The sequence below is a fragment of the Levilactobacillus lanxiensis genome (assembly GCF_016861655.1).
GTDB classification, from domain to species: Bacteria; Bacillota; Bacilli; order Lactobacillales; family Lactobacillaceae; genus Levilactobacillus; species Levilactobacillus lanxiensis.
This window is the reverse complement of the sequence record NZ_BOLN01000004.1, coordinates 56195-113266: the sequence shown is the minus strand read 5'-3', so window position 1 is coordinate 113266 and position 57072 is coordinate 56195. Positions and strand designations below refer to the sequence as shown.

The following is a 57072-nucleotide window of genomic DNA, read 5'->3' as shown; positions in this document are numbered from 1 at the left end:
GATACCCTTAACTAAGTCGTTAAGGTCAGTAATGGATGCTTCTTTAAGAGAAGCGATGATAGCATCTTTATCAAAAGCCATGTTATTTTCCTCCAATAATTGGGTTTTATTTTTTATGGTTCAAATTGAATCAGGAACTTAGGCTGCGTCGCCTTCGTCACCCTTTTCAGCAATAGCCTTAACAGCGTAAGCCACGTTCCGTACTGGTGCTTGTAAGACATTAGCCAGCATAGAGAGCAGGTCTTCACGACTAGGCAAGCTTGCGTAAGTGTTGATTTCGTCAACGGAGACAATCTTGTCTTCGATGAAACCACCCTTGATTTCAAGGTCGTCAACGCTGTCAGCAAACTTCTTCAAAACCTTAGCTGGGGCAATTGCATCATCGTTAGAGAATGCAACGGCAGTAGGACCAGCGAAAAGATCATTCAGATCTTCGTAACCAGCCTTTTCAGCAGCCCGAACCAAAATTTTGTTCTTGATAACGTTCATTTGAACGCCGGCGTCACGCAATTGCTTCCGTAAGTCAGTTGCTTCTTCAACAGTTAAACCACGGTAGTCAACGACGATAGCACTGGTGGCGTTGTTGAATTTTTCAACAACCTCATCAACCTTTTTAGCTTTAATTGCAATAGCTTGTTCACTCAAATTAATTCACCTCCCGGAGTAGTTTGGTGGGATAAAAAAATCCCCATGTCACCAAGACATAAGGAGTCAAAAGTTTAAGTAAACTTCTTCCTCGGCAGGAAATTAAGACCATTAGGCCACCTGAGTCTTAGGTAGATCTATTAAATACAACTTCAATAGCATACAATACTTCAGCATCACTGTCAACGTATTGCAGGGGATTTTTTTAATTTAAAATTTAACTTAGGCTAATAAAGAAGCCAAGTCAACGTCGACACTAGGGCCGAACGTTGAAGCGATTGAAACGTGTTGAACGTAAGTCCCACGCACAGCGGCTGGGCGGATACGAACAATCGTTTCGGCAATGGTCTTCAAGTTGCCGGCAAGCTTGTCAGCATCAAAGGAAACCTTACCAAATGGAACAGCAACGTTACCGTCCCGGTCAGTCCGGTAAGTAACTTGCCCGTTCTTAGCATCGGAAACAGCCTTTTCGACGTTCATCGTAACAGTCCCCGTCTTAGGGTTAGGCATTAAGCCCTTAGGTCCTAAGACCCGACCTAAACGACCAACTTGGGCCATCATGTCTGGCGTTGCAATCGCAACGTCAAAGTCCAACCAGCCGTCTTGGATGCGTTCTACTAAGTCTTGTTCACCAACAACGTCAGCACCGGCAGCTTCTGCAGCCTTAGCTTGGTCACCCTTAGCGAATACGATTACCGTGGTTTCCTTACCGGTACCATTTGGTAATACTAATGCGCCACGGAGTTGTTGGTCCGCTTGCTTTGTATCAACGTTAAGCTTGAAGGCAACTTCAACAGTTGCATCGAACTTAGCGAAATCCATCTTCTTAACTAAATCAATCGCGTCGCCCATGCCGTAGACCTTGTCAGCCTCGACCATTTTAGCAGCGTCTTGATAATTCTTACCTCGTTTGTGAGCCATTTTTGTGTATTCCTCCTTGCAAATGTGGTTGTAACGGATAAACCTCCCACTTGACACATTTCATTTTCGTGAAGTGTCCGACTATCCGAAAACTGAGCTTAACCTTCGACCGTGAAGCCCATGCTCCGGGCAGTACCTTCAATCATGCGCATAGCTGCTTCAACATCAGCTGCGTTTAGATCTTGCATTTTAGTTTCAGCGATTTGCTTAACTTGATCCTTGGTTACCGTAGCAACCTTTTTCGTGTTAGGTTCGCCAGAACCGCTTTCAACACCAGCGGCCTTCTTCAACAGCGTTGCTGCTGGAGGAGTCTTAGTGATGAAATCAAAGGAACGATCTTCATAGACACTGATCACAACAGGAATGATCATACCAGCTTGGTCAGCGGTACGAGCGTTGAATTCCTTAGTGAAGCCCATGATGTTGATACCTGCTTGACCTAAAGCTGGTCCAACTGGGGGAGCTGGGGTTGCTTTACCCGCAGGAATTTGTAATTTAACGACATTAGCTACTTTTTTAGCCACGAGACAATACCTCCTTGAGTCCGTGTGTGGTAAGTGGGGCTGTTAGTTTGCCCCTCCCACTTTGTACATATGCGTCACGCATACCTGAGAATCATACCACACTTTACTAATCACAACAAGTTCTTTTTGAATTAGCCTAAGATTGGGTCGACTTGGTCAAAGTTCAGTTCAGTACTGGTTTCCCGGCCGAACATGTCGATGTTAACCTTCAACTTCATCTTTTCGTCATCGACTTCGGTAATCTTACCGACTAAGCCACTGAAGGCACCGTCGACGATGGTTACGGAATCGCCAGGCGCAACGTCCAGGTCGGCGTGACGGGCAGAAATCCCGACACGACGTAAAATCCGTTCCACTTCATCAGGTAACAGTGGCGTGGGCTTACTACCTTGCCCATGGGAACCCAAGAACCCGGTAACCCCAGGCGTGTTCCGGACGATGTACCAAGCTTGGTCACTCATGACCATTTCAACTAAGACGTAGCCAGGGAAAGTCTTTTCCATTGAGACCTTGTCCTTACCATTCTTAACTTCGTGTTCCTCTTCTTCGGGAACGACAACGCGGAAAATGTTGTCTTGCATCCCCATTGATTCGGACCGTGATTCCAAGTTCGCCATAACTTTGTTCTCGTAACCTGCGTAGGTATGCAGAACGTACCATTGCTTTTCAGCTGACTCAACCATGTTTGGTGCACTCCTTTAATTTTCATTGACTTTTCGGGCAAAATAAAAAAACTCCGCATACACGAAGTTCCCTGTTACCAACTAATATAGCATATTTTAAGTGATTTGACCACCGACAATTCCGATTAGGAAAGGAACTTTAAGCCGTATTGCACGACCCAGTCGACGACCGCAAAGAAGATTGCGAACAGGACAGAAATGCCGACCACAGTGCCCGTGTCGTGACGAGTCTGCTTAACGCCGGGCCAAGAAACTTGTTTCATTTCGGCACCGACCGATTTGAAGAAACGGAATAAACGCATGGTGTTGCCTCCCTAAAATTAATGTTTGTCGTGATTATCAGTCAAATTAACGGGTTTCCCGGTGTAACGTGTGCTTGCCACAGTACTTACAATACTTCATAACCTCAAGTCGTTGTGTCCGTGTTGCACTCGCAGTGATGGTGTAATTCCGCGACCCGCAAACTGAACAGGCCAGGGCAATTTTCCGTTGAGCCATCTTTCCACCACCTTTATTTTTATCCAATCCAACTCATACTGTAGTAGCTTACCATCCTTTGCCCCTGCCGTCAATCATTCGGCGAGGACTTGTCGCAGCTTCGACTGTCCCCGGTGGCAAGCGCCCCGCACCTGCTGATCACTCAGTTGGTGCCGCTGACTAATACTCGCTAGCGTCTGTCCCAGCAGTAGCCCGGTAAACACCGTGTGCTCAATCCCCGAAAGCCTGGGCAACACCTGGTAAATGGCCTCCTTAGTCTCCAGCTGCTCCCGCAATAACCAGTGGTGGTCCGGCACCGTGTCCGCAATGTACTCGGCCTCCGTCTCAATCGACATGGCGTTGCGGGTCATTTGTCGTTTGAGCGCCTGGGCTTGGCGAATCAAATCAAAGATTCGGTGGGCCAGGCGCAGTCGGTAGTAAGCGCCAAAGCTGCGCAGCCGTTGAGTCTCAAACCGGCGAACCGTTTCACACATCACTAGCAGGGCCTCCTGCTCCCAGTCGCCCTGTTCAAACTCCGGGATAAAATACTGGTTCTGCAGTCGCTGCAAGACGGGTCGGTAGCGCTCAAACAAAATGGGTAACGCGGGTGAATCCAGGCTCTGATGCAGCAATTCAATTAACGCATGATCGGATAAGTCAGACACGGGTAACGCCTCCCCTTAAGTAGTAACTTAAGTCTAAAGGAGCCTGTCCGCACCCCATAGCGAACGAACGTTTTCCGCGCAATTTATTTTGTTATGCAATCGATTTTTCCACCAAATAAAAATGGTGTGAGCCCATCAAGCACCCACACCATCCCCCACGAAAGGGGCTTACGGTTTCTTTTTTCGTTTTGGCTTGGCCATCATCTGGTCGCGGAGCTTTTCCAACTTGTACAGCTGTTGGTCATTCCACGGCGACTTGCGCACGATACCCTTGTCCGCAAACTCACGGGCGGTCTGTTTCACTTCGTTTTGCGCTCGCTCGATGTCCGTCAGCAGTTCCCTGGCTGGAATCCGCAGAGCCCCCTCCGAAAAGATGGTCCACTGCTCCGCCTGGTCACTGGTGGCGACGGTCACCTGCGTGAACCGCGTCTGCCGCTCCTTCGCTAATTTTTCAATATAGCTGTCGGCGGTCTCATCACGGTTCGTCCAGACGACCTCCAAGTCAAACTGCTTATAGCTCTTGGAAATACCGGGCACGTACATGGCATCAAACACCACCGTGATCTTGGCATCCCGCAACTTTTTATAGTTGGCCAGCATGTTCAACAGCTCGTCCCGCGCTTCTGGTAACCGGTCCGTTAACTTCAGCCGGTTGAGTTTGGGCCAGTTGCCGATCATGTTGTAGGCATCGACAATTAAAATGTCTTCTTTCATTACAACTTACCCCTCGCTCGTCACCGTTCCTTAGTGTTGAACCGGGTGCCGGGAACTGAAGCCTTGATACATCAACAGTCCCGCAGCGACACTCGCGTTCAAGCTCTGCACTTCACCGACCATGGGGATCGTTAACATCTGGTCAACGGTTTCCTTTAAGAGGCGAGAAATACCCTTGCCTTCGTTCCCAATGATCAGGGCACTGGCGCCCTTAGCGTTCCAGTCCCGGTAGTCGGTCCCGGCCATGTCGGTCCCAAAGACCCAGACGCCGCGGTCCTTCAGATCATGTACGGTGTTGACCAGGTTGGTCACCCGGGCAACGGGCACGCGTTCGATGGCCCCGGTCGAGGTCTTGGCCACGACTGATGTCAACCCCACGGCCCGGCGCTTAGGGATAATCACCCCGTGCACGCCACTGGCATCGGCCGTCCGTAAGATAGACCCCAGGTTATGGGGATCTTCAACGCCGTCTAGGATCAAGAAGAAGGGTTCTTCGCCGGCCTTTTTGGCGTTGGCGAAGAGGTCATCGACCGTGGCGTATTCAAACGCGGCCACACCCAGCGCGACCCCTTGGTGATTTTGGTGGTCGGTTAAGAGGTCCAACTTTTGCTTAGGCACTTCGGAAATCACTAAGTGCCGCTTCTTGGCCAATTGCCGAATTTCGTCAATAGCCTCAGCCTTTAAGCCACTTTGGAGAAAGACCTTGTTAACCGTTTGTTGACTCCGTAATGCGGCGACGGCTGGGTGCCGGCCAATCACGAAATCATTACTGGTTTCGGTATTTGCTTGTTCTGTCATTATTCAGTCCGCCCCGCTTCTACTTGTTCAATGCACCATTGGCCGAGTTCATCCACGCGGTCCTGCCGTCCACTCAAGGCCAGGTAGCCCATTAAGGCTTCAAACCCGGTTGAAATGCGGTAGGTCACAACGTCCGTGTTCTTGGCGTGGGTGTAGCTCTTGGCGTTCCGCCCGCGTTTGAACATGGTCCACTCGTCCTCGCTTAAAATGCTGTCTTGTTCCATCAGGCTGATCAAGGCTGCTTGGGCCTTGGCCGACACGTAATGGGTGGCTTTCTTTTGTAAATGATTGGGCTTGGCTAAGCCTTCCGCAATCAGGTGCCGCCGTATGATGACCTCATAGGAAGCATCGCCCATGTAGGCCAGTGCCACCCCATTCAGTTGTTGATAATCTACTGTCGCTGTCATTAATTTTCCTTTCGCCAACGCGTCCCTTGGGGCGTGTCTTCCAAAATAATCCCTTGGTTCTTCAATTGTTCTCTGATTTCATCGCTACGTTCAAAGTTCCGGGCCTTCCGGGCAGCCAGGCGCTCGTCGATCAAGGCTTGAATCCCGTCGTCGCCCAGACTCGTGGCCTCGGCCAACTTCACGCCAAAGACGCTGAGTAGGTCAGCTAACGTCTTGCGCATGAATTCTAGCGTCCCGGCAAAAACTACGGGCCGTTCCGCGTAAACGTTGCCCAAACGGGATAGCTCAAAGACTTCTGCCACCCCATTTTGCACGTTAAAATCATCATCCATGGCATCAATGTAGTCGGCAACAATTTGCCGGGTTTCCTGTTCAACCTTAGGATCATTGCCGTCTTCGGCATCCTTCAGTCGGTAACCCATGTTGTTGTACGCCGTCTGGAGCCGTTCCAGGTTGCGTTCCGCCGTATCCAGGTTCTGTTGCGTGTACTGGATAGGCCGACGATACTGGGTCGTTGCCATGAAGAAGCGCAACGTCTGGGGATCCACGGTCTTCAAAATATCATGGACCGTGACGAAATTACCGAGCGACTTGCTCATCTTTTCGTCATCATCGCCCACCGTGACGAAACCGTTGTGCATCCAGTAATGAACAAAGGTTTTGCCAGTCTTGGCTTCACTCTGCGCAATTTCGTTTTGATGATGGGGGAAGATCAGGTCTTCGCCACCACCATGAATGTCAAAGGTATCGCCCAGGTAGTGTGTCGACATGACCGAGCACTCAATGTGCCAGCCCGGCCGACCGGCTCCCCAAGGAGATGGCCAGGAGATTTCGCCCGGCTTAGCGCCCTTCCACAGGGCAAAGTCGACGGGATCTTCTTTGCGGGCGGTCTCCTCATCATTGGTATGCTGAGAAGCCCCCTCTTCCAGGTCATCCAGGTTCAAATGGGCCAATTCGCCGTAATGGGCAAACTTATGTGCCCGATAATAGACGTCCCCATCAACCGGATAGGCGTAGCCCTTATCGATCAAGTCCTGAACAAAGGCCACAATCTCAGTGATGTGGTCGGTTGCCCGAGGATTGACCGTGGCGGGTTCCACGTTCAAAGCTGCCGTGTCTTCCTTAAAGGCCGCAATAAACTTGTCCCCCAATTCAGGCACGGTGATACCTTCCTTGTGGGCTTCATTGATCATTTTATCATCGACGTCCGTGAAGTTAGACACGTAGGTCACTTGATAGCCCCGATACTCAAAGTACCGTCGAATCGTATCAAAGGCAATGGCACTCCGCGCATTCCCAATATGAATGTAATTGTAAACGGTTGGGCCACACACGTACATGTTGACCACTCCCGGGGTAATCGGTTCGAATGTTTCTTTCTGGCGAGTCATGGTATTAAAAACTTTGAGCATGCCGAAGCTCCTTTCACGTCATTAGTTGAATTATAGGTTAAATTAATCCTGCTGGCGGCTAGTTACGCGTGCCCCCGATCAGGCTGACACCGACGCGACGAATTGACACGCCGACGAGACCCTTTAAATCAGGCAAACCAGTCAAGACCAAATGAGTTAGCTCCATTGTAGCATATTCACCCGATAACAAAGAAGCCGAATGAGCGCCAATTGGCCCTCATCCGGCTTCTTTACCAAATCATTAGCCTTCTAATTGTGCTAAAGTCTGGTGAATGTGTTCTAAGGCGGTTTCCCGTCCAACTAATTCGATGGATTCTGGTAATTCTGGTCCGTGCATTTCGTGGGTCACGGCAATTCGGATTGGCATCCAAAGTTGACGACCCTTAATGCCGGTCTTGGCTTGAACGGCCTTGATCACGTGGAAAATTTCTACGGAATCAAAGAGGTCGAGCTTTTCAATTTGGGCAGCGAATTCCTTCAAAACGACGGGTGCCGTTTCGTTGTTGATTTCGTCAAAGGCTTCACCACTGACTTGTTCGGGTTCTTCAAAGAAGACCGAAGCCATGTCATTGATTTGGGCCATGTAACTCATTTGCCGCTTGTACAAATTGATTAATTGACGCGCCCATTCCAACTTCATGTTGTCTGGGTTAGCAGGAATGTTGCCGGCCTTGATCAATTGCTTCAAGGCCAAGTCCATGATGGTACTGTCGTCAGCATCCTTCACGTAACGGTTGTTCAACCATTCCAGCTTGTCGCTATCAAAGGTGGCTGGTGAAGAACTCAAACGCGTTTCATCATACATCTTGATAAATTGCTTCCGGTTAAAGATTTCATCTTCACCGACTGGGGACCAGCCCAACAACAGAATGAAGTTGAACATGGCTTCTGGTAAGTAACCCAGGTCGCGGTATTGTTCGATGAATTGTAAGACGGATTCGTCACGCTTGGACAGCTTCTTACCAGTGTCCTTGCTGATAATCAGACTCATGTGGCCAAACTTTGGGGCTTCCCAGCCGAATGCTTGGTAGATCATCAATTGTTTTGGCGTGTTGGCAACGTGGTCATCGCCCCGGAAGACGTGGCTGATGGCCATCTTGTGGTCGTCAACGACAACGGCAAAGTTGTAGGTTGGCATCCCATCGCGCTTGGCGATAACAAAGTCCCCACCAATGGTGTCAGAGTTAAAGGCCACGTGACCCTTAACCATGTCGTCCCATTCAAAGACTTCATCCTTGGGTACGCGGAAACGAATAACAGGCTTCAAGCCCTTAGCCTTAGCGGCGTCAATGGCAGCTTGCTTTTCTTCTTCGTTCATCCCAGCATATTCGTATTCGTAATGTGGCATTTCCTTACGTGCCTTTTGGGCTTCACGGTCGGCAGTTAATTCATCTTCCGTCCGGTATGATTCGTAAGCTTTGCCTTCATCCAACAATTGTTGGATGAGTGGCGTGTAAATGTCACGGCGTTCAGACTGACGGTAAGGACCGTAGTCGCCACCGACGTCAGGACCTTCGTCCCAATCCAAACCGAGCCACTTCAAGTTTTCTAATTGGCTCCGTTCACCGTCAGCGATGTTCCGTTTCGTATCCGTATCCTCGATCCGAATGATGAACTTACCCTTGTTGTGACGGGCAAATAAATAGTTGAAAATGGCCGTCCGGGCATTACCAATATGCAAATGACCGGTTGGGCTCGGAGCGTACCGAACCCGAATTGAATTTTTCGCCAAAACGTTTGCGCCTCTTTCTAAATTTTATTACGTTAATTTGGTGAAACCTCGTCATAATTTTATGACGCAATGCTTTAATTCTACAATGCCGTCGCGGAAAAATAAAGGCGTGAGCCTCAATCCTTTCCAGAAATGTGAAATTGTCTAGTCCATTATCGTGAACGTTTCACGTTTTTGGACTCGTTAGACCCCTTCTTACCGGCATCGGCTTGTTCTTCAATGTTCTTGCTGGAATGCAGTGGCTTGGCAAAAATCATCCGCCCAGCATCCGTTTGAATGGCACTGGTGACCACAACATCCAGTTGTTTGTTGATAAAGTACCGCCCGTCTTCGACCACGACCATGGTGCCGTCATCGAGGTAAGCGACCCCTTGTTGGCGTTCCGTCCCGTTCTTCACGACCATCACGTGGAGGTTTTCTCCAGGAATGACGCGTGGCTTCAGGGCGTTAGCTAAGGAGTTAATGTTCAGCACCTGAACATTTTGGAACTGGATGACCTTGTTCAAGTTGTAATCATTGGTGACGATGACCCCGCCGTTTTGCTTGGCCAACGCAATCAACTTGCTATCTACCTCAGGAATGTCTTCGAAGTCGCCTTCGTACATTTCAATTGGCATGATATGTTCATTTTGCAACTTGTTCAGAATATCTAGTCCCCGGCGACCACGAACCCGTTTGATAGAATCGCTAGAATCCGCGATGTACTGGAGTTCGTAGAGTACGAAGTTGGGCACCAGTAGCGTGCCTTCCAGGAAGCCCGTCTTGGCTAAATCATAGATCCGCCCATCGATTAAGATGTTGGTATCCAAGATTTTGTAGTGATGGAAATTAGGTTCCGTTTCCTTGTCCAAGACCTTCTTGTCGGCCTCTTCCTCAGCCTTTTTCCCGCGGGATTGGAACAGCTTACGCCACTCCTCCAGCCGAATCTTGCTGAGCCGAGCCCCGATACGGAATCCAAAGTAACCGAACAACAACATCAGAATCCACGGAATCACCGTACCAATGAAGAATGACGGCACGTGGAATAAAAATTGCGAAATCAGCAGCGCCAAAGCCAGACCGACAATCGTCAGCAGGCTACCAAAGATAATGGTCATCGGATTTTGCTTGTTCAGGTACGTTTCAATCCGGTTGATCAGTCGGAGAATCACGCCCGCGAAGAGGACTCCAAGAATAAGGAAAATAATGGCACCAAGCAAAATATCCACGATAACGTTGTTCAGTAACCGACTGGTCACCCCCATCAGTAGCCAGAGTCGGGAGAAGTAAGCCGCTCCCATGACCCCACCTAAGATGGCGAAAATAATTAACACAACCGTTTTTTTACGCATATTTGTTCACCTCCCTTCAAAGGTCCCTGTGGCTTACACACCAAGGGCTAATTTTAACGCTTGCCGCAAGGTGGAGACCCCAACCACATCGATGCCCTTGGGCGCCGTCCAACCTTGGAGGTTATTCTTAGGAACAAAAATCCGTTTAAAACCGAGCTTCTTGGCTTCGGCCACCCGGGATTCAATCCGGTTGACCCGGCGAATCTCACCGGTCAAACCGACTTCACCCACGAAGCAATCCGTTGGTGCCGTGGCGGTGTCCCGATAGCTGGAGGCAATGGACAAGGCAATCGCCAAATCAATCGCCGGTTCATCCAGCTTAACCCCACCAGCCGCCTTCAAGAAGGCATCCTGGTTCTGAATCATCAGGTTGGCCCGTTTTTCCAGAACTGCCATCAGCAACGCCACCCGGTTACGATCCAACCCGCTAGAGGTCCGCTGGGCATTCCCGAAGACGGACGGTGAAATCAAGGCCTGGACTTCGACCAGAATTGGCCGCGTCCCTTCCATTGACACCACGATAGCGGAACCCGTCGCGTCCTTCAGCCGTTCCTCCAGGAAGATTTCCGATGGGTTGGCAACCTCATATAGGCCGCCCTCGCGCATTTCAAAAATCCCTAGTTCGTTGGTTGAGCCGAAACGGTTCTTGACCGCCCGCAGAATCCGGTAGGTGTGGTGCAGGTCCCCTTCAAAGTAGAGCACGGTATCCACCATGTGCTCCAAAATCTTAGGACCGGCAATCGCGCCACCCTTGGTCACATGCCCCACCACAAAAATCGTAATGTTATTGGTCTTGGCAATCTGCATCAGTTCGCCAGTGACGGCCCGAATCTGTGAAACGGACCCAATGGCGGACTCAATGCCCGGCGCCTGCATGGTTTGGACGGAGTCAATCACCACATAATCCGGCTGCATCTGCTCGATGTTGGCCCGGATGCTGGCCATGTCCGTCTCTGGATAAAGGTAGAGGTTATCGCTGTTGACAACTAACCGGTCAGCCCGCATCTTGATCTGTGAGGCACTTTCTTCACCAGAAACGTACAGCACCTTGCCACCGGTCTCACTCAGTTGACCAGAGACCTGCAGGAGCAGCGTGGATTTTCCGATGCCGGGGTCCCCACCAATTAAGATGAGAGAACCGGCCACGATACCGCCCCCCAAGACTCGGTTGAGTTCTTCCATCTTGGTCTTGGTTCGCGCTTCTGAGGAATGCTTGATGTCCTTCATTAATTGGGGATGGGATTGTTCGCTACCTACCGCAGTCCGCGTTGACTGAGGCTTAGCCTTTGCGGCCGTAGGTGTGACAACTTCTTCCACCATGGTATTCCACTCACCACAGTTCGGGCAACGCCCGAGATAACGCGGTGAACTATAATCACAATTTTGACATACGTAAGTCGTTCTTGGTTTAGCCACGGAGATCCCCCTTTTTCTTAGTCTGAATACCTATATTTTAGCATATCTAGCGGGTAATCCCCCACTAGTCTATCAGCGTCAATTGTAAAGTTTTAGTTACGGTCAGACGACCCAAATCCACCAGTCCGCTGTTGTTGTGGCGCCTGCTCATCATCAGCCAACAAATACGGCATGAACAGGCCTTGTGCAATCCGTTGGCCCTTCTTGATGACTTGGTCCTTTAACCCAACATTGATTAACTGGACGAAGATTTCGCCCTCGTTCTTTTCATTATTGTAGTAATCCGCGTCGATCACCCCGATACCATTTGGCAAAATCAGGTTGTGTTTCAACGGACTGCTGGACCGGTTGGCCAGGATCAAGACCTCACCCGGTTGCATGTAGGCCTTAACGCCCGTTGGTACCAGCCAGGGCTTCAGGTCACTTTGACCGGCCAGTAATTCCTCAGTCGTCAGCTCAGACTGGTGCCGGAGTCGCTTGAAGGCGTGGAGCAGGTCGTGCCGCCAAATGGATGGCAGGGTAAAGTCCGCCGCACACTCAAAATCGTAGCCGGCCGCCTGTTGGGTGGTTCGGTACGGCAGCTTTAGTCCTTGGTTGGCGTACTTGCTGACAATTTCAAATCCTCGTTGCATGTCAAAACACTCCCTTGATAGTCTTTTTATCTTTGTTTTTATACGAGCTTAGATTGATGTCGGCATCGCCTCCGGGCTGGTGAAAATGGACCGTGGCGCTGTGGGCGCACGTCTGGAGCCAAAGGACGGTCTCCAGACTTACTTTGAGCCGAAAACCACGTCTCAAAGATAGCAGTTACCTAAGCGGGAGACCCGCTAAGGTAACTCCCACGGCTGAGTCCATTTTCACCAGCCCTGCGGCTTACATTGGCTTAGACCGTAATCAACTAGTCCGTCCTTGTCTCTCACTTATATTAGTCCAGCCAATCAATGTGATAACAGGCCAGGTCAACAGATAACTTACATAGTGGATAAGCAGTTAACACCTGATTGGCCTAGTTACCGTGAGCTATTAATTTTACCATTTACACCAGCATTCGCAACGATTATATCCGAACTAGCTGGTTGAATTGGTCGAGCTTCTTTTGTCGCTATTGGTTTAAACACTGCGAGCATGCCAATTCGACCATCCCTGCAATGCCTACTTTAGTGTAAGCAACCTCCCCCGTGATTACCAGCAAAAGTCTGGCCGGCGCCAAACTTTTTTGCCGGGGAAAAGGAGTTGACATTGACCGGCCGATAGACCAAAATTAGAGGCGAGACTGGTCATGAAAGGAGTTTACCCATGACGATTACGGAACAACCCGGGCAATTGCAGATTACCCAAGACGAGCAGCTGCTGGCAAGCCTACACTACCTGTGTTTGAGCGACACCAGCTGGGTGCTTGAACAAATCTTTGTCCGCCCATCACAGTCCGCCACGACGCTAGCTGACCAGCTGATAAATCGTTTTACCCAACTGGCAACGACCGCGAACGTGACGGTTAAACTGCTTGATCCGTACGCCAAACGGTACTTCAGCCAGCACCCCGAGGAACAGGCCATTTTGGCAGCTAATCAGCTACCCGTGACCGGTGACGCGGCGGTCAAGCCAGTTGCTTTACATCTAGAACACACAGAAGAGGAGTAGTTAAGATGGATCAAAACGCATTAAAAGCCCTTGTTGGCCAAGAAGCCGTTAAGTACGTTAAGGACGGCATGATTTTAGGTATCGGGACCGGTTCAACCGTCCGTTACATGATCGACGCCCTCGGCGAACGAGTTAAGAACGAAGGCCTCAGCATCATTGGTGTGGCCACGTCCGACCGTTCCGCCAAGCAAGCCGAATCCCTCGGCATCACCATCAAGCAATTAGATGAAGTCGACCACCTCGACCTGACCATCGATGGTGCCGACGAAATTGACGACAACTTCCAAGGTATCAAGGGTGGCGGTGCCGCTCACCTTTGGGAAAAGATCGTTGCCATCAACTCCACCAAGAACATGTGGATCGTGGATGAAAGCAAAATGGTTCACCACTTGGGCAAGTTCCCCTTGCCACTGGAAGTCATTCCCTTTGGTTCCAGCCACGTCCTGGAAAAATTAGACAAGATGGGCTTCAACCCTAGTTTCCGGATGCAAGAAGACGGCAGCCACGTCTTAACCGACTCCAAGAACTACATCATTGACCTGCACCTGGGCCGCATCGACCACCCCCACGAATTAGCCAACACGTTAAATGGCATCGTGGGTATCGTTGAACACGGTTTGTTCCTGGACACGGTCAACACGGTTATCGTTGGTCGCCAAGACGGACCAGAAGTCTTGACCGCTCGCGACTAATTTTGCAAGAGTGGGCCAAAGAGCGGTTAGCTGACGAGCATTAAGGCTGATAACCGAATAATCCTGGTTTTGGCTTGTTTGGTTATCAGGTTTAAGCGGAGTCAGCTGCCCTTTGGCGCACGTTTCCGCTATATATGATTATCAATAGCAAACGCGTCTGAGAGAAATCCCAGACGCGTTTTTTCGTACACCCACCAATTATATTCCCCCCGGTAAGACCCCACCCCTGAAACTAATGGCTCGGTAGTGTATCATTAACGTATGCGTTAAATATTTGTAGAGCGAGGTAATGACATGGAAACGACACAGTTAAGCAACGGCGTGACCATCCCGATGTTAGGATTCGGGACTTATTTAATCGATAGTAAGGACGTCCCCGCATCAATCAAGACAGCTTTAGACGCTGGCTACCGGCACCTCGATTGCGCCCACATTTACGGCAACGAACCAGCCGTTGGTGCGGCGATCAAGGCTTCCGGCGTTGACCGGTCTGACCTATTTATTACATCTAAGGTTTGGAACGCCGATCAAGGCTACGACAAGACCCTGGCCGCTTTTGACAAGACGTTAGCCGACTTACAGCTGGACTACCTGGATCTCTACCTGATCCACTGGCCTAACGAAGAAAACTTCGACCTGACCTTGGATACTTGGCGTGCCTTAGAAACCCTGTACCAACAAAAGAAGGTTCGGGCCATTGGCGTGTCTAACTTCTCCAAGGACCAACTCGAACAGGTCTTTGCCATGGCCAAGGTTAAGCCAATGGTCAACCAAATCGAACGCCACCCTTACAAGGTACAGGCCGACTTAGGCAAGTTTGATACGGACAATGACATCGTCAACGAAGGCTACTCCCCAATCGGTCACGGCCACTTGATTCTCGAAGACCCCGTCATTTCGAAATTGGCTGACAAATACGGCAAGTCCCCTGCACAAATCGTTTTGCGGTGGCAAATCGACACGGGCTTCGTGGTCTTTCCGAAGTCTTCCAAGCCAGCCCGGGTTCGCGAAAACTTTGAAATTTCCGGCTTTCACTTAACGGACGCAGAAATTGCCGAAATTAATGGGTTAGATCAAGATAAGCATTTGAATTACGACTAAACTGAATACCGTTTTAGGAAGAGCTTGTAATCTGGCTGAATGGCTGGGTCACAAGCTTTTTCTTTGGCAATTTATTTGCAAATTTATTTCGTTCTTTCGGAATTAATTAATGAACTACGCATTGCACTATTCCGCATAGTTAATCATGATAAAAATTAACTAATGACTTATACAATCATTAATCCTATAATAGTCACTGTTAAATTCAATTTTAGGAGATAATATTTTGAAACTACATAAGTTATTTGCCGTTACACTGGCAGCTGTCAGCTTGTTTGGCGGTACGTTAGCAACTTCTACACCTGCAATGGCTAAGACCAAGAAGTTTATTTACTATAACGCAGATGACCCCGTCCATAAGCAATATCAGAGTATGAATAAGTATACCTTGAACAAAACTTTTGGCGTTAAATATTCAAGTAAAATTCGTTTAAAGCATCTATACGTATTTCATGTATCACCAATTCATAGCCGCTATCAAAGCTGGGTTAAGCTAACAGGAACCATGTACGACAATGGAACTAGTGACCTTGCACTTGGTCTCCTTGATCATGAGGGGATTTACTGGCAAGTTGATAATTCGGCCGCATCCTTGGTGTCAGCAACAGGCGCAAAATTTACGTACCGTGATTCAGTTTCCCTTGATGCCAATGTCTCGACTAATTCACACTCCCATCAAAATTTTGTGTTACTCTTCCACTCAAAAGACAAAACCGGAAAATTGGGGGAAACACAATTGAAAATCAATACTAACTACGACTTCTTCGCAGATACTCCCGCTCAAACTACCAAAACTTTGAATTTAAATCTTAAGTAATTCAAAAGGGATACCTTCTTCAAATCCATGAAGAAGGTATCCCTTTTACTTATTTTCACTTTCGCTGCTTCAGCAACAACCACACCAACCCAATAACCGTCGCCCCAACAGCCCCCAAAACCACAATGTAAAAAATACTATCCGCAATAGCCAAGTCGCCACTCCCCTTTTCACTTCGTTTAGTCCTAGTATCCACAAACCAGCCCCGCCTGTCACCACATTTTTCACCAACTTGCCCAATTCTATACAAAAAATGAGAAGATTGGAGTACAATGAGAGAATAAGATAGGAGAGTGACGTCATTGAGTAAAGAAATCACGGCGGATCAAACCGCCCGTTATCAACAAGCTTTAGCTACTGACCCAACCGCGAAGGTCTTAGAACGCGCCGTCAGTCATCAAGGTATCTTAGCAACGTCTGCCGATTATGCTTCCGAAACCGACATGACTCCCGTGTTCTCCATTGACTTGGACACCGGGAAAGTTGCCAACCAAAAGCAAAGTGGCCGTTGCTGGATGTTTGCCGCATTGAACACCATGCGCCATCATTTAGCCGACCTGTTTAACTTAAGTGACTTTGAATTATCCCAAAACTACACCAACTTCTGGGACAAATTTGAAAAAGCAAACTACTTCTACGAAAACGTCTTGGCCACCGCTGACCAACCAACGTCTAGCCGAAAGGTTGCCTTCTTAATGGCAACCCCTCAACAAGACGGTGGGCAATGGGACATGCTGTGTGCCATCATTCAAAAATACGGGATCGTGCCAAAGTCTGTTATGCCTGAAACTTACAACAGTTCCAAGTCTAACGAACTCAACAGCACGTTGAACCTGAAGCTACGTAAGGATGCCGTTATCTTACGTCAACTGGTCGCTGACAAGGCTAGCGCCGACGATATCGCCGCTGCCAAAGACAAGATGCTCGGCGAAGTTTACCGCTTACTGAGCTTCTCCCTCGGCGAACCCGTCAGCAAGTTTGACTTTGAATACCGTGACGATGACAAGCAATACCACATCGACAAGGACTTAACGCCAAAGTCATTCTTCGACAAGTACATCAACTGGGACTTGACCGATTACGTCTCCATCATCAACGCCCCAACCGCTGACAAGCCATACAACCACACCTACACCGTTGAAATGCTGGGTAACGTGGTCAGCGGCCGTCAAGTGAAGCATCTGAACGTTACGATGAAGGACTTCAAACAATTAGCCATCAAGCAATTGCAGGCTGGCCAATCCGTTTGGTTCGGTTGTGATGTTGGTCAATCTTCCGAACGTCAAAAGGGGATCATGGACACCAAGTACTACGACAAGGATGCCCTCTTCAACATCGACTTCTCCACGACCAAGGCAGAACGCCTGGACTACGGGGAAAGCATGATGACCCACGCTATGGTCTTGACTGGTGTCGATTTAGTCGACGGCCAACCAACCAAGTGGAAGGTTGAAAACTCCTGGGGTGAAAAGGTCGGCACGAAGGGTTACTTCGTGATGAGCGACGCCTGGATGGACGAATACTGCTACCAAGTTGTTGTCAACAAGCAATTCTTGCCTGACGACTTGAAGCAAATCCAAGAAACTGAAGAACCAACTGTTTTGGCCCCTTGGGATCCAATGGGTGCCTTAGCCTAAGTTGTGGGTTACTAGAAAACGCCTGAGATGAAAGTCTCAGACGTTTTTTTGATGCTGTTTACCTTCCTGTTGGTCATGCTGCTCCCTAGCGACCTGCCGTTGATACCCATCCAAAATGAGCATCAGATCAATTAATAAAAACAGGCCACCCAACACAAGATTAAACTTTACATAAGCCATTTGGACCGCTGAAAATGCCAGGATGGGCGCCAACTGCCACCACATGCTGTTGAGCACCGGATAACGCCGGTGCCAACGTTTCTGCACCAGCGGCACCACGATGACCGCCAACAAAACCATGACGGTTAGCGACACGCCGTACACCCCGGACAACTGGTGATTGAACCCAACTTCGAGCATGGTTCCGCCCCCTTTTACCTTAGTGTACCGCAACGACGCAATGATATGCTGACTAATCATTCCCACTGACGCATTTGTTCGTCGGTGACGCGACCTGCCGACCGACAAATTTCCCGCTAAAAAACTGCCTAATCATCTCCCCCAAATGGACAGACGACTAGGCAGCCGTTGCTTACTTTAATTTTTTCGCTGCATTAATCTGTTGGAACGTTTGTAGGGCCAGGTCTTCCGTTGACCAGTCTGGATACATCGTTTTCTTCTCGAAGTTGTTCGACAGGAAGACGACGCCATTCTTACCGTTCTTACTGATGGCAAAGGTGCTCTCGTAGTAATCGCCCATGCCGTGCCCGTAATACCCATTGCCCTGGTCGAGGTGGTAGACCCCACCGGCGTAATGAATCGTGGCGTCTGCCTCATGCAGCACCTGCGCGCCCGCTGGCGTGTTTAGCAGGCTGCCCTGGACAATTGCCCGTTCCGCTCTGAACACGTCACCCGTGCTCATCGTGGCGTTCCCCGTGGCCACCTGGACAGCCATGCTAGCTGCCGATGGCTTGTGTGGATCACTGTAATCTTGCGGTGTGGCGCCGGCATAGCCCGTCGTCATCCCCTTGGTCTTGGACCGCAACTGGGCAAAGCCAGTATGGTTCAGGTTCAGTGGCGTGACCATTTGCTGATAAAATAAATCGTAATAAGAATCATGCGTCACCTGATGCAAAATACCCGCCAGCAACGTGAAACAGATCTGCTGGTAGTCGAATTGGCCAATCTTACTAGGATTAATCCGGACGTTTTGACTGACGTACTGGTAAACCTCATTTTCCGTCAGCGTCCGGCCCGGTTTGAGCTCACCGGTAATCCCGGCCTCCATGTTGAGCATCTGGCGAATCGTCACGCGGTTACTGCCCTTGATGCCCGGATAATACTGATTCAACCGGTCCGTCAGTTGCAGTTGACCGGCCTGAGCCGCCTTAATGACCAAGAATCCGGTCATGGATTTCTGCACGGAATTGATCAGATACTGTGACGTGACCTTGTTCTTCTTGTGCTTGGCCGCGTTGGCAAACCCGAAGGCCCGCTGATAAACGACCCGGTCATTCTTCACGACCAGCGCCGTTCCCACGAACTTCTTGTTCTTCAGTTCCTGGGTCAGGTGGGCGCTAAATTTTGGCTGCGCCTGCCCCTTATTTGTGCGGTCAAAGGCCGTCTTGCTTAAATCCCGGTGACGCTTACTGGCCGCAGCATCCGCCGCCAGCGTTGCTTTGGTCTGCTGGGCGTGCTGACGATTACTCGTGGCCACTTCCCGCTTATCCTGCTGGTCAATAGCGTGCATGCCAAAAATCACGCCGCCAATCCCCAAGATGACGACGAACAATACCGCCCAATGGCGTAAGTTTCGTTTATTCAATTTTCTCTCCCCCAATTAGATTCCCCTACTGCCTTTTTACCGCCTAAACGGTCGGACCTAACTGTCTTACCTTGATTATACGAAAAAGTCGGCTAAAGACAATGAATGTCTTCGCCGACAGTGGGAACTTATTATTTACTTTAAAAACTTACAGGGTTTGCTTGGCTAATACGTTCAGCCGGTCATCAAAGTCGTAACGAATGGGTTCACCGTTCGCAACTTCAACCTTGCTAATATCCGCATCGGCCACGTGATCCAAGTACTTAATCAATGCGCGTAACGTACTGCCATGGGCCACGACCAACTGATTGTGCCCATCCAATAACCGTGGGGCAATCTGGTCCGTCCAGTAAGGTAACAGCCGATGATAAGCCATCTCTAGGCTCTCCCCACGGGGCTCCACGTGCGGTCCAAATTGGTCGTAACGCCGGTCCTGACTCACGTGATCCAGCAAGGGCGGCACCGTTTCAAAGCTTCGCCGCCAAATCTTGATCTGGGCCTCGCCAACTTGGGCCTTGACCGCGGCCTTGTTCTTCCCCCGTAATGCGCCGTAATGGCGTTCGTTCAGCCGCCACGACTTGTATTCGGGGATATACAGTTGGTCGATGGCTTCCAGCACGATGTTCGAGGTCACAATGGCGCGCTGCAGCATGGAGGTGTGTAACGCCCCAAACTGTAAGCCCGTGGCCGCCACCAATTTGCCAGCCGCAGCCGCCTGTTCACGGCCCTTAGCCGTCAGCGGCACGTCACTCCACCCCGTGAAAATGTTGTCTCGGTTCGCGACACTTTCCCCGTGCCGTAAAATGACCAGCGTTGCCATTGATCATGCTCCCTTTCTCTCTTTGCAATTCTCACTGATAATCATAACATAGGTTTGCCGTGGCTTCGCGCAATTTGTGCCTATTTTCACGTATTTTTCTCCTGCCCCTAATCTTTTGGAAACACCGATGCCAGCCACAAAAAAAGGCGTTCCCCAGAAGTTCTGAGAAACGCCTCATAGCAATTTTAAAGGTTAACCACTTAGTCAGCTGAGGATTCAGAGTGCGCTGCTAATTTCGCAGCCACTGGGTCGTCGGCTTCCTGGAAGTCGCTGGCGTCTTCTTCTGCCAAAGCAGATTCGCACGCCTTGACCCGGTTCCCCATGAAGGTAATGACTGACCCAATCAGGATAATGACAATTCCGACAATCGTGTTGGTCAAAATCTTTTCGTGAATCAGGATTGCGGCCATGATGGGTGCCAACCCTGGCTTGATGAAGAAGACCAGAGATGCCGTGGAAACGTCGGACCGTTCCATGGCTAAGAAGTAAAAGGCAAACCCACCACCGGTAACGCAGACCCCGATGAAGAATAAGATCCAGAAGTATTGTAAGCTAATATTTTGCAAGATGGGCATCGCCGCAAATTGACGAGACCAGCTTGCTTGCCGTAAGCCACTCGCAACGGCGGGGATGTGGGTGATCATCATGATCACGAACAATTCCAATGACCCGGCCAAGAACGTGAAGCAGGTCATGACAATCCCGTTGAAGTGGTGCCGCACGGAACCCCACCGGGACACGATACTGTACAACCCAAAGGTCAAGGCGGAGGCAATGGCCAGCGTCAAACCGACGGGGTTGGTCAAATGGGCGGGGTTCACAATGACGACCAATCCAATGATTGACACGATCACGGCAATCAAGTTCGCTCGGCCTAACCGTTCGTGCAAGATCAGATAAGAGAAGATCAAGGCGAAGACGGGGTTACAGCTGAACAGAACGGCCACAGTTGAAGCCTCGTCCACGCTAATGGCCAATTGGTACAGCGTCATACTGATGATGACACAGACCAGCCCGGTCAAGAAGAACAGGGCCCAGTCACTGCGGTTTAACCGGTGACTTTGTTTATGTAAGGCTCGTAAAGCAATCGGTAATAGGATCAAGCCCCCGATGAAAAAACGAATCAGGTTCAGCTGAATCGGATTGAACGCATTTCCAGCAGACTTCAGGGCAATTTCCATGGAACTAAACATTAACGTTGAAAACGCGATATACAATAGTGTTTTTCTCAAAACGAAAAAATGTTCCTCCTTATTAAGTCAAACGGCATCAATCAGGCAACGTGTTGCACGATGACCATCAGAATCGGAATGACCACTAAACTTAGGAGGGTAGTTTCGGTTACCATGATGGCCGCGTAATCAGCGTCGGCGCGGTAGAGTTTGGCCACCACCGGCGCATTCGTCATTACGGGCATCGCTGCTTGTAAAATAAAGACTTGTTTCATTAGAATTGGCATACTAGTCGGTAAGACGAGCAAGCCCATCAAGACCGGGGCGACGATGAAGCGTCCCAGGAGAATTCCCAGGCTGTCGCGGTCGACGTGGACATTTTGTAAGCCCGCCCCCGCAATTGCTGTGCCGATAAAAATCATCGACAACGGAATCGTTAGGCCACCAATATATTGGAAGTCTTGCATGATCCAGCCCGGCAATTGAATGTCGAGTAGCACCAGGAGAACCCCCAGAATGAATCCCAGTAACGGCGGTGAGAAAATCTTCTGCAGCGTTTGTTTGAGATCAAACTTGGCCGCCCCCTGCCCGTCGCGTTGAATCAGGTAGACCCCCAACGTCCAGAAAAATGTCGTGTTGGCCATGTAGTAGACCAGCACAAACGGCAGACTCTTGGGGCCGAACAACGCTTCGTTGACTGGCAACCCCACGAACACGGTGTTGGAATTCAAAAACATGGATTCAAACAGGCCGCGGTGCTTGGGATTAATGCGAAACGCATGGAAGGCAATGATGGAGAGGCCGAACATGATCAGCATTGAGACGATTGGAAATCGCAAATCCGGCAGCGTCTTCTTCAGCGTTTCCGCCGAGAACTTTGCCGTGATCGTACTAATCATGTAGGCGGGCAACGCAATCTGCGTGACCAACCGGGCAATCAACTTAGGCGCTTGATCATCAAACCAGCCACGCCGGGAAAGCACGTAGCCCAGGCCAATCATGACCAGGATGATCAAAACACCCGAAACGCTTCGAATAAAGACGGCCATCGGCGTCCCTCCCCAGGTAAACATTACCAAAAATTAGAGTTTCTTAAGCAACGCTTCTTATTATAGCACGTCCCCACCGTCGGCTCCCTTCGCAACCGTTTACAAATAGCGCTATAATACACTTTAGGTCAACTTGACAACTTGGTAAATCTGGCTTTAGCTGGTCTAGACGGCTCCCAAAACTAGCCGATTTAACCGGAAGAAACATTTACGAATGACGATTTTTATGGTCTAATGAATTAATTGAGTCTACAGATGGGATTCCAGGGGAATTAACAAATCTGTATCACTGGTGCCGCCACGTTACTTGTGCGCCTGGCCCGGTGCGTCAGCCAAAGCTTTTGATGAGGATGAGGAAATAATTATGCCAAACGATAATACACCTAAACGGCAGCACAAGCCTGAGGATTTCGAGCAGGTCTACGACAGCCGTGCCGACCGTAACTCACATTTTAAAACACCTAAGGTTCACCCACACCGCCCCATCATGTGGACGATTGTCTTGTTCGTCTTGCTCATGCTGGGAGGCGGCCTTGCGTATGGCTACCAAGCCTGGATGTCCGCGAAGAAGACGTTTAGCCAGACCTACGAGGCCTCGAACGCCGCCAAGAGCCGGAACGTTTCCGCCGTGTTGAAGTCCAACAAACCCTTCTCGATTCTCCTGATGGGAACCGATACCGGGGCGCTGGGCCGTTCAGACGTCGGCCGGACCGACACCATGATGGTCGCCACCATCAACCCGACCAAGGAAACCGCCTACCTGACGAGTATTCCGCGGGATACGCGGGTCACGGTCGGTTCCGGGGCCAACGCGTCGATTCAAAAGATCAACGCCGCCTACACGATTGGCGGACCAAAGACGGCCGTGAAGACCGTGGAAGACCTGCTGGACATTCCGATTGACTTCTACGCCATCGTCAACATGGGTGGCCTTGAAAAGATGGTCAACGCTGTGGGTGGGGTCGATGTGAAGCCACCGTTGACCTTCCAGTACGGTGCTGCCAACGTGGTCAAGGGTAAGAAGACCCATTTGAATGGGAAACAGGCGCTGGACTACTCGCGGATGCGGCATGATGATCCGTTGGGTGACTACGGTCGGCAAAAGCGACAACGTGAGGTCTTACAGAAACTGGTCGTGAAGGCGGCCGGCCTGTCCTCCATTACCCGTTACCAAACCATTTTGAAATCATTGAATGGGAACCTGAAGACTGACCTGACCTTTGATGACCTGATGCAGATTCGGGCCAAGTACGGGAATGCTTCCCACCACATCAAGTCCGAAACCTTACAGGGACAAGACGCAATGATTGATGGGCTCTCCTATCAAGTGCCAACCACGACCGAGCTGAAACGCGTCTCGAACCACATTCGCAAGACGCTGGGCCTGGCCAACACCAAGAAATTTACAACTGACGCTGATACCAGCACGACCGGTTACTCTTCCTATGACAATAGCGGGACGAACGGCGGCGGATACGGCTACTAATTTAAAACTGCTTCACGTGGCGTCCGGGAAAGTTCCGGGCGCCTTTTTTGTTAGCAACAGTCGGCTAATTCTTAAGATTACGGTCCCCGGTATTTTCTTCTTGCAATTTTTTGAAACACCCGGTAAAATTGGCAAATCGCTTGCCCATGAATTTTGATAAAACTGATCAATTTTAGGCTATCCCTAAAAAATTTGACCATTTGTCAACGCAAATTTTACCCCATTTTTACTTAAAATCAGTTGGACTGGGTTATCATTCGCTAATTAATACACACATCCCCTATTCCGGCTAAAATCACGCACTTGGCTACTCTCAGTAAGGAAACCAGCCGAACTAGCTTTGGCGGCAGTCGCCTTAATCACGAACCCGTCCGTTAGTGTGACTGACCAACGATTTGCGTCTCAAGCAAATCATAGCCTCCCGCAGTTACCACACTGAAAGATATATGTCGTTGTGCTTTTTCAAGATTGCGGTAGAATAGACTTAAAGTCATGAGTAGGAAGATTCTAAAGGAGTGGATCGGTTATGTATCGTTTCTTTGTACAACCACAGATCAATCAAGATGACCACCGAGTCTTCGGCTATGAAGTCTTGTTACGTAAGCAGGAAGAGGACGCTTGGGTCTTGCCGCATCATTTTACGGACATCTCTGTTGCCGATCAGGCTAAGCTCCTTGAGGACACGGCTTCTTCGTTACACACAGCCGTTAACAATCAGGTACTCGCTTTTAACCTCAATAATCAACAGCTTCGCAATCCCCTCACGTTGGGGACGGTGATTGCTTTAAAGAAACGCATTGCCCCAGCCGCATTGACCATTGAGTTAACCGAAGCCCCGACCCTCGAGGAAATGAAGCAGTTCAGTTTGGCTGTTCATCAATATGGTATTGGTTTGGTCTTAGATGATGTGGGCACGGGGTCCAACACGTACCAAAATATTCGCGACCTGTTGCCTTACGTGGACGAAATCAAGTTTGCCATGCAAAACCTGCGGATGAGCGGGGAAGCCGACTTGATTCCCGCCAGCCTCGCCTTCTGGGCCCAAATTTCTCGGGAATACCGGTTACGGTTGATCCTTGAAGGGGTCGAAGATGCGGACGACCAAGCGTTGGCCAAGCAATTCGGTATCACCCTGCACCAGGGTTACTTGTACGGTAAACCTAGCTTAGTTTAAATTTAACGGGAGTCTCGGAACCGGTTTCGGTGCTGAGGCTCCCTCTTTTTGCCCAAAATGGGTGAACTGCATGTGTCACTTTTAAGTTTGGTGAGTTAACATGTATGGTAGGTACAAATAAATGCTGAATATAGATTGGATGGTGTTCCTTAATGACTTGGTCTCACTGGTTTGTGACCCCGGCAATTACGAGTCTGTTCTTCCTGCTGGGCGTGTTGACGCTATACTGGTACCTCACCAACCGGATTATTCGGTGGTTTAAAACCCGTGGCAAACACCCCAATGAGGACAAGGTCCGCACCGACGTCGGTCTCGTCTATATGGTCGTGCTCAACGTTGGCGTGCAACTCGCCGTCAACCACACCCCCTATAGCTGGGCCTTCACCAATTTTCAAATCTTCGCGATTGTCTTTGTCAGTTACTTTCTGATGTTGGAAATTAAGTTCTGGCAGTTGGCTCTCGCTATCCTGCTGTTCATGGTCGTCAACCAAACGCTGGGACTGGGACTCGCCTGGGTCTTCGCGGTGGTCTTCATCGCCTACTTCTACGTGATGAAGTTCGTTCGCAGTCGACGGCACCACATGTGGCTCGACTACATTGAATACACTGTCGCCTCGTTGCTCCTCTCCGCAATCCTCTGGGGCGTGGTCGGCCAACGCTTTGGCCTCTCCTCTTCCATCATGATGTGGGAGCTCATTTTCAGTTTCTTCCTGCTCACCATCATGTACATTTACGTGGATTCGTTGATGAGCGGCGCGGCCACCCTGGCACAGCTGACCTATACCACGAACTACGATGACCTCACCCACGTAAAGAACTACTTTGCCTTTAAAAATGACTTCAGCGCGGCCTTCGACAACAGTAAGGTCACCCACAAGCCGCTGACACTGATGCTGTTCGATATCGACCACTTCAAGCACGTCAACGACACCTATGGCCATTTGGCGGGTGACTACGTGTTGGGACACACGGCCACCCTGATTAGTGATCAGCTCCGGCGCGTCGACCCCAACCTCGTCCTCTACCGAACCGGTGGCGAGGAATTCACGATTCTCTTTAAAAATTACACAACGGATCAGGCCCGGGAACACGTCGACGATATTGCCGAGAGTGTCCGGTCGGCTATCTTCTCGCACGGCGGCCAGCAAATAAGCGTCAGCATTTCCGTTGGCCTGACCCAGCTTCAAACGGCCGACGAGGAACAGTTGGACGTTTACCGACGAGCGGATCAGAGCTTGTACTACTCTAAACGCAACGGTCGTGATCAAGTGACCGTGGGATAACTATATAAAATTGGAACACAAAACGCGTCTGGAATTTTCTCCCAGACGCGTTTTTGAATACAAATTAACCGTTATTTTTTATCGAAAAGGTTATAAGGTAAATGGCGTGAACCATCGTCTTGGTCATGCTATAGTAAGGCTACCAAATCAGAAGATAGGCGGTGTTTCGATGTTCCCTGTGCTTACGCTTCGTTGTCTGCCATTACCACGCTTGTTGGCTCAGTCACGGCTTCTCAACGTCTCACCACAGCAGTTGCGCATCCCACCCAAACACCCGCCGCGATTACCGGAAGATGCCCAACCAGTAACCACCTAGGCCGATGACGAAGACGCCGACTAACAGCCACAACGGCTTGACGTGCCGGCGCAATAGCCAGACACAGCCCAGCGTCAACAGCAGGGGCACCAGTCCCGGCAGTAGCCGGTCCAGCATCCCCTGTAAGGACAAGCTCCCGTGAGCGCTCGTCGCGATGATGGGGGCCAGCTTGACCCGCGTCCACCGCGGCACGATAGCCCCCATAACAAACATCCCCACAATGGAGGCTCCCAGAGTTAGTTTCTGCAGCATACCGCTGCTCAGGGCCGTCACGACCTTGAGTCCCTGGCGATAGCCCCACCGTTGTGCGCCCCAGCGAAAGGCCAACCGCACCACGTTCCAACCGATGAAGAAGACTAAGGGACCGACGATGCCAAACCCACTCAGCGCTAAGCTGGCGGCAAAGGCACTCAGAATCGGCCGCCAGGTTCCCCACCAAACGGGATCGGCCACCCCGGCCAAGGACCCCATCATGCCAACCTTGACGGCACTGATGTCCTCAGCCGAGACCGGTTTGCCATTCGCATGGTCCTCCTCGAGGGATAACGTCACCCCAGTAATCAATGACTGCATGTAGGGCATGGTATTAAATAACGCCAAATGCCGTTCCGCTGCGGCGCCTGCATCCGCTTTATCCGGATAGAGCCGCCGAATCGCTGGAATCATTAAATAACAAAAGCCTAAATTTTGTAACCGCGGATAATTCCACGCTGCTTGTTCCCAACCGGATCGCCCGAAAATCAGGAATTGATCCCCCAGCGTGAGTTGGCGCGGTTTTGTTTGTTCAGTTGCCATTCGTCACGCCTCCTTAAAGATCATCCAGTTCGCGGTCCAATTCGTCTTCTTCAGTCTGATTATTGCCGCCACCATTATCGTGGTGACCACCATCCTGCAAGCGCAGGTAAAGAATCGCCAGTCCGACGCCAATTAAGCCTAGGGCGACCAAACTCAAATGGCCGTCCGTTGCGAGTGCAAAACCAATAAAGAAGAACGGCCAGAGCTGCCGGGTCGCCATCATGTTGATGACAATGGCAAAACTGACAACGACTAGCAAGCCCGCGGATACCCGCAACCCGCCCTGAATAACTTGCGGTAGCAGGTGGTAACTCGCATGGACCCAAGCACTCGGAATCCACATCAAAAACGCCGTCGGAATCAAAACGCGTAGGCCCTGTAAGACCACGCTGAGGCGCAAAATCCAGTCGATGCGGTGGAGATTGCCACTGGCAGCGGCCACATCGGCCTGTTGCACCAACGGAATAATCAGTTTGCGCAGGCCCTGCGTCAACCCCTGCCCGATCAAGGCTAAGGGAATGGCTAAAATGACCCCTGCCGCCACGGGCAAGTGCGCGGGGCCACTGACCCACCATGCGGCCACAACGGCGGCTAACGCCGGATCAGGGGCAACAGCGGCCCCTATGTTCATCCACCCCAACGTCACTAACTGCAGTGAAGCCCCGAGAGCAATCCCACTCACGAGATTCCCGGTTGCTAGGCCGACCAGCGTACAGGCAACGATGGGTTGATGAAATTCCCATTCATCAATCACACCTTCGATCCCCGCTAAGAAGGCAATAATCAAAACTCCCCAAATGCTCATGACCCGTTGACTCCCTTCTACTTTCTAATATGTACCGCAAAAACACCCCGCTCAGGTGGGGTGACCACCGAGTGAGGTGTTACGACAAACCCTTTTTAGCTGCTAACTTTAAGAAATCCTGTTTCCGATCCGTCGGAACCGTCTGCGCATAGACGTCGACACCAGCTGCGACCAACTTCTTGGCAGCCGCAACATCTGCTTCATCGGCGGACAGACTAGCCGTCAACAGGGTCTTCCCCGCCGTATAAGCTAGGTTACCCACGTTCACACCGGTCGCGGTCAAGTCGACACCTTGGTCCACCAAACTGGCCATTTCCGGCAGTGTTTCCATTAAGATAATCGGCTGAAAGCCATCAAAACGGGCATCCTGATAGATCTGCGCCATTTTCGCTAACGTAATGACGTTGGCCTTGGCTTCAGCTGGCGCCGCTTGGACGATCAACGTCTTGCGCAGTTGATCCTGGGCCACGTCATCGGAGACGACCAAAATCCGGTTAGGCCGTACCGTCTTGGTCCACACCGTCGCAACTTGACCGTGCAGTAAGCGGTTATCGACCCGCGCTAATTTAATTGTCATCGTCATAGTAACTCGTCATCTCCCGTGTTCGCTTGTAAATCTAAATGGCGAATGCCCCCTTGAGCTGCGCGCTCTAAGTGGGGAATCACCTCAGCCAAAGTCTGGTTCTGAATCGACAGTGCCTCAATCAGCATTGGCAGATTCAAGCCAGCCACGAGACCATATCGGTCCGGATGCTGGGCAACGACCCGACTAGCCGCGTTAAAGGGCGAGCCACCCCATAGATCGACCAAAAATAACAATTCGTCTACCGGGGCCATTTCTTGAATCGCCGCCTGGTAGTGATTGGCCAAGTCCTCGACACTTTCGTCGGCCGCCAGTGTAACGGCAATAATTTTTTGCGCTTTACCAAAGATCATTTCAGCACTTTGTAAAATTCCACGGGCAAATTCACCGTGGCTTGTGACGATTATGGCGAGCATCCTGCCACCCCTTCATCAATTCCGCTATTCAGCGGTTTTCCGTAAATTGCGTCTGAATTAAATATAGCATAAAAAAGCGGTTCCAGCTACTCCCTCAGCTAAATTTACAGGTGGTCCAGCATAGCCGCTGGCGTGATAAAACTAACGTCCGGCGTAAAATCAGTTGGCGTTCGGCCATTCCACGCTGCGAAACCAAAGGTCACGTGGGCCGCTGCCGAAGCCTCGGCGTCATACACCGTGTCCCCCACGTAAACGGTCTCCGCTGGCTCTGCCCCCAGCCGGTCCATGGCCAATAAGATACCATCCGGTTCCGGCTTGCCGTGGGCAATATCTTCGGCGACAATGGCCTGGCTAAAGTAGCTATCCAGCCCCATGCTGACCACATCCCGGTCATATTCAAACCGTTGCTTGGAGGTCATGATGGCGAGCCCCGCGCCGGCTGCCTTCAACTGGGCCAGTGCCGATTTAACTCCCGCATAAATGGCCACCGTATCCCGGTAATCCTGCGTCCGGGGGCCCCACTCGGCCAAGATGTCATCTACATCCGGCAACTGCAAGCGAATCAGTGCGTCCCGGCTGGGAATGCCAAACGTCTTTGCCAGCGTCGCATATTCCCGTTCAATCCCCCGGTCATGAAGAACGGCCTGGAGCGACTTCATATACATAGCCTCGGTGTCCAGTAAAGTCCCGTCAATATCAAAAATAAAATTTTTCATTTCGCAAGGTCTCCTTGTGCGTTTTTTACATTTTTAGGTAAAGAAAAATGGTGCGGCCATCACTGACCACACCATAGTTTATCACGCTTTACGGTAAGACTCTAATTCAGGTGCTGATGAAATTGTTTCACCCACAGGTTCGGCGTGCGCAACTGATGCAGTCAACGCTTCGACCTCTGGGTTCTTCCCAGCAGCGATATCTTCTGAACGTTGTAAGTTCCGCAATTGCTTCACGGCTCGAATCCAAGAGGGTACCAGGATGGCACAAGAACCCAACCAAGCCAATGGTTCCGCGGAAACGGCTCCGGCATAACCCAACGTGCCCACCAGGAACACCGCGGCAAAGACCCGCATGGTCAGTTCCCCGACACCCGCTAAGGTTGGCAAGACTCGCCGACCCAGGCCTTGGAGTGTGTTCCGGATGATAAAGAGGACACTTAACAAAAGGTACGTGCTCCCAATAATATTGAAGTAGGTTTGTGACAATTGAATGACGTGTTCGTCGGCCGTTCCAATGATCAACGTCACAATTGGCTTACCGAAGAAGATAACCAGACTCCCCGCCAAAACGGCGAAGGTCCCGGATAACCAGAGGGTCTTCTTGACCCCTTCCATGATACGACCGTACTTGCCGGCCCCAAAGTTCTGAGCGGCAAAGGTTGCCATGGTGACTCCGAAAGAAGACATGGGCAGTGAACACAGTTGGTCAACCTTGGACGCTGCGGTTGAAGCCGCAACGGAGTCGGTCCCCAGAGAGTTCAAGGCTGCCTGCATCACCATCGTGCCAATTGCAATGATGGACAGTTGAAAGCCCATGGGCATCCCCGTGGAAAAATGTTGCCAGAGTTCATCGAACCCGAATTTAAAATCTTCCTTAGTGATGTGTAGGAGTGGAATGGACCGGATGATGTAACCCACACAGAGGAGTGAGGCGACCACCTGAGAGATGACGGTTGCCCAACCGGCACCAGCGACGCCCATGTGGAAGACCAGGATGAAGAGTAATTCTAAAAGCACGTTAACCACGGTCCCGATGACCAGGAAAATCAGTGGCGTCCGGGAATCCCCGAGCGCACGAATAATGTTAGAGAGTAAGTTGAACGCCATCGACGCAAAGATTCCGGCAAAGATCGTGCTGATGAAGATCCGCGCATTGTCGAAGATGGACGCTGGGGTTTGCATTAATTTCAAGATAGGATCAACGAAAGTTAACGACAGAACCGTCAACACGATTGTCATTAAGATTGAAATGATAATGCTCGCGGCAAAGGACCGCCGCACACCCTTGTAATCGCGGGCCCCGAACCGGGTGGCCGTAATAATGGCCAAGCCAGCGGTCAGGCCTTGCGCGAATCCAATAATTAAGAAGTTGATTGAACCAGTCGCACCAACGGCGGCCAGCGCCTTCACACCAAGGGTTTGCCCCACAACTACAGTATCAGAGACGTTATATAATTGCTGAAATAAATTACCAATCAACAATGGAATCGTGAAAAAGAAAATAAGTTTGAGGGAATTGCCCTTGGTTAAGTCGCTCATACGCCGACCTCCTTCTAAAATTATGGTCAATTAAATTGACACAAGAGAACTACTATAACGCGTTCACCACCACTTGTCAGTACATTTGCCTGAAAAGATGAAAAGTGGTTGATTTAATTTTCAATCTTACGCTCTTCTTAAGGATTTTTGAAGGTCTATTTTCATGAAAACGATTGCTTGGTGAAAATGTTATCTGTTTGTCATTTTTCGGGGGTAATTTAATTGTTTCGGGGCTTCATCGTTAAATCAAAACCGTGCTGGCCAAGATTATTGGCTAACACGGTTTTTAGTACACACTAATCATCACATGTCATTAGTTTGTTTTGTGCGCCCGCTCGACTTTTCCTGCAACATGCCTAATTCCTTAGCCCGCGCAATGGTCTTCTTTTTCTCTTCATCAGAAAGACCTACCATGCGATAACGCAGAAGATCCTCTTTAGTTGCGTGCGCTATATCAAGCGGCGGAAAGTTCTGGCCCAGTTTTTCAAGTAAATTAAACAACTCGCCACCTTGTAGTCCCTATAGCCACAATTATATGGCTTTTCCTGCATAACCACCCTAACAAAACAAAAAAGCACCAACCCAATAGGTCGGTACTTTCTGTAAACCTCTGATGCGGCCAAGAAGATTCGAACTTCCACCCGGATTACCCGGACAAGATCCTTAATCTTGCGCGTCTGCCAATTCCGCCATGGCCGCATTTCAACGACTTCAAGCATAACAAAGTTGGCACTATTTAACAAGCCAATTCCCTAAGTGGTTAGAAAAATGGTTAGAAAATAAATCCGTGCGAGGAATACATATAAGATAGAAGAAACAATATTCAAAATATACTGAATATTATACAAAAAGGGTGTCCCACGCTTTTACGCGTGAGACACCCCTAAACTTACTTCACAAAACTATTATTTAACTTATTGCCGCTAATGAACATCCCGTTCGCTAGCTTAATTCGCGTTGCATTACCATCTTTAACAATCTTATCGACTGCAAAGATTGTTCCAGCGGGCCACCAATCAACTACATGGTGTAGCGACTTGTCTTTATAACGATGAGTCCCCCGAACTGATTTAACCTGCTTGGTCTTACCCCCTGCCACGTAGTATAGCCGGTTTACGTAGGCTTGATTAGCCGTGATAAATAACCCATTGGCTAACTTAAAGCGTGTCACTTTGCCATATTTAACCAGTGAGGCTACCTCAAAGCCCGTGTGAGTCGGCCAGGAGTCCACTGGATGCTTGAACTCTTTATCCTTGTATCGTTTAATTTCTGTTCGCGCGTAAACAACTTTAGGATTGTAGTCATAGTAAACGGCCTTCTTAGGCTTAGCGACCTTGGCAGCCGAACCGTAGTAGTAATCCGAATACATTTGGCTTACGTCAAGTCCACCATAAACCCCGGGAAATTTATGTGTCGATGACCATTGCCATCCATTGTAAGACTTGTACAGGTTCATACCACTGGGATTACTAGGATAGGAGGCAATCCAGCCCCCACGTCCAGAGTTATTTAATGGCAATGAATTAGTCCAACTTCCCATCGTATACACATCGGTTTTCGGATAACCCATGCGCTTAACCTCTTTGACCCATGCTCGAATTGTGGCAGAGTTTATGGACCAGCCTTTGTTGTTAGATTCAAAGTCCAAAACGATTACGCTGTCCTTACCGAGTCCCGCTGACAACGCGCATCGCGCCGCCATTTGTGCCTCAGCTTTGGCACCAGCCACTGTGGTAAACCGAGCAAAGTGGTAGCCATTAACGTGCATCCCAGCTTTAATCGCGTTGGTGATATTAACTTTTCGGGTGCCATCTGTAAAGTAAGTCCCCTCTGAGAGCTTTTGAACAATCGCCTTCACACCATATTTAGCCATGGATTTGTAGTTGGATACGGTCATATAGCCATTGTTATTTGAGATATCAACCATGTCTAAACGTGGCATTATTGATTGCCTCCCTCCGTTGGTTGTGCAGTAGCTGGAACTTTCAATGGATTAACTTCATCCTTAACTGCAGAACTGTTTACAGATAGTTGTTCCTGCTTCTTAGCGAACGCGGCTTCTGTGGACGCGAGAGCGGCGTCATACTTAGCTTGCTTAACTTGTGCTGCTGTGTTTTTAGTACTCAGCAATTGATAAGCCTTCTCAATGCCAGCCGATACTACCTTAGGATCGATTTCATGCCCAAAACCTTGTAGCTGTTCGGTTACCTGAGCAATCGCCTTTTCACGTTTTTCATCATTTGGAAGTTCGTACTTTGTTGACAGCTCTAATACTACGTTCGTAGCTAACTGGTCCAGTAGTAATAGTGCCTCACGTTGCCGAGAAGTCTTTTGCAATTCAACTTTATGTTTCAATGCTGGGTTAATTCGTGTAAACCATCCAACAAATGCCACCACGATGACACCCAAGATTCCTGTGTCATTTAACACTTTAAAAACATTCAATAGGTTATCCATAATGTCCTCCATCATAATTGGCCGTACCGATTCCGGTATGCTTCGTTTTCTGCCTCTAAGGCAGCGTTTCGCTGCTTTAGTTGCTCGTTCTCACGGACTTTAAGTGCGATTTGCTGATTAAGTTCTTGCTCCATTGCATCTTTCTTAGCTCGCAAGGCCTCTAAATCAGTAGAAAATTGCTTTCGGTCCGACTCACGATCACTTCGAAGTTGCTGATTATCTTGTTTAATTTGGTTCATAATCCATGATTCCAACTCTTGCCGGTCATTGTTCGACTGACGTTTATCCGTGTTAGCCCCATGAATGACTCCCCAAATTGTCACTGCTAATGCACCAATAGCCCCCAACAGTGTTGACCAGTCACTAATCCTCATGCCGATGGTCACCTCGCATTGCAGTGCCAATCAGCAACGCTACAGCGAGACCAATAAACACCCATGTCAAATTAAACCTAAAATCAAGTAATCCTCGGACACCAAATGCAACCATCATTGCACCATACAACGGTGCAATTGCAACAAGGCCCCAATCTCTAAGCTTCCTAGACTCACCAAGGACGCCAACAAGTAGGACAGTTCCGAAGACAATTAATAGTGCCGCGAACCACCAATCATCAGCAAATTGAAATGTAATTTTCTCAAAGTGTGATGGTGGCGGTGGCGGCGTAACTCGAGGATCATCAAGATAACCTTGATGAAGTAGGATATAAACTCCACATAATACTGAAAAAATTCCAAAGAAGAAATGGTTCCAATGACTATACATTCTCGCTAGCAAGCCATTACGTGAATCATGCTTCAGCAAGTGCTCACCCCTTCCCGATAAAAAATCCCATCAAAAAAGCACCAGCTACTAAAACTATGCTTGTGAAGTATCGGTGCTCACGGAGTTTTTTGCAGAACCTAAAATATTTTTGACATCTTCTTGCAGGTAGGTCGGAACTTCATCAATAGTTCTGCCCCCGTCCAAGACGTTAGCGGCGTAGATTGCTGAAAGTGCTGAGAATTTGAAATTTAACATAGTTGGTTATCTCCTTATTTGTTTGACTGTAGCTGGTCTAATGCGGTTTGAGTATCGCCGCGGAAAGGTGCGGGGACTTCTTCAATTGTCCAGGTACCTTCCACAATCGCTTGCGCATAAATTTGTGCCAATGCCGAAAATGCCATTACTTCGCCTCCCCGGTTGAAGAATCAGTTGTTGTGGTGCTCGTCTGTACTAGTTGTGCTGACAAGTAGTCAACAGCTTCCATCAGGCCCTGCTGAGTAAGTTCGTTGGCTGCCTTTAGACTAGCAATCTCTTTGGCCTTTTCTGCATTATCTTGAAGTAGCTGCGTTGTTCCATCGTATACAGCAGGTGTGGTCTCGTCGTCAACGCTCCGATGCTGCTCTTTCCCGTCATCATCCGTATAGGATTCGGACTTTTGCTTCACCATTTTCCACCCAAAGAACGTGTGATCACCAAGCTGTACGCCTGGCATCTGATACACCGCAAATCCATCAGGAATGGGTCCGGTCAGTGTAGCGTACTCGTCGTTTGCTGCCATTAGACATTACCTCCTTTGCCCGCTTAATGGTACAAGCAGGCTTCATATACTTCATGTAAAATCCATAGCTATCTGAGTGCTTAAGCCAGCCCCAGTAAGCGATGACACTTGCCGCATCGAATCGATTTAGTCCAGGTTTTTTGGAAATCTTTGCCATCCGGCGTTTAATTTTTAAAGCGTTTCGGCGACGCAAAGTCGTGTGGCCCCGGTACAGGCGCATTCCTAAAAAGTCGATAGGCCGTGAGTTGACCTTGAAGACTTGCCAGTTGGGCTTAACCTCCAGAAATTCATCAGCCAGGTAGCTGGAAATAGCTTGCTCTGCCTTGTGTAGCTTCTTTTTGTTCGGCCCCAGTAGCACTAGATCATCGATATTCCGTACAAGGTACGGAATTTGCAAATCATCCTTGATGTAATGGTCTAAGTCTTGCAAGAAAAAGTTGGCAAACCACTGGGAAGAGTAAAAACCGATTGGCAGCCCCTGTTCAAACTGGTCCACCAAAGTATCAAGTAGCCAGAGGGTATCCCGGTCCTTAATTTTTCGTCGGAACTTGGACTTGAGAATTGCCGTGTTGATGGATGGGTAAAATTTATGCACATCCATCTTTAGACAATACTTAGTGTTCTTGGGGTCATTTTGCAGCCACTTTTTAACTGCCTTTTGTCCCATTGAAGTACCGCGATGTGGGATTGACCCCACACTGTACTCATACATGCCTTTCAAGAAGATTGGCTGCAGTACTAGCATGGCGGCCCACTGAATAACTTGGTCCGGGTAGAACTGCGGCTTAGCAATTGTTCGTGTTTTAATCTTATCCCGAATCACACGACGAACCACATGGTTAGGCACGTACTCATGGTCTACTAGCATGTCATGCAACTGCATGACGTAGAAATCTTTGTTATCCAGAACACGGGAAACACCCTTACGGGTGCGTTTTCCCTTAGAGGCCTCTTCAATTGCAAGCCCCAGATTGTCTGAACTCACAATTTTATCGAACAAGTTTCCATATCGCTTCATTAGGCTCCTCCTTTCTTTTCAAAATGTGCATTTATGCAATTTGTTTTCCTTATTAGCTTCAAGAACTTTCGAGATATCCTACTAGCTCCTGCTTTGAGCAGCCTAATTTTTGCCAAGTGGCAGGGAAGATGCAGTGCAATTTCATTCATCAAATAAGGAGACGCGACCCGATGTCAGAATTCAAGTTCGAAGACGACTCGTTCAGATGCCAGTAGAAAACGCCATCGTTGCCGGAATTGTTCCAGTTGCCGCGCACCACAAATCCCCAAAAGTTCCCGGGGGAGAACTCCCCCGGTCCTCCTTAAGCCAAAGCCTTTTTAACGAGACGCGACCCGATGCCAGAATTCAAGTACGAAGACGACTCGTACAGATGCCAGCAGAAAACGCCATCGTAGCCGGAACCGTTCCAGTTGCCGCCGTAAAGAGCTACACAGTTACCACTTGGGGTATAGTTGTAATCTGAGTAATAGGTGGACTCACTGTCCCCTGTTTTCGTCGCAAACTGGGCAAAAGGATGATTGGTGTCTAATCCCATTCGTTCAGAGTACCCTGATTCTGCTACCGAATAGTTCAAACTAGTATAAGGGGCGGCAAATAGATCTGATTGATACTTAGACGAATCATCACATACCCATGGCTTTTTTGAGGCCATATTAACGCCATCGGCAAACTGAAAAATGTTTCCATACAGGTTCTCAATCCCACGATAATCCATTGCACCCGTTGGAGACAGGAATCCAGAAGAACCAGCATGATTGGTTCCAGAGCCGTTTTTCACTTGTGACCCACTAGAAATTCCGTTCATGATACTCTGAGAATTAATAGTTGCAAACTCAATGACAAATAGCACTTGCCAAACATCAATCACATGAACATCTAGCAACTGATACCCAGTCCCGTTGGCTTTAGCATCCGTTCTGAACGTTCCAATCGGTTGAGAAACCGTTGCCATTACTCCACTATTAGATTTTAGCTTGCCGCTACTGATTGTTCCTTCATAACGACCCACGTCCACGTAATCCAACTCTTTTTGATTAGTGAAGTCCCAGAAACACTTTGGCAGGTACCAAGTATCGTCAATTTTGCTCAGAGAAACTTGCCAGGTGGCCAGTTTGTCAGTCTGAGTCTTCTTAATGTACAGCTTGGGAATCCGGACAAAGGAGTTGCCCTTATCGTCTGTAATGGTCTTGTCCATCTTAGCCCAAGGACCCACAGTGTCAAAATCGTTTTGAGAACCGTTAATGCCCGCCACCAAGCCGACCGCGGCATCTGTACGAGTTAGCTTAGGGTCACTACTCATGTCCCAAGATACACCGAAAATTCGGTCGTCCATCGTCTTCACGGTTTCTGTGTTTGAGTACGGGCTATCACCGGCATAGTTAGATACGAAGGCTCGGAATTCATACTCTGAGTTGCCCGTGAGTCCAGTCACATGGCCCGACAGCACGGATACTGCTGACTGAATGCTGGTCCAATCGGTGTCACCACTCTTACGGTACTGAACGGTGGACGACACGATTGAGGCCCCACCATCAATTTTGGGAAGCGTGACCGTCCACTCCGGCTGGCCGACTGAGAAGTCCATTGCTGCAGTGAACCCTGGTGCCTGTGGCTTGTTCGCCATTAAAACCAGATCATCGCCATACTTGAGCTTACCGGCGTCATCTACTTCAAGCTCCACGCCAGAAATTGTCACACCACCTGACTTACTTGCCTGTGCAAAATGTCCTTCGGCTGCCGCAACCGCCCCGGACCCCGTCACATAAGCATTACCATCAGCATCCACTGGATCTGCTTTGAAAACATTACTGCCAGTCATGACGTTGTTTCCACCCTCAGTAACAATTCCTTCAGGTAGTTTTTTCGACAATTCCGATGTTAGTACATAGTCTTTGAGAATTCCTTCAAGCTCCTCATTAGACACGGACCCATCCGGCGAAATAACGATATTTACATTGGCAGCTGACCCTACATGGACCTTCAGTTTAAAGTTAGTGCCAACAACCGTAGAACCATTCTGAGCCACCATCAAATCTGGACTAACAGCGGTAGCAATCCCATAAAGGATTTCATCCCCATCTACAGGCTTGGCAAAAATTGCCAGACCACATAGTAAGTAATCAGCTGTGACATCTTGATTGCTTACCTTAACAGGGATATTAACAGTATGGTCATCTTGGACCGTGATAATACCAACCGACAGGTCTTGAACGACACTGTCTAGCTTTGTAACTGACTTCAGTTCATCGGAAGTTAGGTCCGACATATCCTTATCCGTTGTCTGAGCATGCGTGTACTGAATCTTTGTACCAGCTAGTGTTTTTGCCGACAGCTGATACCCCGCATCCGTGATAACCAGTTGATTCCATTTAGCCATGGTCTACCTCCCCACTCTCAATTTCATACTTCGTTGTAACCTGCTGAAACGAACGCATGTAGTTTGTATTCGTAATCGTATGCTCCATAGTTTCAGTATCCACATCACTAGGCAACTCAACCTCGTTCATCGTAGTTAGCGCCGTGCCCACATATACGTTTGCACTAGGACTAGTTACAAAGGACACACTAGACAACGTCACTCCAAGCACCAGAGCCTGCTGCAGCTCAGTAATAAAAGACTGGATAATTTCCGGGTGTTCAATTTCATCCAGCGGCAAATTATATACTGATACGTGAAATGGCTTCCCAATCGTCGAACCATCCGGTTGAATAACGTAATCGTTCTTCACTTGGAAATCGTGTTCATCAATACTAAAGGTCGCCGAAATGATTCGGATTAACTCGTTGAAGGTTCCTTGCGAAGTCCGTGTGATTGTCCGCAATTTCAGCAAGAAACGATAGATATCATCAGGCTCACCAAGTCGCAACAGACCCCAGTCATCCCCATAGTCATCCAGCTGACCACCAACCATGTTATCCAGGGCAATGGCCTTCTTCATATTCTCAGTATCCTGGATATCATCATATAAGAACTTATCAAATACCCGCATCATTCGTTCGGTTGGGCTCCCCGGTGCTGTATTAATGCGATTAGTCGGAACTGCCAAGACCTCATCTTCGTGATAGCTTTCAAACTCATTCTTGACCATTGATTGTCACCCCGATTGCATCGTCTGTGGTCTCAGCCACGGCAAAGTTATCCAACTGGATATCTGCCCGTTTCAAATCATCTTCCGCTATCCCCCAGGTCAAGTCCGTCACGTTGCTAACTGATTCAACATCATAGATAACGCCGAACAACTGGGTATACTTCAGCTTGTCTCCCATGCTGAAGTCATCCATCCAGGCCTGGATGCTATCCCGAATATCCTGAATAACATCATCGCTAGTCAACTCACCGATATCACCTAAGTCAACGCTAATGCTCATGTAAATTGTCTGCGTCGATCCAATAGAAAAAGCGACGTGATGAACGTCGCCATTATCCAGTGGAATATCAAATTTTTGTGAGCCTGTCAGCACGATTCCAGCTGCTACATTGTCCGAAATAACCTGTGCCACGTCCTGCTGAACGCCACCCAGAACAAAGATGTGAGTCGTGTACGGCGGGTCGCCCACCAGCTTAGGAACGTCCTCATTAACAACATAACGATAGCTTTTCACATCTGGCAGCTGGAACAGCGCTGTAGAAATACCGTTAGGTGTCGGCGATACCGTTGCCTTTTGTGCCATTTGAACCCGCCGGCGTAAATCATAGTCCAATTCCATATCTGCCCCACCAGAGGCTGGTTCGGGGTTCGTCACATCAGTAATTTCTTCAACGTACATGACCTGATCAGTAATTGTGTTGGCGTCACAGTTGTACTCTTCACCAACCTCTTCGGCCCAGACTCGAACAGTTGCTGTGCCACTCGTTCCAATCGTAACCTCTTCCTCAGTTAAATAGTTTCGGTCCTGATTATTGCTAAACATGGTCTCTTCATCAACTACATAGCCTGGTGTCCCCGTAATTGTTAGCTCAGTCTGTGCATAGGCCGCTACGTTGCGTGAGACTCCAAAATTACTAGCCAAGCGGTCTAAATCCACACCCTCAGCTAGCCAAATTGAGATAGCATCATGCAAATCCTCTTTGGTCAAATCCGACGCTTCTAGTTGCCGGGCTAGTGATTCCGCAAACGTCTCCACGTACGACCCTGTGGATAGATCCACATCCGGTCCTAGGTTTTCATTCTTCTGCAGCTCCGTTTGAATGGCTAAAAGCCAATCATCATAGTCCTTAGGTACGAATCCTGTAATTGTTAGTGGCATTCATTCACCTCCTTAAATACTAATGGATGCGTCAAAGTCTAAGTTAGGGTCGCCATTGTCAGCAATCAGATTATCATCCGCCAGCTGAAGAACCGTCTGAATGGTGGCAATCCGTTTATCATAGTTTGGCGTAACGGTAATACTAATGACTGCTTGGATGCGGTCGTCCTGTTCCAGCGCCTCAGAAATTTTGTCTTCAGCCAGATCGGCGTTATTGCCATCACTAAAAAAGTCTAGCCATTCAACGCCAAAGTCAATGTCATTGACCGCCCAGCCTACCGAAGATAGCAGTCTCATCTCCAACGATTGCTTCAGCTCATCGACGCCATTCACAATGTCCCGTCCATTAGAAAAATCAGGGTCTCCATTTTCATCCATCTTAACGTCTATGCTCACTTGATCACCCCAATAACAATGCTTGAATCAATACTGTAACGGCGATTCTCATCGGCGATATAAGTCTTCCCTTTTTTATCATTAGCATCGCTGTCAGCAAGAACACCAACCAGGACTTCATCCCCAACCGCCAGCTCTCGCGTGCCACCCCAGTCCAATCGTTTAACTCCTCGCACTGGCGTATGCTTTTTACCACCCGTGGTCATTACTTTAGGCTGTACCGTTAGCGGCGAAGTATCTGTGACAAAGGCCCGGTATAGAGCGTCTCTGTCAGCCAATGCTAAGCTGACTCTTAGGTCAATCAACTCATTAAGCTTACTTGCCCCCGTTTTCAATCAATCGCCTCATTTCTTATTTCCTTTTTGCCGCGCCTTTCGCCGAGACTTGATGATTTTCTTCTTTTTATCATCCTTGGCCTTTTCATTTTTTGCTTTCAGCTTAGCCTTAGCCTGATCCTTTTCAGTAGCGGCCTTAGCCTTCTTCAACCGTACCGCGTTGGCAGTCTTGTAGGCACTATAGGGCACAAATTGGAAAGTCACCGTACTTGATGACGACGTATACTCCCGCTGCCCACTGAGCACCACACACTTACCATAATTTTTTAAACCGTCATCAATGTATACTAGGGCACCAACGTGGATTTCCTGGCGCATGAGGCATTGCACTTCATACTTCTGTCCGTTGTACGTACCGTCATCTGTCGGCGTTGGGTGGCTTGTTAAGCCTGTTTGCGGTGTTAGATGTAACTTAGCTTTTTGACCAGTCGTAATTTCACGAATATATAACTTGCCATTTTCAATGTAAGTCGTGGTACTAGCACTGTCTGCCAACTTTTTGAGCGCGTTAAGCGGCTTACCACTGACCGTATATCCATTTGGAAACTTCCTGTCGTAAGTTAGTTTAAGCGCGCCCAATGGCACCTTGGCACGTTTGGCAATAGTCCGCGCAATTGTTGAAGCTTTGGTCCCCGCCTTGAATGACAGATTCTCATACTTGATTTGTTTGGCATACTTGGCCTTTGACTTCTTAGTCTTGGCCGTCTGTGTATACTTTTTACGTGTTCTGGCAGCATAAGTTCTCCGCTGGGCGGCAATTTGATTACGTTTAACTCCCCGTTCATGTGCTTTAGCATTAGGATTATTCCGCAGCCAGGCGTTCAGCTCATTGGTTTTCTTTTTGTTGTACTGCCGGATTAAGTCAGTGGCGCTACTCTCGCTGGCCTTCTTACGCGTATTTTTAACAGTCACCTTAACTTTGGTGACCTTTTTAACCTTCAGTGGATTCTCGCTAATGTCCGGGAAGTGATTGAAATTAACCTGGGCCGTCTTATCCACACTGTCTTGCGCGATGGGTGTGGAAGACTTGATGGTTCCTTTAGCAATCATGCCACCATTCTTAGCTGTGGCATCAGCATTATAAAAACCAGCGGTCACAGTTACCGTTCTGCCTTCTAGAAAATACGCATACTGATCACTGGTTAAGTTATACATGGTGAGCTGATTCATATCTGGATTGATACCAGTGGTAAACGGCGAAGTCAACTCGAACGTTCCGTTATAGGGGGACTTATCCCAACTAAGAAATTCCTTCTTATTCTTCTTCCATGTGACGTAAATCCGCATGTAACGGTGTACAAATTGCACTAGCTATCACCACCTGTCCAAGTCATCCAAGCCATCATCGTCATCATCAGAGTTAGCTTCATCATTCGAGTCGTCATCATCGAATCCCATATTGGCATCATCCCCGTCTGGATTAAAAATTCCATCATCCGTGTTGCCTGGGTCAAGCTCTCCGGTAAACGTATCATCAACGCTGATAAAAATATCCTGATTAATGCTGGAAAAATTGACGATGGTTGTCTTACCTGTTTCATCGATTAAAACTAAATCGTCTTTAGGTAAGTTGGCATCCGACACCCCCGCAAAAAGCCGTTCCTTAGCCACCAGCTTTTCGTTCGTGACAATATCGACACCATTTTCGTCAGCAATTGTTAGGTAGATTCTGTCGTTAACATAGTTATATCGAATTGTGAATTTGTAGTTAACCCCACTGAGCGTCATGCTAAATGTCTCTGGTAGCTGATATTTATTAAACTGAATCGTATTACGATACAAGTGCCGTCACCTACTTCACTCTGACCTTTTTACCGATTGGCAATTTTCTGTCCGGATACCCATTCCAGCTCCGCAGCTTAGCAATCGACGTTCCAAAACTAACGTGATATCCCCAGTAGGTATCGCCTTTTTTAATTGTGGTAAATTTTCCGGCCTTAGGCTTGGCCTTTTTCCGTGTTCCTTGCGTTACCGATTTGGGACCACTACCAGCCTCTTGCTTACCAGTCGTTTTCTTCTTTGAACTCTTTTTAATTTCACTGGTGGCCCACTTAACGTCTTCCAATGAAACAGATACCGGTAAAGCATTATCTCTTGGCGCGTCAAAAGTCAGGCCAGTAGACGTTAAAACGGCACTATTACTGCTTCGTTGCCCATGGTGCAACTCAACTTCTGTTCCATTCTTGCCCCAGCGTTTCAGCATGTCATACTGCTTCTTAAGACCAGGCACTTTCGAAGTAGATGATCCACCCAGCTTCCCGTCAATCTGCCGTTGTGTTGGCTGGTTCTGCACAAAGTGATTAATGTATTGTCCTGGCGCAATCGAGTTCGTGGTCATGTCGCTAGTGGACGTCTCACTCTCAGTCGTATTATCGATGAAAACGTAGCTATGCATAGTTCCGGGATACTTAGGAATGACAAATGGCCGCTTAGCCTTCCAGTAGCCCGGCTTGTCCTTTTGCATTTGCGTAATCATTTTCTTCTTTAGTTTCACTGTCGCCTTGCGCTTTTCGGCAGCTTGACTCTTCTTAAATGATGCCAGGTTACTCTTGGCCTTTGTATACGCTGTCTTAGCCTTCGTGACTTTTTTCTTGGATTTTTTCACGGACTTGTTGGCGCTAGTTATCTTTGACTTTATGGTCGACTTCTCACTAGCCGTCTTAGCCTTAGATAGCTTAGTCTTCAGCGTGGATACGGCTTTCTCGTTCTTAGTATATGTGGACTTAGCCTTGTTATAGGCAGTCTTAGCCGTTGTCATCTTTTGCGTATATGTTTTAAGTGTCTTCTTAGTCGCCAAAGATATTCCTCCTCTCAAAAACGCTATATGTAAAAAGGCCTCCCACAATAGGAGACCCTTCCTTCTATTCAACTGACATTAACCGGTCACACAAATCATTCATCATCGATTCAAACTGACGACGATCCTTAGCCGCCTGTTTGGCAACAAGCTTCTGAGCTTCTTTAGGATCCGTTGAACCATTAATAACAAATTTAGGACTGTACGTAATCTGTGGTCGTACGACTAATCCATTTGACTTAGTCGGTGTAGCCGCCTTAGCAGTTTTAGCAAATTTCGCCTGTGAGTCCTTCATCTTGGCAAATTCATGCTGCATCTTAGCAAAGGACCTGAACTGGCCAAAAACACTGTTAGGTGCTTTAATTGCTCGGTCACTCATAGCTTCTAGTAACAGCGGGTCTGCACTCGGCCGCTTAGTGTTGACAGCAACTTCATTCTCGCCCTTAGCTTCACCAAAGATATTAAGCTTTCCGTTCTTAGCCCAGCCACCGTTAGCATGTAATGCAGCTTGTACCTGGCGTGCTCCAGCAACGTGTTCTGAGGTATAGCCGCCTCGCTCCCAGCCATTAGAAAAACGGGCTGCCAGCGATGCGACTGAACCTTTACCACGAATAACACTCTTCAGCAAAGAACTATCGGAGCCATCCCCTTTTAGGGCAAACTCTAGTTGTAGGCCTGCATTTTTCCAGCTCTTACCCTTACGACGAGCAAAGTTCATCAGTGCTGTCTTACGAACGCCAAGCCATTGCCCTAATCCAGAAGCGCCACCGCTGCTATTAACTGCCCCAGGATTCAATCCACCTGATTCAAAATTCCAGTTGCCCAAAACGGCAGCAATCCCAGAATTAGTGGCGGCTGGATAGAGCTTCTTAAAGGCAGCAGCTAGAGTGCGGGCACGTGAGGCTAAGCCACCACTCAAGCCAAGACTACCAATACTGCCTATCGAGTCTTCTCCAAGCTTATTTGATACCCATTTCAATCGCTTACCAAGTTCCGATTTAACCAGCTTAGTAAGGGCCGGATTCTTAGATTTTTTTTGAGTCGCCGGATTGCCAAAACTACCATGCAACTTCGTGACATCGAGCCACCCCTTAGTCGAAGAACCACCATGGTCCCATAGCCCTTTGGTAGTTGCACCAATATGGACGTGAGTACCACTCGGCCCTAGCTTAGCAATAGCCTGGCCTTGCTTAACGTGATCACCAGCATGAACAAGTAAAGTTGCACCACTAGGGTATTTGCCATTCAGTTCCTGGTAAATTAATCTTAGACGGCCCCCTTTAGTTCCAATAACCTCACCAACGCCGTCACTTCCAAGCCATCGTCCTGGGCCTGCTTCGGTGACAGTAGCATCTTCCAAGGCATGGACTACTTTTGCTTGAGAGAAGTCGGTACCATCATGATTCGACATTCCTCCAGAAGTCTTCCCTCGATATCCAAAACCAGAGCTGATTCTCCAGCCAGGACCTGGTGAATGAAGAACAGAACCGCCACCACTATCAGATGACATGGCTGACTTTAATTGTGACCATACTTCAGCATTCCAAGGAACACCAACGTGTGTGGCAGCACGTTTACCAGTGCCAAACAGGCCATTACCGAGCGCCGTGTCTAGTCCACCTTTGACGTTGGAACTAAAATCACGGTTCCATGCCATTTTAGGATGCTTGTCACTACTCTTGATCAGGCGTTTAAGCGCACCAGTCCCTTTAGCAAAGTGTGGTAGGGCTCCGACGTCTTGTAGTTGCGCCGTTTCTGACCCGTTCAGTACTTCATCCCCAGGACCCAATGGTAAGACAACATCATTTCCCTTAGGCAAGTATGCATGACCATTACTCTTGAGGATAGCCTCCTGACGTGGCCCGACTTTAGCGTCGTTGACCACAGCCATTGTGTGCTTACTAATAGGTCCTTGGCTACCTTGTGCGTAATGAATCATTGGCAACACGCTACCACCGCCACCAAACTTATTCAAAACGGTGTTGATACCTTTCACACCACCATTAAGCTGTTTGATAGCAGCAGCCATTTCCTTGTGTGCATAAGTGGATAACTTGCTAAAAATGTCGTCAAAGTCATTTACCATGGCCTTAGCGACGGCATTCATCCCCTTGTGTAACTGATTCATCTGGGCCATGGAGCCTTTTTGCATTGTGTCAAAGTCGGCAACCGTGTTCTTACGGAGTGAATCAGTAGTCTTGCCCGTATCCTTTTGAATCGACGTAAAATCCTTCGACGTCTTCTTAGAAATACGGCCAGTACTTTGACTGGTGTTCCGCTGGATAGTCGACCATTGCCGCTTAGAACCTTTCTGAAGCTTGCTCAGTGATTTAGTCGACTTCTTAGTTGAAGCACCGTACGCGTCAAAATTGAGGCTCGCTGACCCCAACCTATTCTTACCTTGGACCAGTTTAGCCGTTCCACTTGCATAGCCGGGAAGCATCATCCCGCGGCCAAGACCACCTTTAGCAACACTAGCAGAATCGCGAGCATTAAGGATACGTTCGCCTGAGCGTACCTTAGTTAATGTGGGACCATTCATCCCCAGCCAACGCATGTAACCCTTGCCAGCGTGATAAGCCATTTCGGGCCCACCTTCACCAACAAGAGCTAAGTGATTGCTTCTCATAAAGCCACCAGCAGCATGAGCCAATCCAGTTTGAATATTGATTTTAGGCTTTGACGACTTCTTTGCTGACTTGCCACTGCTCAAAGCACCAAGTTGCTTATTACTACTTTGGGCACTCTTGGCTACGTCTGGCGCCTTGACTGACGGTGTGGCACTACTACCACCGCCACCAACCCAGCTTTCAATCGTCTTGACTGGATGGGCTAGGAACTTGCCAATGTTTTTGCCTAGGTCTACGATGCCATCCCAAACAGTTTTTAAAATGTCTCCCAGGACATTGCCAATCGTACCGAAAATTCCGGTAAAGATTTGAACGGCGTCCTTCCAGATATTCTTCCAACGCCCATGGATTAGATCGCTGATCAATGCAAAGACACCAGATACTGTCTTGATAAAGCCTTCAATAATGTGTCCAGCCACTTTAATTGCTGTCTTTACCGCAGCTCCAAACACTTTAAAGGCTACACCCGCGATTTTCATCGTAGGTACCAGTACAGATTTGAATATCTTCAGAGTTCCTTTGATTGCTGCGCTACCATTCTTACCTGAAAGTGGTTTAATAACATATTGTGACCAGGCCTTAGAGATTCCCTTCGTCGCACTACCCCAAACTTTTGAAATAGACTTGACGGTTGCCTTGAAAGGCTTAGCTAAGCTGCTAAAAGTCTTCTTAACATCCTTCACAGCAGAACCGATGGATTTCTTCATTTTCTTAGGCAAGCTCTTTTGAATGGTAGAACCAATCTCAGTTCCCATTGTCTGACCAATAGCCGCACCAGCCACCCCACCGATAGGACCAAACATAGAACCAATAGCTCCACCAGCTAACATACCGCCAGCCGAACCAACCTTTTTACCAGCATTTTTCTGGTTCATGCCAATCAGATTAGTCCCAGCCATAGCAACATCCAGAACAGGAACGCGAGAGGAAAGCTTGCCACCAATCTTGGCTACAGTTCCAATCTTGCTGTTCTTTAAGAAATTAAGTCCGCCTTTGGCCTTTCCTAAGACATTTGAAGTTCCGCTCTTGGTTTCATTCCATAACCACGACCTACCAGATTTGAGTGTATCCATTCCAGATAGCAAAGCTCGACCCGGCTTTACTTTGGAAACAACATTGCGGGTAAGTGTGTTAGCTGATTTACGCCGCTTATTTAATCCGTTCCAGTCAACGCCATTAGCAATTAGACTTCCTGGTACTCGAGATTGACTACTAAAATGTGTTGCTCCAGACCGTTGTGAAAACTTTCTAGGATTATTCTTACCGATTCCTAAAAAACCAGTCATCTGACCAATAATTCCAGTCTTGCCACCAGAACTCTTGCCACCCAACTTAATGATGGCAGACAATGCACCGTGCATCTTGAGCAATGATCCTGCCAATAACGCAACTGGACCAACAAGTGCCGTAAGACCAACACCTAAGCCAATAAATTTCTTAGTTGGTGCTGGTAGCTTTTGGAACCCTTCAAGAAGATCAGCAACTTGCTTAGCAAGCTTAGTTAATGTTGGCATCCAAGCATTAAAAACATCTATACTATCGTTTAATAGTCCGCTTTTTATACGGTTCCATTGGCTTTTTAACGTATCCAAATTTTTCTCAGAAAGTTGGGAAACGTAGCCCTTGCCACCATACATATTCTGAGACTTCTGAACTTTCTTATCCAATGCATCGACTTGCTTATAGCTGTTCCCAAGAGCTTGAGCCGCACTAGAAGCATTCACCCCAAAAAGAGCAGCATAAATAGCCCCTTTGTCGGTTTGGCTCTTCTTCATCTTATTCATTCTAGTAGCAAGCTTTTCAAAGATATCTTGAATAGGGAGAAGTTCATTTTTACTGTCGCGAAAATCACTATACTTCAGGCCTAAGTCCTTCATAGCATTGGGCGCTTTACCTTTAGATGGTGGACTCGTCAGTCGCTGATAAATCTGCCGCATTGAGGTACCAGCCTGACTGCCATCAATACCAAAGTTAGAGATATCACCAATTGCTGCCACAGTCGTATGAAGCGATTGATGAGCAGCATGCGCATCAGGACCTGAGAACTTAAGTGCTTCACCCAAGTTACCAAAACTTGTTGCAGTCAAATCGGCTGAATATGCCATCTGGTTGATTGCGGTCTTACTAGCTGAAGCCATCCCCTTAACAGAATTGACTTTCATGCCAAATTGCTCAATAGCTGAAGCTGCGTTACTTACCACATCAGAATAAGCATCACCAGAGGCAATTGCGCCTTGAAGATAAGACTTCTGAGATCCTAGAGCTTGGTTAGTTGTATAGCCACGACGATTAAGAGTTTCATATCCTTCAGCAATCTTCTTCTGGGAAACGCCGTACGTATCTGAATACTTGGTAGCATCCCGCTGCATCTTAGCAACGTTCTTAGTTGCCTCGGACTGCTTTTCACCACCAGTTTCAGCCAAGTTAGTGATTGTTTTATATCGATTCTGAAGGTCTGTTGCCGTCTTTAAGGCAAATCCAGCCCCTGCAGCAATAGCAGCCGTGGCAACAGTAGCTTTACGACCAAATGACTGCATCTTGTTACCTAAAGCGTCCAAATCACGTGACTGTTTCTTGAAGTAAGAAGTCCCACCGGCCTTTTTCATGGATCGCGTGAGATTGGTCGTCTTCATGTTTGCCCAATCAATCTTACTACCGGTTCTACCAACAGAACTCGTTAGTCCATCAAAGCCACGTTTCTCTTGATTCAAGCTATCTGTGACGCGACTGTGTGAAGCTTCGTCATTCATTTTCTTAATGGATTGTTGCGTATTTTTGACAGATTTATTTAATCCAGGAACGAGCTTTTCCATCTGTTCAATCGTTCGCTTCATCCCATCAAGTTGGGAGAGGCCATTGATATCAATTCTGTATGATATCCGGTCACCAGCAATATCTGGCAATTAAGACCCCTCCTTCCCTCCAAATGCGAGGGCAATGGCAGCAGCTTGGTTGTAGCGGTTCGCCTTGGTACGTTGCTCGGTCGCGTATTGCAAGATACTCAGCTCATTACCTGACATCCCCCGAATTTCCTCACGGGTGACGTTGACCGTTCCTTGAATATAGGCCGACCATTCCATTGCCAATCCGGGATTCTTAGAGAAAATCTTTTCGATCTGACGCTTGTTGAAAAAAATATTACTCTGAGAGATAAAACGTGACGATGATGCTCATCAAGTCATCCAGCTCACTCTTAGTCATGCCAATCTTAGACAGACTATCAAATGTCACCGTATGCAGAGGAGCACCATCCACCAAAATAACTCGGATGAAGTCGGTCATAAGCTTTTGATAAACGCCAGCATTGTTAACCATTAGGTAACGGTCACCAGTAGACGTTTCTTCAATTCGAACTTGCATGTCAGAAAGTTGCGTGCTGACACCCAGGTCTGGCTTGATCACTGACAGCTTGAGAGACTTCCCATTCTTCAATACGTAAACCAGATTAAAATTACTATCTACGGCAACTTTATCCGATTCATCGCGCATAACCGTTGGCGCCGCAGTCAATACTTGTGGCTTGTCCTGAGTTGGTTGGGGCGTCTGAGCTACTGGCTCACTAACCGTGGGGGCATCCCCCACATTACTAGGAGCACTAGTTGGTGCTCCAGTTGAAGCGGCTGAATCATCTTCCGTTAAAATATCGTTCAATTCTTCTGACATTAATTAATCCTCCTATGCCTAAGCGGCTTTGTTGCCTTCCAAAGTGATTTTGTTGCATGAGAATGCAGTATCAACAGTTTGTGCGGTACCACCAATGTTGATATCAGGGTTCTTAGTCAACAGCGCCTTACCAGCGTAAACGTGTTCGTATGGTGTCACGATGTTAATCTTGTGATACCCCGTTGAAGCACCAAAGCCCATGATGTCTTGCCAAGTGTCGGATGCACGGTTCAAGTGAAGCGTGATTGTCCCACGGCCATCATGATTCTTAACGGCGGTCCCGGCACCTTGCGCATCAATTTCCAATGTCACGTTATCAGTCGTCCACGAAACGGAAGCCATATCGTTGCCGTTGAAGTACTTGACTAACTTGTCGTCCAAGTAAATGGCAACATCCCCGGCATCAAACAACGGTTCGTCATCTTCCAATGAAGCCGCTAAATTTTCTCCAGCCATTTATTTCCCTCCTCTACATTACGATTGTGTTTTCGATGTAGACGTCTTCGACCATTCCCATTGGGTGATACTTGGTCTTAACGCCACGCATCTCGCGTTTAGTTTCATAACTCTTAGGCAATTCGCCAGGCTTTGCGTAGTCTACGGAATAGTCTGGTTTCCCGGTTTCAGAACCAGTTGCGTCAACCTCTGGCGCAATAATGTCCAAATCGCCGGCGTCAATAAAGGCACCCCGAATAACGGTTGCGATTGAGTCGAACCCAACCTCGTTATAAGGAATGCCTTGTTTAGCGTTTTGCACAAACAGGTTTGTAACTCGAGAACTGATCTGATTCTGAATCCAGTCCCAACCAAGAATCGTGTCAATATGAACATCATCAGCGGACATACGTGAACTAGTAATCTGCGGATTGACCAGCACATAGGCGTACGTCACGATGTTGTACTTATCAAGCTCCGCCTGGTCATCAGGCGTGAAGTTGTACTGATCTTGTGGTTGCGTATATGGCAAGCCACCCAATGCATACTTCACAGCCGAGTGAGGATTGCGCCCATACTCAACACCAGCAAATGCTGCGTCCAGGACATTATTATAGGTGTCTTGCATTTCTGCAGTGGAATCATCAACTGCTGGTAAGGTAAGCTTCATTGTACGTTTGTTATCGGTATACCCCTGCAACTTCGTAGCATCGTTGGCGTACAGCAAGAAAATACCTGTGTTTTGCAGTTCGACAAAGTTAGAAATCGCTTGTGCGACGTCCTCGTCGAACTCTGTCAGAAACCAGAACTGCGGTCCTGCATAGTAGTACTTCTTCAGAGCTGTAACGGCCCCAATGGCGTCTGCTGAAAGGGTGCTAGTCGTGCCAGCCACATCAGCGGTGACTTTTGCGCCATCACCAGTCGGCGTTGCTTGGACATTAGTTGGATCACTCGCTGCTACATCCCCAGGAACAAACGTCAGAGCCAGTAAACTAGCAGCTTCGCTATTCCCTGCGAAGTATGCCCGCGCCTTCTTCCAGAATGGTGTGTACATATCAAAATCTTCGGCAACGGCATCTAGGTCGTCATAAACCTTGATACCTTGCTTGTCTCCCTTAACCAAGCCACCAGCAAAAACGTTCTTTGCCGCGGTGGTGTACTGGTTAGAGATGTGAGCCGGGCTAATCCGGTTCAATGTGCTAAAAAGCGTAGTAGCCATTATTCATCCTCCTTATTTGAAATCGAAATATCCGAGACACCTGAGATGGTGTCAATCGGACTTGTGTACTGTCTGTGGTACTGGATGGTAAGGTCGAATCCGTGATGGTGGACAGCTTTAAACGGTAAATCGGTCACCGATCGTGATTGCGGCGTGGTAGCTGAACGTACCGTGATTCGTGCATCGCGTCGCAACAGCTGACGCGTATATAGATCCAACAGATACGTGCGAAGGTCCCCACATTTCTGCATCCCCACTGATAACGTGTCAGCAAACACGTCTAGCGAAATGACAGCCTCAAATAGCCCATCGTTTGCTGTGGCGTCACTGAATACTGGGTCATCAAAGGTCAGCGGATAGTAGGTCACGAATGGTAGCTTGCTAATCTGTGCAACCTGTTCATTAGGAACAACCTTGCAATCCGTGATTTGTGAAACTACCTTTAGCAAAGGACCCACTGTTTCCTCGAAACTCACTGTTTTCTTATCAAATGGACTCAAGCGCGTCATCCCCTTTAAGGTAGTACACAAAAATACCGGCTACATTGTCATAGTCGGCTAGCTGGTCAATTTGAAAAACATGGTCCAGGCACTCCACCAAGGTTCCTACACGATACTTATTCTCTGAGTACCAAGCGTATCGGCGTGGTACGGTATTCCCACCGCCAGATAACGACTCAGACAAGTTAGCAGTAATGTTAGATGACTGTGGCACTACTGGATCCACCAGTGATTCAGCATCGACATCCCCGTCCAAATCAGCCTTAGTGAATGGAACTACCTCATTCATAGCGTTGATTCTCCCGCCATCCATAACATTTAACATAGGGTGAACGCGAATTGGGACGCCAAATATACTCAAAGCTTCATATAGGTCACTAATCACACTCACCGTGGCCGTACCTCCTTATCAATCGAACGATACAAGCCACCAGTGTCGACCAGTGGTTGGTCTCGTCCTTTTTTCTTGATAGTGCTAGGTGCGTTATGTGGACTGACAATATCAATTTGATGGCGAACGTCTTCAACCATACGTTCGCCAATCAGCTTGTAGGCCTTTCCACTGGTCAGCTGACCAGAAAGCACGCCCTTCACCGCTTCACGACTAACGTAGCGCCAACCATATTTGCTGTTTCGGTAGACAGAACCACGCAAAAAAGAACGCGCTGGGATTTTGTTGGTCCCAAACTCGTTATACCGAACAATCTTTTGTAGTTCCTCCGGCGTGTGCTCTGGGACACTTTTAATAGCCCCGACGCTAACCTCAGACTGATTCAGCTGTTTAAGTCGTCGCTTCTGCAAGGCTAGACGCTTAAGAACTTCTTCTGCTCCAGAACTCATAGTACTAAGGGAATCTTAATTTGTTTACCAGCAGACAACACATTGGTTTCAAATCCATTAGCAGCTTTAATAGCACCAACAGTCGTCTTGTCCCGAAACTTTAACCACAAGCTGTATACGGTATCACCCTTGGCTACACGATAAATAGCAAATGGAACTGAGCGTCCATTAACCACTGTAGTTCCTACTAACTTTAGTGCTTCATTGTTAGCCATAGTATCCCTCCTTAGTAAAAGTGTACTGTCTTTTGACCATACTTCTGTTCTTTGAGTAATCTCTGAAACTCATCCCAAGCATCATCCCCGTTGGCATCATCGAACTTGGTATATTCACCATTTTCAGCTTTTACCACCTTGAACCGTTCTCTGTGCTTCAACACCCGAATAAACAGTAAATGTCGCGCGTAAAGGTAAGTAGCATACTCTACAATATCTTTATTCAAGCGATAGGTTTTAACCGCCTCAGTAGCATCAGACACAGCATAGTTGATGACCGCTTCATCAATACCCTTACTCGTAGGATCAGTCTTAACTCTATCTAAAATATTCGTACTAGATAACAACTACATCACATCCTAACCAGCAGTGACATTAGCCCCATCATCCGTTGCCGTGGCCTCTACGTTAGATGGCGCTGCGGCTTGTGCTTGTTTTACCGTAAATCCATCAACATCTACCTTATCTGATTCAGTCAATTTACCGGTTGGGTCTGTGTGACTCGCTTGATAGTCGCCCTTTGCAACAACGGTCCCCGCTGCCAATCCAGTAATTTGAACACCATTAGTATCATCACCAGTAAAGGCAGGCGTTTCCTCGCCTTTCTTATAAACATTTAAAGTTAATTCAGCCATTTATTGTTCCCCTTTCTACTTACCAGTTACCTGAGCGCCATCAGCCGTTGGTGTCACATTTAAATCAACAGGATCCGGAGCCGCTACAGCAGCAGTATCCAGAATGTAAATCCCATCAATCATCTCAAACGTTGGCATAAACTGTTGAGAAACGTTGGTCTTCTTATTCACAGGGTCTGCCGTCATCATTGTACTGATGGCCACACCGTTATCTACAATTGAGACATCGGCAGCCTGGCTACCCAGTAAATCAGCTTCTTCTGGCGTGGTTGACATAATGGTATTGCCAAGGTTACCTTCGGGCAGGAAGATTACCCGGCCGTCGGGAATCCAGTATTTCTTGGTCCCATCGATATCGTTGTACTGCTTGTCATAGACCTGGATAGTCAGCCCATAGTTAAGTGACAAGAAACTAAACAGCTCAGATTGTGGGATTGTAACATTAGCTAATTTGCCACTATCATACAGCATGGTCGACTTAACATTGGTATCCCGAAGCATACTTTGCAACGTGTTGTCATTCATAACCACACGAGTGATAGTCTGATCTGAATCATCCCCAACAACGTTCTTCGCGGCTCGAATATCATCGAATGGTGTCGATTCTGTAGACCCCCACGCATTCTTAACAACGACTTTGTGAGTTTCTTTCATCCCATAATCAGCTTGAATGTGTTGCCCATTACCAAAGATGTTAACTTTACCCGTTTGCATCAATTGGTTACGGACAATTTCACGTGTCAATTCAGCCCCAGTAAGTAATCGTTGTTGATCGTCAAAAATCTTGTTGATAATCAGGTCCTTTTGGGAGCTATTACCATTTTGTTGAAGATTAAGAAGCTGCTGACGTAAGTCTTCATCAATCTGCAAGCCTTCTTTAAAGTAACGCGTCTTATCGCTGATTTTTTCAAATCCTTGACGTTCACGCATAATCGCTTGTGCCCCAAATGCAGATGGTACCAATGGTTTAGGCGCATTGGATTGTCCACGATAAAATTCGAAATTTGAACCTACTTGCTTCTTTGCTGGGAACAGCGTGTCCCAAATGTAAGGTGGTCGGTCCTTAGATTTCTCTGTCCAGAACGCACCTAAATCGGTTGCTGTAATATCATCAAAAATGCTACTCATACGTTTTTCCCTCCCCTACTTATTCCGCTTAAAGAACGTAACTTTGCCGTTCAATGCACTCTTGACTTCGTCTGTAATCTTGACGCTGTCAGGCAAACGATTCTCATTCACGTATCCATTAATAATTAGCGTGCCATCAGATGGACCACCGGTGACGTCGACGGGAAACTCTAAAATTCCTTGCGCCGTTGCATCACTAACAACACTCAGAACGGCTTGTTCATTTTCCAACGTTGAATCGTCCCCACCTACAGGGGAGCCGGCTGGAATAATCTTCTTACCGTTACTATCTGCAGTAACTCCTGTATCACTAACAATGGCGCCTAAAGCCACCTTATTAGCAATAAAACCTAGGACCTGCTTGGGGCCCAGATATGTTTTATGTTCAGTCATTATTTAACCTCCTATTAACTCTTAAAATACGGATTTTTACGGGTGATAGTCTGTTGGGCTAAATTGGCACCATAACTGCCACTCTTCTTTTCTAGCTTATTGCCGCCAGCTTTGGGAGGATTACCTTTAAGGTATTCCGACTTAACATCCTTTGCAATTCGGTCTTTAAGACCAGCCAACCAATCCATGTTTGTCTTGGTGGTATCAGCATCTTCCGTAACTAAATGATTTAGATCCTCGTCCGTCAAATTAATATCTGCATCTGCGGCCATTTTACGAGCTGTATCAGTCATTTCGTATCGTGCTACCTGTGCCTTTGCTGTGGCAGCTGCCTCATTTGCCTTCTTGATTTCGTAGTCCTTTTTCTGATTGGCATTCATTTCAGCCAGTTTCTTAGCCTCTTTATCCTTTTCGGCTTGTTCAGACTTCCATCTGGCCAGTTTTTTAGCAACGATCTCATTGACATCCTTGTCGTTATACTTCTTGCCATCAGATGCCTCACCGGCTTGGTTGTCTGAATCATCGTTGGTCCCATCGCTACCTTCATTGTCAGCAGGTGGCGTCAGCTTCCCATCATCGCCATCCGGATTGGAAAAATACTGTAACTTCATAGACATTAAATTCAAGTATTTCATGGTAAATCCTCCATCCATAGCTTTTAGAGTGATTCAATGCTTGCACGTCCGTAGCTTTTATTGACATCCACGCCTGGTCGAAAGTACACAAAAACAGGGGTTATTATTCGGATATATCGAATAAAAGCTCCTGTTATTTAGCATATCTTATTTTGTTATTGTTAAATAAGCATTCTATAGGGGCTATTAGTAATAAATAGCCCCTATTTACCCTTTTGGCTCTCAAGGAACTTTTTAACCAGTTCCTGATGCCTCTTGACCTTTTGCGAATCCATTTTACTCCCAGGTTTTACGTTAGGATGTGGCGACATCGGTGGTAATCCACCATATTCCGTCATTCCATCGTGACTATAAGCTTCACCGGCGAGCATCTTTTTAATGTTCTCAGATTCATTCTCAGTCATTAGTGATCCTCCAGTTCAATAATAAATCTGTTGGCATCATCCATATAAG

At 48.2% G+C, this 57072-nt stretch carries 68 protein-coding genes, 1 tRNA gene and 1 other annotated feature (2 of these 70 only partly in view); of the genes, 8 read left to right on the top strand and 61 right to left on the bottom strand.

All coding sequences use genetic code 11. The features are described from left to right. The 16 genes from rplL to JUF22_RS06185 all read right to left on the bottom strand — a co-directional run. Window positions 1-81: the beginning of a 50S ribosomal protein L7/L12 gene (gene rplL / locus JUF22_RS06260; protein ID WP_125765686.1), read on the bottom strand. Its footprint begins 285 nt before the window's first position; 81 of the gene's 366 nt are visible here — the first part of the coding sequence; it begins with the start codon at window positions 79-81; the stop codon falls past the left edge of the window. A 57-nt stretch (window positions 82-138) separates the two neighbouring features. Further along, entirely contained in the window at window positions 139-645 is a 507-nt protein-coding gene (gene rplJ / locus JUF22_RS06255; RefSeq protein WP_203644616.1) for a 50S ribosomal protein L10, read from the bottom strand. A 25-nt stretch (window positions 646-670) separates the two neighbouring features. Continuing rightward, window positions 671-795: a sequence feature (ribosomal protein L10 leader region), on the bottom strand. A 72-nt stretch (window positions 796-867) separates the two neighbouring features. Further along, entirely contained in the window at window positions 868-1566 is a 699-nt protein-coding gene (gene rplA, locus JUF22_RS06250; RefSeq protein ID WP_203644614.1) for a 50S ribosomal protein L1, read from the bottom strand. 98 nt (window positions 1567-1664) lie between these two features. Then, window positions 1665-2090 (bottom strand): 50S ribosomal protein L11, encoded by a 426-nt coding sequence (gene rplK / locus JUF22_RS06245; RefSeq protein WP_020088139.1) that lies wholly within the window; start codon window positions 2088-2090, stop codon window positions 1665-1667. 131 nt (window positions 2091-2221) lie between these two features. Further along, complete coding sequence (gene nusG, locus JUF22_RS06240; RefSeq protein WP_125765683.1) at window positions 2222-2773, bottom strand: transcription termination/antitermination protein NusG; 552 nt, start codon at window positions 2771-2773, stop codon at window positions 2222-2224. 125 nt (window positions 2774-2898) lie between these two features. Beyond that, window positions 2899-3075 (bottom strand): preprotein translocase subunit SecE, encoded by a 177-nt coding sequence (secE, locus tag JUF22_RS06235; RefSeq protein ID WP_125583947.1) that lies wholly within the window; start codon window positions 3073-3075, stop codon window positions 2899-2901. Window positions 3076-3121: 46 nt separating this feature from the next. Next, window positions 3122-3271 (bottom strand): 50S ribosomal protein L33, encoded by a 150-nt coding sequence (rpmG, locus tag JUF22_RS06230; protein WP_125765681.1) that lies wholly within the window; start codon window positions 3269-3271, stop codon window positions 3122-3124. 74 nt (window positions 3272-3345) lie between these two features. After that, window positions 3346-3915 (bottom strand): sigma-70 family RNA polymerase sigma factor, encoded by a 570-nt coding sequence (locus JUF22_RS06225; protein WP_203644612.1) that lies wholly within the window; start codon window positions 3913-3915, stop codon window positions 3346-3348. Between the two features lie 168 nt (window positions 3916-4083). Then, on the bottom strand, window positions 4084-4629 hold the full coding sequence (locus JUF22_RS06220; RefSeq protein ID WP_203644610.1) for an NYN domain-containing protein: 546 nt from the start codon (window positions 4627-4629) through the stop codon (window positions 4084-4086). A gap of 30 nt (window positions 4630-4659) precedes the next feature. Continuing rightward, entirely contained in the window at window positions 4660-5427 is a 768-nt protein-coding gene (rlmB, locus tag JUF22_RS06215) for a 23S rRNA (guanosine(2251)-2'-O)-methyltransferase RlmB (protein WP_203644608.1), read from the bottom strand. After that, window positions 5427-5834 carry a Mini-ribonuclease 3 gene (locus tag JUF22_RS06210; RefSeq protein WP_203644607.1) on the bottom strand — a complete coding sequence of 136 codons (408 nt, stop codon included), beginning with the start codon at window positions 5832-5834 and terminating at the stop codon, window positions 5427-5429. Before JUF22_RS06210 ends, rlmB begins: the two co-directional genes overlap by 1 nt. After that, entirely contained in the window at window positions 5834-7246 is a 1413-nt protein-coding gene (gene cysS / locus JUF22_RS06205; RefSeq protein WP_203644605.1) for a cysteine--tRNA ligase, read from the bottom strand. Before cysS ends, JUF22_RS06210 begins: the two co-directional genes overlap by 1 nt. Before the next feature lie 241 nt (window positions 7247-7487). Beyond that, window positions 7488-8978, bottom strand: coding sequence for a glutamate--tRNA ligase (gltX, locus tag JUF22_RS06200; protein ID WP_203638980.1), 1491 nt, complete (start codon window positions 8976-8978; stop codon window positions 7488-7490). A 152-nt stretch (window positions 8979-9130) separates the two neighbouring features. Next, the gene (locus tag JUF22_RS06195; RefSeq protein ID WP_203644603.1) at window positions 9131-10309 is read right to left on the bottom strand and encodes a PIN/TRAM domain-containing protein; all 1179 of its coding nucleotides are present in this window, start codon (window positions 10307-10309) and stop codon (window positions 9131-9133) included. A 33-nt stretch (window positions 10310-10342) separates the two neighbouring features. Next, a complete protein-coding gene (gene radA, locus JUF22_RS06190; RefSeq protein WP_203644601.1) occupies window positions 10343-11725 on the bottom strand; it encodes a DNA repair protein RadA in 1383 nt (460 codons plus the stop codon). Window positions 11726-11817: 92 nt separating this feature from the next. After that, window positions 11818-12357 carry a dCTP deaminase/dUTPase family protein gene (locus JUF22_RS06185; RefSeq protein WP_203644594.1) on the bottom strand — a complete coding sequence of 180 codons (540 nt, stop codon included), beginning with the start codon at window positions 12355-12357 and terminating at the stop codon, window positions 11818-11820. Between the two features lie 664 nt (window positions 12358-13021). On the opposite strand from JUF22_RS06185, the gene JUF22_RS06180 reads away from it, so the two are divergent. From JUF22_RS06180 to JUF22_RS06160, 5 genes are all read left to right on the top strand, one after another. After that, the gene (locus JUF22_RS06180) at window positions 13022-13366 is read left to right on the top strand and encodes an N-acetyltransferase (RefSeq protein WP_203644592.1); all 345 of its coding nucleotides are present in this window, start codon (window positions 13022-13024) and stop codon (window positions 13364-13366) included. 5 nt (window positions 13367-13371) lie between these two features. Then, window positions 13372-14058: a ribose-5-phosphate isomerase RpiA gene (rpiA, locus tag JUF22_RS06175; RefSeq protein WP_203644590.1), complete on the top strand. Its 687-nt coding sequence runs from the start codon at window positions 13372-13374 to the stop codon at window positions 14056-14058. 294 nt (window positions 14059-14352) lie between these two features. Continuing rightward, the gene (locus tag JUF22_RS06170) at window positions 14353-15159 is read left to right on the top strand and encodes an aldo/keto reductase (RefSeq protein WP_203644589.1); all 807 of its coding nucleotides are present in this window, start codon (window positions 14353-14355) and stop codon (window positions 15157-15159) included. Between the two features lie 226 nt (window positions 15160-15385). After that, window positions 15386-15976 (top strand): hypothetical protein, encoded by a 591-nt coding sequence (locus JUF22_RS06165; protein ID WP_203644587.1) that lies wholly within the window; start codon window positions 15386-15388, stop codon window positions 15974-15976. Window positions 15977-16278: 302 nt separating this feature from the next. Further along, window positions 16279-17613 carry a C1 family peptidase gene (locus JUF22_RS06160; protein ID WP_203644585.1) on the top strand — a complete coding sequence of 445 codons (1335 nt, stop codon included), beginning with the start codon at window positions 16279-16281 and terminating at the stop codon, window positions 17611-17613. A gap of 36 nt (window positions 17614-17649) precedes the next feature. Here the strand turns inward: JUF22_RS06160 and JUF22_RS06155 are convergent, their stop codons facing one another. The 5 genes from JUF22_RS06155 to JUF22_RS06135 form a co-directional block, all read right to left on the bottom strand. Continuing rightward, complete coding sequence (locus JUF22_RS06155) at window positions 17650-18033, bottom strand: hypothetical protein (RefSeq protein ID WP_203644584.1); 384 nt, start codon at window positions 18031-18033, stop codon at window positions 17650-17652. A gap of 112 nt (window positions 18034-18145) precedes the next feature. Beyond that, complete coding sequence (locus tag JUF22_RS06150; protein WP_203644582.1) at window positions 18146-19378, bottom strand: serine hydrolase domain-containing protein; 1233 nt, start codon at window positions 19376-19378, stop codon at window positions 18146-18148. 148 nt (window positions 19379-19526) lie between these two features. After that, window positions 19527-20198: a 2,3-bisphosphoglycerate-dependent phosphoglycerate mutase gene (locus JUF22_RS06145; protein WP_203644580.1), complete on the bottom strand. Its 672-nt coding sequence runs from the start codon at window positions 20196-20198 to the stop codon at window positions 19527-19529. 200 nt (window positions 20199-20398) lie between these two features. Next, window positions 20399-21430 carry a DMT family transporter gene (locus tag JUF22_RS06140; protein WP_203644578.1) on the bottom strand — a complete coding sequence of 344 codons (1032 nt, stop codon included), beginning with the start codon at window positions 21428-21430 and terminating at the stop codon, window positions 20399-20401. 41 nt (window positions 21431-21471) lie between these two features. Then, window positions 21472-22419: an AEC family transporter gene (locus tag JUF22_RS06135; RefSeq protein ID WP_203644576.1), complete on the bottom strand. Its 948-nt coding sequence runs from the start codon at window positions 22417-22419 to the stop codon at window positions 21472-21474. Between the two features lie 364 nt (window positions 22420-22783). Between JUF22_RS06135 and JUF22_RS06130 the strand changes: the two genes are divergently transcribed. The 3 genes from JUF22_RS06130 to JUF22_RS06120 all read left to right on the top strand — a co-directional run bounded on the left by JUF22_RS06130 (window position 22784) and on the right by JUF22_RS06120 (window position 26362). Further along, entirely contained in the window at window positions 22784-23905 is a 1122-nt protein-coding gene (locus JUF22_RS06130; protein ID WP_203644574.1) for an LCP family protein, read from the top strand. Between the two features lie 526 nt (window positions 23906-24431). Next, window positions 24432-25079, top strand: a complete 648-nt coding sequence (locus JUF22_RS06125) for an EAL domain-containing protein (RefSeq protein ID WP_203644572.1) — start codon at window positions 24432-24434, stop codon at window positions 25077-25079. 152 nt (window positions 25080-25231) lie between these two features. Next, complete coding sequence (locus JUF22_RS06120) at window positions 25232-26362, top strand: GGDEF domain-containing protein (RefSeq protein ID WP_203644570.1); 1131 nt, start codon at window positions 25232-25234, stop codon at window positions 26360-26362. Window positions 26363-26645: 283 nt separating this feature from the next. Here the strand turns inward: JUF22_RS06120 and JUF22_RS06115 are convergent, their stop codons facing one another. The 40 genes from JUF22_RS06115 to JUF22_RS05925 form a co-directional block, all read right to left on the bottom strand. Then, complete coding sequence (locus JUF22_RS06115) at window positions 26646-27473, bottom strand: PTS system mannose/fructose/sorbose family transporter subunit IID (RefSeq protein WP_203644568.1); 828 nt, start codon at window positions 27471-27473, stop codon at window positions 26646-26648. 13 nt (window positions 27474-27486) lie between these two features. Beyond that, the gene (locus tag JUF22_RS06110; RefSeq protein WP_203644567.1) at window positions 27487-28278 is read right to left on the bottom strand and encodes a mannose/fructose/sorbose family PTS transporter subunit IIC; all 792 of its coding nucleotides are present in this window, start codon (window positions 28276-28278) and stop codon (window positions 27487-27489) included. A 79-nt stretch (window positions 28279-28357) separates the two neighbouring features. After that, window positions 28358-28861, bottom strand: coding sequence for a PTS sugar transporter subunit IIB (locus JUF22_RS06105; RefSeq protein WP_203644565.1), 504 nt, complete (start codon window positions 28859-28861; stop codon window positions 28358-28360). Continuing rightward, complete coding sequence (locus tag JUF22_RS06100) at window positions 28858-29277, bottom strand: PTS sugar transporter subunit IIA (protein ID WP_125765647.1); 420 nt, start codon at window positions 29275-29277, stop codon at window positions 28858-28860. Before JUF22_RS06100 ends, JUF22_RS06105 begins: the two co-directional genes overlap by 4 nt. 104 nt (window positions 29278-29381) lie before the next feature. Beyond that, entirely contained in the window at window positions 29382-29993 is a 612-nt protein-coding gene (locus tag JUF22_RS06095; RefSeq protein WP_203644563.1) for an HAD family hydrolase, read from the bottom strand. Window positions 29994-30074: 81 nt separating this feature from the next. Continuing rightward, window positions 30075-31532, bottom strand: coding sequence for an MATE family efflux transporter (locus JUF22_RS06090; protein ID WP_236000733.1), 1458 nt, complete (start codon window positions 31530-31532; stop codon window positions 30075-30077). A 303-nt stretch (window positions 31533-31835) separates the two neighbouring features. Beyond that, the gene (locus JUF22_RS06085) at window positions 31836-32033 is read right to left on the bottom strand and encodes a hypothetical protein (protein ID WP_203644562.1); all 198 of its coding nucleotides are present in this window, start codon (window positions 32031-32033) and stop codon (window positions 31836-31838) included. Window positions 32034-32146: 113 nt separating this feature from the next. Beyond that, window positions 32147-32231: transfer RNA gene (locus tag JUF22_RS06080), tRNA-Leu, on the bottom strand. A gap of 190 nt (window positions 32232-32421) precedes the next feature. Further along, a complete protein-coding gene (locus tag JUF22_RS06075) occupies window positions 32422-33474 on the bottom strand; it encodes a GH25 family lysozyme (protein WP_203644560.1) in 1053 nt (350 codons plus the stop codon). Beyond that, complete coding sequence (locus tag JUF22_RS06070; RefSeq protein WP_203644558.1) at window positions 33474-33989, bottom strand: hypothetical protein; 516 nt, start codon at window positions 33987-33989, stop codon at window positions 33474-33476. Before JUF22_RS06070 ends, JUF22_RS06075 begins: the two co-directional genes overlap by 1 nt. An 11-nt stretch (window positions 33990-34000) precedes the next feature. Further along, window positions 34001-34312: an FtsB/FtsL family cell division protein gene (locus JUF22_RS06065; protein WP_203644556.1), complete on the bottom strand. Its 312-nt coding sequence runs from the start codon at window positions 34310-34312 to the stop codon at window positions 34001-34003. A gap of 40 nt (window positions 34313-34352) precedes the next feature. After that, window positions 34353-34793, bottom strand: coding sequence for a hypothetical protein (locus JUF22_RS06060; protein ID WP_236000732.1), 441 nt, complete (start codon window positions 34791-34793; stop codon window positions 34353-34355). Window positions 34794-34847: 54 nt separating this feature from the next. Then, entirely contained in the window at window positions 34848-35009 is a 162-nt protein-coding gene (locus JUF22_RS06055) for a CD1375 family protein (protein ID WP_203644554.1), read from the bottom strand. A 14-nt stretch (window positions 35010-35023) separates the two neighbouring features. Beyond that, window positions 35024-35155 (bottom strand): CD1375 family protein, encoded by a 132-nt coding sequence (locus JUF22_RS13840; RefSeq protein WP_268890136.1) that lies wholly within the window; start codon window positions 35153-35155, stop codon window positions 35024-35026. Next, complete coding sequence (locus JUF22_RS06050; RefSeq protein ID WP_203644943.1) at window positions 35155-35532, bottom strand: hypothetical protein; 378 nt, start codon at window positions 35530-35532, stop codon at window positions 35155-35157. The genes JUF22_RS13840 and JUF22_RS06050 overlap by 1 nt, the downstream gene beginning before the upstream one ends. After that, entirely contained in the window at window positions 35486-36550 is a 1065-nt protein-coding gene (locus JUF22_RS06045) for an RNA-directed DNA polymerase (protein WP_203644552.1), read from the bottom strand. The genes JUF22_RS06050 and JUF22_RS06045 overlap by 47 nt, the downstream gene beginning before the upstream one ends. A gap of 301 nt (window positions 36551-36851) precedes the next feature. Beyond that, window positions 36852-38927, bottom strand: coding sequence for a fibronectin type III domain-containing protein (locus JUF22_RS06040; RefSeq protein ID WP_203644550.1), 2076 nt, complete (start codon window positions 38925-38927; stop codon window positions 36852-36854). After that, on the bottom strand, window positions 38920-39639 hold the full coding sequence (locus JUF22_RS06035) for a hypothetical protein (protein ID WP_203644548.1): 720 nt from the start codon (window positions 39637-39639) through the stop codon (window positions 38920-38922). Before JUF22_RS06035 ends, JUF22_RS06040 begins: the two co-directional genes overlap by 8 nt. After that, a complete protein-coding gene (locus JUF22_RS06030) occupies window positions 39626-40798 on the bottom strand; it encodes a baseplate J/gp47 family protein (protein ID WP_203644546.1) in 1173 nt (390 codons plus the stop codon). Before JUF22_RS06030 ends, JUF22_RS06035 begins: the two co-directional genes overlap by 14 nt. Before the next feature lie 12 nt (window positions 40799-40810). Further along, window positions 40811-41176, bottom strand: a complete 366-nt coding sequence (locus tag JUF22_RS06025) for a contractile injection system sheath initiator (RefSeq protein WP_203644538.1) — start codon at window positions 41174-41176, stop codon at window positions 40811-40813. 14 nt (window positions 41177-41190) lie between these two features. Beyond that, on the bottom strand, window positions 41191-41529 hold the full coding sequence (locus tag JUF22_RS06020; protein WP_203644536.1) for a hypothetical protein: 339 nt from the start codon (window positions 41527-41529) through the stop codon (window positions 41191-41193). A 9-nt stretch (window positions 41530-41538) separates the two neighbouring features. Then, a complete protein-coding gene (locus JUF22_RS06015) occupies window positions 41539-42837 on the bottom strand; it encodes a hypothetical protein (protein WP_203644534.1) in 1299 nt (432 codons plus the stop codon). A 6-nt stretch (window positions 42838-42843) separates the two neighbouring features. Continuing rightward, window positions 42844-43311, bottom strand: a complete 468-nt coding sequence (locus JUF22_RS06010) for a phage baseplate plug family protein (RefSeq protein WP_373306106.1) — start codon at window positions 43309-43311, stop codon at window positions 42844-42846. 10 nt (window positions 43312-43321) lie between these two features. Further along, on the bottom strand, window positions 43322-44326 hold the full coding sequence (locus JUF22_RS06005) for a LysM peptidoglycan-binding domain-containing protein (RefSeq protein ID WP_203644530.1): 1005 nt from the start codon (window positions 44324-44326) through the stop codon (window positions 43322-43324). Between the two features lie 64 nt (window positions 44327-44390). Continuing rightward, window positions 44391-49859, bottom strand: a complete 5469-nt coding sequence (locus JUF22_RS06000) for a phage tail tape measure protein (protein ID WP_236000731.1) — start codon at window positions 49857-49859, stop codon at window positions 44391-44393. Beyond that, window positions 49860-50042 carry a hypothetical protein gene (locus JUF22_RS05995; RefSeq protein ID WP_203644523.1) on the bottom strand — a complete coding sequence of 61 codons (183 nt, stop codon included), beginning with the start codon at window positions 50040-50042 and terminating at the stop codon, window positions 49860-49862. A gap of 52 nt (window positions 50043-50094) precedes the next feature. Then, window positions 50095-50619: a hypothetical protein gene (locus tag JUF22_RS05990; protein WP_203644521.1), complete on the bottom strand. Its 525-nt coding sequence runs from the start codon at window positions 50617-50619 to the stop codon at window positions 50095-50097. Between the two features lie 18 nt (window positions 50620-50637). Next, window positions 50638-51075 carry a hypothetical protein gene (locus JUF22_RS05985; protein ID WP_203644519.1) on the bottom strand — a complete coding sequence of 146 codons (438 nt, stop codon included), beginning with the start codon at window positions 51073-51075 and terminating at the stop codon, window positions 50638-50640. A gap of 13 nt (window positions 51076-51088) precedes the next feature. Next, window positions 51089-52273 carry a DUF3383 family protein gene (locus tag JUF22_RS05980; protein ID WP_203644517.1) on the bottom strand — a complete coding sequence of 395 codons (1185 nt, stop codon included), beginning with the start codon at window positions 52271-52273 and terminating at the stop codon, window positions 51089-51091. Then, entirely contained in the window at window positions 52273-52722 is a 450-nt protein-coding gene (locus JUF22_RS05975; protein WP_203644516.1) for a phage neck terminator protein, read from the bottom strand. Before JUF22_RS05975 ends, JUF22_RS05980 begins: the two co-directional genes overlap by 1 nt. 37 nt (window positions 52723-52759) lie before the next feature. After that, window positions 52760-53062: a hypothetical protein gene (locus JUF22_RS05970; protein ID WP_203644514.1), complete on the bottom strand. Its 303-nt coding sequence runs from the start codon at window positions 53060-53062 to the stop codon at window positions 52760-52762. Window positions 53063-53160: 98 nt separating this feature from the next. Continuing rightward, window positions 53161-53574, bottom strand: coding sequence for a hypothetical protein (locus tag JUF22_RS05965; RefSeq protein ID WP_203644512.1), 414 nt, complete (start codon window positions 53572-53574; stop codon window positions 53161-53163). A 35-nt stretch (window positions 53575-53609) separates the two neighbouring features. Next, window positions 53610-53828 (bottom strand): LysM peptidoglycan-binding domain-containing protein, encoded by a 219-nt coding sequence (locus tag JUF22_RS05960; RefSeq protein WP_203644510.1) that lies wholly within the window; start codon window positions 53826-53828, stop codon window positions 53610-53612. A gap of 11 nt (window positions 53829-53839) precedes the next feature. Continuing rightward, entirely contained in the window at window positions 53840-54175 is a 336-nt protein-coding gene (locus tag JUF22_RS05955) for a hypothetical protein (RefSeq protein WP_203644508.1), read from the bottom strand. Window positions 54176-54187: 12 nt separating this feature from the next. Next, window positions 54188-54463 (bottom strand): hypothetical protein, encoded by a 276-nt coding sequence (locus JUF22_RS05950; RefSeq protein ID WP_203644506.1) that lies wholly within the window; start codon window positions 54461-54463, stop codon window positions 54188-54190. A 15-nt stretch (window positions 54464-54478) separates the two neighbouring features. Then, window positions 54479-55591 carry a major capsid protein gene (locus JUF22_RS05945; protein WP_203644504.1) on the bottom strand — a complete coding sequence of 371 codons (1113 nt, stop codon included), beginning with the start codon at window positions 55589-55591 and terminating at the stop codon, window positions 54479-54481. Window positions 55592-55606: 15 nt separating this feature from the next. Continuing rightward, window positions 55607-55984, bottom strand: a complete 378-nt coding sequence (locus JUF22_RS05940; protein ID WP_203644502.1) for a hypothetical protein — start codon at window positions 55982-55984, stop codon at window positions 55607-55609. 14 nt (window positions 55985-55998) lie between these two features. Further along, window positions 55999-56619 (bottom strand): DUF4355 domain-containing protein, encoded by a 621-nt coding sequence (locus tag JUF22_RS05935; RefSeq protein WP_203644500.1) that lies wholly within the window; start codon window positions 56617-56619, stop codon window positions 55999-56001. Window positions 56620-56822: 203 nt separating this feature from the next. Then, on the bottom strand, window positions 56823-57023 hold the full coding sequence (locus JUF22_RS05930) for a hypothetical protein (RefSeq protein WP_203644498.1): 201 nt from the start codon (window positions 57021-57023) through the stop codon (window positions 56823-56825). Further along, window positions 57023-57072, bottom strand: the 3' portion of a protein-coding gene (locus JUF22_RS05925) for a structural protein (protein ID WP_203644496.1). The gene runs 1357 nt beyond the window's last position; the window shows 50 of its 1407 coding nt (coding positions 1358-1407); its start codon lies beyond the right edge, outside the window — the gene reads right to left on this strand; the stop codon is at window positions 57023-57025. The genes JUF22_RS05930 and JUF22_RS05925 overlap by 1 nt, the downstream gene beginning before the upstream one ends.

What these genes read in the sequence shown, in the direction of transcription:
- rplA (WP_203644614.1), bottom strand. Translation starts at nt 1,566, where the DNA reads ATGGCTCACAAACGAGGTAAGAATTATCAAGACGCTGCTAAAATGGTC.
- nusG (WP_125765683.1), bottom strand. Translation starts at nt 2,773, where the DNA reads ATGGTTGAGTCAGCTGAAAAGCAATGGTACGTTCTGCATACCTACGCA.
- secE (WP_125583947.1), bottom strand. Translation starts at nt 3,075, where the DNA reads ATGCGTTTATTCCGTTTCTTCAAATCGGTCGGTGCCGAAATGAAACAA.
- rpmG (WP_125765681.1), bottom strand. Translation starts at nt 3,271, where the DNA reads ATGGCTCAACGGAAAATTGCCCTGGCCTGTTCAGTTTGCGGGTCGCGG.
- JUF22_RS06220 (WP_203644610.1), bottom strand. Translation starts at nt 4,629, where the DNA reads ATGAAAGAAGACATTTTAATTGTCGATGCCTACAACATGATCGGCAAC.
- rlmB (WP_203644608.1), bottom strand. Translation starts at nt 5,427, where the DNA reads ATGACAGAACAAGCAAATACCGAAACCAGTAATGATTTCGTGATTGGC.
- JUF22_RS06210 (WP_203644607.1), bottom strand. Translation starts at nt 5,834, where the DNA reads ATGACAGCGACAGTAGATTATCAACAACTGAATGGGGTGGCACTGGCC.
- cysS (WP_203644605.1), bottom strand. Translation starts at nt 7,246, where the DNA reads ATGCTCAAAGTTTTTAATACCATGACTCGCCAGAAAGAAACATTCGAA.
- JUF22_RS06195 (WP_203644603.1), bottom strand. Translation starts at nt 10,309, where the DNA reads ATGCGTAAAAAAACGGTTGTGTTAATTATTTTCGCCATCTTAGGTGGG.
- JUF22_RS06185 (WP_203644594.1), bottom strand. Translation starts at nt 12,357, where the DNA reads ATGCAACGAGGATTTGAAATTGTCAGCAAGTACGCCAACCAAGGACTA.
- JUF22_RS06180 (WP_203644592.1), top strand. Translation starts at nt 13,022, where the DNA reads ATGACGATTACGGAACAACCCGGGCAATTGCAGATTACCCAAGACGAG.
- rpiA (WP_203644590.1), top strand. Translation starts at nt 13,372, where the DNA reads ATGGATCAAAACGCATTAAAAGCCCTTGTTGGCCAAGAAGCCGTTAAG.
- JUF22_RS06170 (WP_203644589.1), top strand. Translation starts at nt 14,353, where the DNA reads ATGGAAACGACACAGTTAAGCAACGGCGTGACCATCCCGATGTTAGGA.
- JUF22_RS06155 (WP_203644584.1), bottom strand. Translation starts at nt 18,033, where the DNA reads ATGATTAGTCAGCATATCATTGCGTCGTTGCGGTACACTAAGGTAAAA.
- JUF22_RS06145 (WP_203644580.1), bottom strand. Translation starts at nt 20,198, where the DNA reads ATGGCAACGCTGGTCATTTTACGGCACGGGGAAAGTGTCGCGAACCGA.
- JUF22_RS06135 (WP_203644576.1), bottom strand. Translation starts at nt 22,419, where the DNA reads ATGGCCGTCTTTATTCGAAGCGTTTCGGGTGTTTTGATCATCCTGGTC.
- JUF22_RS06130 (WP_203644574.1), top strand. Translation starts at nt 22,784, where the DNA reads ATGCCAAACGATAATACACCTAAACGGCAGCACAAGCCTGAGGATTTC.
- JUF22_RS06125 (WP_203644572.1), top strand. Translation starts at nt 24,432, where the DNA reads ATGTATCGTTTCTTTGTACAACCACAGATCAATCAAGATGACCACCGA.
- JUF22_RS06120 (WP_203644570.1), top strand. Translation starts at nt 25,232, where the DNA reads ATGACTTGGTCTCACTGGTTTGTGACCCCGGCAATTACGAGTCTGTTC.
- JUF22_RS06115 (WP_203644568.1), bottom strand. Translation starts at nt 27,473, where the DNA reads ATGGCAACTGAACAAACAAAACCGCGCCAACTCACGCTGGGGGATCAA.
- JUF22_RS06110 (WP_203644567.1), bottom strand. Translation starts at nt 28,278, where the DNA reads ATGAGCATTTGGGGAGTTTTGATTATTGCCTTCTTAGCGGGGATCGAA.
- JUF22_RS06105 (WP_203644565.1), bottom strand. Translation starts at nt 28,861, where the DNA reads ATGACGATGACAATTAAATTAGCGCGGGTCGATAACCGCTTACTGCAC.
- JUF22_RS06100 (WP_125765647.1), bottom strand. Translation starts at nt 29,277, where the DNA reads ATGCTCGCCATAATCGTCACAAGCCACGGTGAATTTGCCCGTGGAATT.
- JUF22_RS06095 (WP_203644563.1), bottom strand. Translation starts at nt 29,993, where the DNA reads ATGAAAAATTTTATTTTTGATATTGACGGGACTTTACTGGACACCGAG.
- JUF22_RS06090 (WP_236000733.1), bottom strand. Translation starts at nt 31,532, where the DNA reads ATGAGCGACTTAACCAAGGGCAATTCCCTCAAACTTATTTTCTTTTTC.
- JUF22_RS06075 (WP_203644560.1), bottom strand. Translation starts at nt 33,474, where the DNA reads ATGCCACGTTTAGACATGGTTGATATCTCAAATAACAATGGCTATATG.
- JUF22_RS06070 (WP_203644558.1), bottom strand. Translation starts at nt 33,989, where the DNA reads ATGGATAACCTATTGAATGTTTTTAAAGTGTTAAATGACACAGGAATC.
- JUF22_RS06055 (WP_203644554.1), bottom strand. Translation starts at nt 35,009, where the DNA reads ATGTTAAATTTCAAATTCTCAGCACTTTCAGCAATCTACGCCGCTAAC.
- JUF22_RS13840 (WP_268890136.1), bottom strand. Translation starts at nt 35,155, where the DNA reads ATGGCATTTTCGGCATTGGCACAAATTTATGCGCAAGCGATTGTGGAA.
- JUF22_RS06050 (WP_203644943.1), bottom strand. Translation starts at nt 35,532, where the DNA reads ATGGCAGCAAACGACGAGTACGCTACACTGACCGGACCCATTCCTGAT.
- JUF22_RS06045 (WP_203644552.1), bottom strand. Translation starts at nt 36,550, where the DNA reads ATGAAGCGATATGGAAACTTGTTCGATAAAATTGTGAGTTCAGACAAT.
- JUF22_RS06040 (WP_203644550.1), bottom strand. Translation starts at nt 38,927, where the DNA reads ATGGCTAAATGGAATCAACTGGTTATCACGGATGCGGGGTATCAGCTG.
- JUF22_RS06035 (WP_203644548.1), bottom strand. Translation starts at nt 39,639, where the DNA reads ATGGTCAAGAATGAGTTTGAAAGCTATCACGAAGATGAGGTCTTGGCA.
- JUF22_RS06030 (WP_203644546.1), bottom strand. Translation starts at nt 40,798, where the DNA reads ATGCCACTAACAATTACAGGATTCGTACCTAAGGACTATGATGATTGG.
- JUF22_RS06025 (WP_203644538.1), bottom strand. Translation starts at nt 41,176, where the DNA reads ATGGATGAAAATGGAGACCCTGATTTTTCTAATGGACGGGACATTGTG.
- JUF22_RS05990 (WP_203644521.1), bottom strand. Translation starts at nt 50,619, where the DNA reads ATGTCAGAAGAATTGAACGATATTTTAACGGAAGATGATTCAGCCGCT.
- JUF22_RS05985 (WP_203644519.1), bottom strand. Translation starts at nt 51,075, where the DNA reads ATGGCTGGAGAAAATTTAGCGGCTTCATTGGAAGATGACGAACCGTTG.
- JUF22_RS05980 (WP_203644517.1), bottom strand. Translation starts at nt 52,273, where the DNA reads ATGGCTACTACGCTTTTTAGCACATTGAACCGGATTAGCCCGGCTCAC.
- JUF22_RS05970 (WP_203644514.1), bottom strand. Translation starts at nt 53,062, where the DNA reads ATGAATGAGGTAGTTCCATTCACTAAGGCTGATTTGGACGGGGATGTC.
- JUF22_RS05960 (WP_203644510.1), bottom strand. Translation starts at nt 53,828, where the DNA reads ATGGCTAACAATGAAGCACTAAAGTTAGTAGGAACTACAGTGGTTAAT.
- JUF22_RS05950 (WP_203644506.1), bottom strand. Translation starts at nt 54,463, where the DNA reads ATGGCTGAATTAACTTTAAATGTTTATAAGAAAGGCGAGGAAACGCCT.
- JUF22_RS05945 (WP_203644504.1), bottom strand. Translation starts at nt 55,591, where the DNA reads ATGAGTAGCATTTTTGATGATATTACAGCAACCGATTTAGGTGCGTTC.
- JUF22_RS05940 (WP_203644502.1), bottom strand. Translation starts at nt 55,984, where the DNA reads ATGACTGAACATAAAACATATCTGGGCCCCAAGCAGGTCCTAGGTTTT.
- JUF22_RS05935 (WP_203644500.1), bottom strand. Translation starts at nt 56,619, where the DNA reads ATGAAATACTTGAATTTAATGTCTATGAAGTTACAGTATTTTTCCAAT.
- JUF22_RS05930 (WP_203644498.1), bottom strand. Translation starts at nt 57,023, where the DNA reads ATGACTGAGAATGAATCTGAGAACATTAAAAAGATGCTCGCCGGTGAA.